Genomic DNA, 55829 nt, shown 5'->3' with positions numbered 1-55829 from the left:
GAACGAGGTGCGCATCATCGCCATCGACGATGCGCCGCTGCCGGACTGGTCGCAGGCGCGCGTACTGGCCGTGGGCGAGATCGGTGAGATCACCGTGGCCGGACCGACCGCCACCGACAGTTATTTCAACCGTCCGCAGGCGACGGCGGCGGCGAAGATCAGCGAAACCCTGGCCGATGGCAGCGTCCGCATCGTGCATCGCATGGGCGATGTCGGCTACTTCGATGCGCAGGGACGGCTGTGGTTCTGTGGCCGCAAGACCCATCGCGTGGAAACCGCCCACGGACCGCTGTACACCGAACAGGTCGAGCCGGTGTTCAACACCGTACCGGGCGTGGCACGCACTGCGCTGGTGGGTGTCGGCGCGGCCGGTGCGCAGGTGCCGGTGCTGTGCGTGGAGCTGCAGCGTGGCCAGTCCGACAGCCCTGCTCTGCGCGAGGCGCTGCATGCCACGGCCGCGGCGCGTCTGCCCGAGATGAAGCTGGAACACGTGCTGATGCATCCGGCGTTCCCCGTCGATATCCGTCACAACGCCAAGATCGGCCGCGAGAAGCTCGCCGTCTGGGCACGCGCCGAACTGGAGAAGCGCGCATGAAGATCCTGGTCACCGGTGGTGGTGGTTTTCTTGGCCAGGCGCTGTGCCGTGGCCTGGTCGAACGTGGCCACCAGGTGCTGGCGTTCAACCGCAGCCACTACCCGGAACTGCAGGCGCTGGGCGTGGGCCAGATCCGCGGTGACCTGGCCGATCCGCAGGCGGTGCTGCATGCGGTGGCCGGCGTCGATGCGGTGTTCCACAACGGCGCCAAGGCGGGTGCGTGGGGCAGCTATGACAGCTACCACCAGGCCAACGTGGTCGGCACCGACAACGTCATCGCCGCCTGCCGTGCGCATGGCATCGGCAGGCTGGTCTACACCTCCACGCCCAGCGTGACCCACCGCGCCACGCACCCGGTGGAAGGACTGGGTGCGGACGAAGTGCCGTATGGCGAGGATTTCCAGGCGCCGTACGCGGCGACCAAGGCGATTGCCGAACAGCGCGTGCTGGCGGCCAATGACGCGACCCTGGCTACTGTGGCGTTGCGTCCGCGGTTGATCTGGGGCCCGGGCGACCAGCAGCTGGTGCCACGCCTGGCCGATCGTGCACGTGCTGGGCGTTTGCGCCTGGTGGGCGATGGCAACAACAAGGTCGATACCACGTACATCGACAACGCCGCGCTGGCCCATTTCCTCGCCTTCGAGGCGCTGGCACCGGGCGCGGCCTGCGCCGGCAAGGCGTACTTCATTTCCAATGGCGAGCCGCTGCCGATGCGCGAGCTGGTCAACAAGCTGCTGCAGGCGGTGGGCGCTCCAACCGTGGACAAGGCGATCAGCTTCAAGACGGCGTATCGGATCGGCGCGATCTGCGAGCGGCTGTGGCCGCTGCTGCGCCTGCGTGGCGAGCCGCCGCTGACGCGCTTCCTGGCCGAGCAGCTGTGCACGCCGCACTGGTACAGCATGGAGCCGGCGCGCCGTGATTTCGGCTACGTGCCGCAGGTCAGCATCGAAGAAGGGCTGCGACGACTGAAGGCCGCATCATGACGGCGGCATCACCGCGCTGAAGCCTTCATTACGCGCAGAGATCGCCATCACCGGTTGCACACCGGCAGATGCGCAGGATGGACACAACGCCACACATGGCCGACCACCTGCGAGGAGCACCATGCTGCATTACGCCGTCATCTTCTTTGTCATCGCCATCATCGCCGCCGTGCTCGGTTTCTCCGGCATCGCCGGTGCCGCCAGCAACATCGCCTGGATCCTGTTCGTGGTGTTCCTGGTGCTGGCGGTGATCTCGATGTTCCGCAAGCGCACATGACCGCTTGAGCAGTAGTGCCGGCCGCTGGCCGGCAACCTCGATTACCCGGGGTTGCCGACTGGCGGCCGGCACTGCCGAAGCGCGGTCAGCGCACCGCGCTGTGCAATCGGCGATCGGCGTCGTGCCGCTCCATCGCCAGTTCGATCAGGCGCGTGATCAGCGCCGTGTAGCCCACGCCACTGGCGCCCCACAGCTTCGGATACATGCTGATGCGGGTGAAGCCGGGCAGCGTGTTGACCTCGTTGATGACGATCCGACCATCCGCGGTCAGGAACACATCCACGCGCGCCATGCCGGCGCATTCCAGTACCTGGTACGCCTGAAGCGCGATGTCCTGGATACGCGCCTGCGTCGCCGCGTCGATCGCGGCCGGCACCACCACTTCGGCGCCATCTTCGTTGATGTACTTGGTGTCGTAGGCGTAGAACTCGTCGTGCAGCACCACCTCGCCACAGATGCTGGCCTGCGGCTGCTCGTTGCCGAGCACCGCGCATTCGATCTCGCGGCCGACCACGGCCGATTCCACTAGAACCTTGTGGTCGTAGCGCAGCGCAGTCTGCAATGCCTCGGCGAAACCGTCGGCGTCCTTGACCTTGCTCACGCCCACCGATGAGCCCTGGTTGGCCGGCTTCACGAACAGCGGCAGGCCGAGTGCCGCGATCAGGGCATCGACATCGACCGTATCGGCTTCATGGCGGCGGATGCAGACCCACGGCGCCACCTGCAGGCCGGCATCGCGCAGCAGGCGCTTGGTTACATCCTTGTCCATGGCTACCGCCGAACCCAGTACCGGCGAGCCGACGAAGGGCAGGTTGGCCATGCGCAGCAGGCCCTGCAGCGCGCCGTCCTCGCCCAGCGGACCGTGCACGATCGGCAGCACTACATCGATCTGCCCCAGCGCGCTGCCCGCATCGGTCGGTTGCAGCTGAGCCTGCTCGGTGCCGGGCAGAACCGCCAGCGCGGTACCGGAAGGATGCAGGGCGATGCGCGCCGGATCCTCGGCATTGAGCAGGAAGGTGTCCGGCTGGCTCAGGTGCCACTGGCCCTGCTTGTCGATGCCGATCAGCACCGGTTCGAAGCGCTCGCGGTCGAGCGCGTCGAGAATGTTCTTCGCCGACTGCAGCGAAACTTCGTGTTCGGAAGACCTGCCACCGAAGATGATGCCAACCCGTGTCCGTGCCATGGAAATGCGATGTCCTGTGCGTTGCGTGGCTCCATAGCATGAACCTTCATCGGCCTTCCGCGTGAGGCACAGATGAACCAGAAATCCATCCACGCATGGCGTGGATCTACCGTGTCGACCAAGGTCGACACCCACCAACAGCAGCAGGAACCTGTCGAAGGCGGGGTGGGGGGGGGGGGGGGGGGGGGGGGGGCCCGGGGGGGGGGGGGGGGGGGGGGGCGGGGGGAACGGGCCCCCCCCCCCCCCCCCCCCCCCCCCCCGCCTCCCCACGGAATGCCCGCTGTTGCTGTTGCTTCGGCTTTTGATGTTGCCGTTGCGTCTGCGGGTGCCGGGCGGTAGCCCGGCCCAAGCCCCCCACCCACGCAGGTAGAATGCGCACATGGCTCTTTCCCTGCTCAAGTCCCTCAAGCCGGTCGCTGGCCGTGCCCTGCAGATCGCCCTGAACCGCGCGCTGGCGCTGGATCCGGATACCCGCCACGCACTGGCCAGCCTCGACGGTCGCCATATCGACCTGACCCTGGACGCGCCGCCGCTGGCAATGCGCATCAGCGTCGACGGTGACCAGTTGCGTGTCGGCCCGGTGGATGCGCAGGAAGCCGACCTGGCCGTGCGCAGCAGCCTGGCCGGCGTGCTGGCACAGCTGCCGCTGCTGGCGCGTGCCCGCCAGGGCGCTGACAACGGCAAGGGGCGCGTACGCGTGGCCGGCGATGCCGAGCTGGCGCGCCGCCTGCAGCAGCTGGCCAAGGGCTTCGATCCGGACTGGCAGCAGCCGTTCGTCAGCGTGTTCGGTGACGTGCTGGGCGTACAGGTGGCCAACACCCTGCGCAGCGCCCTGCAGCATGCCCGCCAGGGGGCGATCGACCTTGCCCACAGCGCCGCTGAATTCATCACCGAGGAATCGCGCGACGTGGTGCCACGTGCCGAGCTGGATGCCTTCCACGATGACGTGGACGTGCTGCGCGACGATGTCGAGCGCCTCGGCGCACGCGTGCAGCGCCTGCGGGGTGCCGCATGAAGGCGCTGCTGCGGGCCAGCCGCATCGGCCGGGTGATCCTGCGTTACCGCCTCGACGACCTGCTGCAGGGCACCCCGGCCGAGCGCTGGCTGCGCCTGGCCAAGCCGTTCGTGCCGCGCGCATCGGCCGCCATCGCGGCACAGTCGCGGGGTGCACGCCTGCGCCTGGCGCTGCAGGACCTGGGGCCGATCTTCGTGAAGTTCGGTCAGATCCTGTCCACCCGCCGCGACCTGGTGCCGCCGGACGTGGCCAATGAGCTGACCCTGCTGCAGGATCGGGTCAAGCCCTTCGACGGCGAGACCGCACGCCGCATCGTCGAGGAGGCGCTGGGCCTTCCGGTCAGCGAAGCCTTCGCCAGTTTCGATACCGAGCCACTGGCCTCGGCGTCGATCGCGCAGGTGCACGCGGCCACCCTGGCCGACGGCCGCCAGGTGGTGGTCAAGGTGCTGCGCCCGGGCATCGAAAAACAGATCGACGCTGACATCGCCCTGCTCAACTCGCTGGCGACGCTGGTCGAGCGCACCCATCCGCGCGCCGACAAGATCCGCCCGCGCGAAGTGGTGGCCGAGGTGGAGAACACCCTGGCCGCCGAGCTGGACCTGCAGCGCGAAGGCGCCAATGCCAGCGTGCTGCGCCGTTTCTGGGAGAACTCCGACGACCTGTACGTACCGGAAGTGATCTGGAGCCATACCGCCGAGCGCGCACTGACCCTGGAACGCGTATGGGGCATCCCCTCCGATGACATCGCAGCGCTGGACAAGGCCGGCATCGACCGCAAGGCGCTGGCCGCCAAAGGCGTGCGGGTGTTCTACACCCAGGTGTTCCGCGACAACTTCTTCCATGCCGACGCGCACGCCGGCAACATCTGGGTCGACATCGATCCGGCACGCCGCGACAACCCGCGCTTCATCGCGCTGGACTTCGGCATCATGGGCCAGCTCTCGCAGGAAGATCAGTATTACCTGGCCGAGAATTTCATGGCCATCTTCAACCGCGACTACCGCCGCATCGCCGAACTACACGTGCAGGCGCGCTGGATGCCCGACAACGTGCGCATCGATGATCTGGAAGCGGCAGTGCGTTCGGTGTGCGAGCCGTACTTCACCCGCCCGCTGTCGCAGATCTCGCTGGCCGAAGTGCTGATGAAGCTGTTCCGCGTGGCCCAGCGCTACCAGCTGACCCTGCAGCCGCAGTTGATCCTGCTGCAGAAGACCCTGCTCAACATCGAGGGCGTCGGCCGCCAGCTGGACCCGCAGATCGACATCTGGGCCGTGGCCAAACCGGTGCTGGCGAAGATCCTGCGCGAGCGCTACAGCCCGCGTCGCGTGGTGCGCGAGATCGGCAAGCGCCTGCCGGAAATCATGACCCATGCGCCGGACATGCCGCGCCTGGTGCACGCCTGGCTGACCCAGCAGGTGGAAGGTCGCCATGAGCTGGCGATGCGCTCGCGCGATCTGGTTGCGCTGGATGCCAGCGTGCAGCGCCTGCAGAAGCATGCGGTCGGTGCGATCACCGGCGTCGGCCTGCTGGCGATCGCCGCATTGATGTACGTGCTGCAGCCGCCGGGCTGGTACTGGGGCGACGTGCCGGCGTGGAGCTGGGTGTCCGGTGCGGTTGGAGCGTTCGCACTGGCGCGTGCGTGGTGGCGATGATGGATGCGCTGAGCGCGCTCAAACAGGAGCTCGCGCAGTTCGGCAGCGACAACGATGCGTGCGAAACCGAGCGCGGTCGGCGCATGCTCAACATCACCGCCGACACCGGTGAACTGCTGTCGGTGCTGGTGCGTTTCGGCAACGCCCGCCGCGTGCTGGAGATCGGTACGTCCAACGGTTATTCCACGCTGTGGCTGGCCGAAGCGGCGGCCGCGATCGATGGCCAGGTGACCACGCTGGAGTTCGCTGCCGACAAGGTGGCGATGGCCCGCGCGAATTTCGCCCGCAGTGGATTGGGCGAGCGCATCAACCTGGTCCACGGTGATGCCGGTCAGTGGCTGGCGCAGGCCGAGCAGGGCTGCATCGACCTGCTGTTCCTGGATTCGGATCGCGGGCAGTACGCGGGCTGGTGGCCGCAGCTGCGTCGGGTACTGCGCCCCGGCGGCCTGCTGGTGGTCGACAACGCCACCTCGCATGCCGGTGAGATGGCGCCGCTGCGCGCCCTGCTGGCCGCCGATGCGGCGTTCACCACCAGCCTGGTGCCGGTGGGCAATGGCGAACTGCTGGCGCTGCGCAACACCTGACCGGGCGTCACCCCGGTAGCGCGGGTCGCTGGCCTGGTGCGGTAGTGCCGGCCGCTGGCCGGCAACCGCAGTCATCGGGCGACCTCGACGTTGCCGGCCAGCGGCCGGCACTACCCTGTTCAGCGCGTCATCCGGATAATCGCGCGGTGAGTACCGAACCTGACACCCTCGCCGCGGTCGAGACTGAAACCGCGCCCCTGCAGCTGCTGCACCTGGATGAACGACTGGCCGTGGTCAACAAGCCGGCCGGGCTGATGGTCCATGACAGCAAGCTGGCCCGTGGCGAAGATGATTTCCTCGCCGATCGCCTGCGCGAGCAGCTGGGCCGGCCGATCTTCCTGGTCCATCGCCTGGATCGCGCCACCAGCGGCTGCCTGTTGCTGGCCTTCGACCGTGATACGGCCAGTGCGCTGGGCAAGTCGTTGATGGGCGGCGAGGTGAGCAAGGATTACCTGGCCATCTGCCGCGGCTGGCCGGCCGAGGAGGCCTGGCAGGTCGACCACGATCTGGATGGCGGTCCCGGCAAGCCGGTGAAGAAGCCGGCGGTCACCGACTTCCAGCGCCTGGCTACCGGCGAACTGTCGGTACCGGTGGGCGAGTTCACCAGCTCGCGCTATGCACTGCTGCGCTGCCAGCCGCTGACCGGGCGCTTCCGGCAGATCCGCCGCCATCTCAAGCACCTGTCACATCACCTGATCGGTGATACCAGCCATGGTGATGGCCGGCACAACCGCAACTTCCGCATGCAGGGTGTGCACCGCATGCTGCTGCACGCCGAGCGCCTGCGCTTTCCGCATCCGGATGGTGGCACGGTGGATGTGCGCGCGCCGGTCGACGGTGAATTCCAGAAGGCGCTGGACCTGTTCGGCTGGCAGGCTCCGTAGCGGTAGCGCCGGGCCATGCCCGGCGGCTTCTGCGATGAAACGGCCGCGCTTCGCGCTCGCCGGGCATGGCCCGGCGCTACCGTCTTACTTCTTTTCCGGCTCGTTGACGATCGCTTCCAGATCCTTCTGCAGATCGGCGAACAGCGGCTGCATGCGCGTCTGGATCGCCACCATCACGTTCTGCATCAGCGCCGGGGTCTTGTCGAGCAGGCTCTGGCCGGCCGGGCTCTCGTAGAACTCGGCCATGGCCAGCACGTCTTCCTTGCTGAAGGTCTTCTTGTACAGGTCCACGTACATCGGCCGCAGCTGCTGCCACGACAGTGCCTGGCGCAGGGTCTGGCTGGTACGGGCCTGGATGCGCTGCAGCTGTTCCTGCTGCTGGGCGTTGAGCTTGCGCTGTGCGGCGACCTGCTGGAACTGCTGCTGCTGCATCGCTTCGATCTGCGGCAGCATGGTGTCGATCATGCTCTGCGCACGCGAGGCCGACAGCAGGCGGTTGATGTCGCCATCGGTGGGGGCTGCGGCCAGCACCGGCGCGCTTGCTGCGGCCAGCACCAGCAGCAGGGTCGCGCGGCGCAACAGGGAGGGAACGAAGCGGATCATGCGGAGCGTCCTGCAGTACACGGGATGGCAAGCATACCCCCGGCAAAGGCGAAGGCGGCGTGTTCGGTGCCTGATCGGCGGCATACGGGGCGTGATGGCAGCCACGGCAACGCGGCTGCCGCTACAATGCGCGGATGGGCAGTGGACCGGTCATCATCAGCGCGCAGCTTGAAATCCCCGACGGCGAAATCGTCGAGCGTTTCGTGCGTGCCAGTGGTGCCGGCGGCCAGAACGTCAACAAGGTCTCCACCGCGGTGGAACTGCGTTTCGACGTGGCCGGTTCGCCCTCGTTGCCCGAGCCGCTACGCGAGCGCCTGTTGGCGCGGCGCGACCGGCGCATGACCGGCGAAGGCGTGCTGGTCATCGACGCGCAGCGTTTCCGCACCCAGGATCGCAATCGCGAGGATGCGCGCGAGCGGCTGGCGGCCTTCATCCAGGCCGGGCTGAGCGTGCCCAAACCACGCAAGGCCACCAAGCCGACCTTCGGGTCGAAACTGCGTCGTCTGGACGCCAAACGCGGGCGCGCGCAGATCAAGCGCGGGCGCTCATCACGTGACTGGGAGTGATTGCTTGAACAACCCGACGCCGTTGCTGCCGGCCATTCCGCCGAACATGCCGCAGGTCAAGCCCAACCGTTTCCTGCGCTGGCTGGCGCGCTGCACGCTGCGCATGGGCGGCTGGAAAGTGACCGGCACGCTGCCGAACGTTCCCAGGCTGGTCTTCATCATCGCTCCGCATTCGTCCAACTGGGACGGGCTGTGGGGCATGGCCGCCAAGATCGCACTGGGCATGAAAGTGAAGGTGCTGGGCAAGGCCTCGCTGTTCTGGTGGCCACTGGGCCCGCTGCTGCACAAGCTGGGCGTGATCCCGCTGGATCGCAGCTCGCCGCAGGGCACTGTCGGCCAGGCCGTGGACCTGCTGCGCAACAACGAGAAGATGTGGTTCGCCATCACCCCCGAGGGCACCCGCAAGGCCGTGAAGGACTGGAAGGCTGGCTTCCTGAAGATTGCGCGGATGGCCGACGTGCCGATCCTGGCCGCGTATTTCCACTACCCGGAAAAGACCATCGGCATCGGCCCGCTGTTCACGCCGACCGGCGATGATGCCGCAGACATGGCGACCATCCGCGAGTTCTACCGGCCCTGGATCGGCAAGACCCGCGGCACGGTCTGAGCCAGCCGCTGCTGGCAGCGCAGACGCCACGTCCGGCACATGCCGGGCGCCCGTGACAGGAGTAGGGTGGACGGCTGCCATCCCGTACCGTCTGCCCAAGGAGCGTTTTACATGTCGCGTACCGTAGTCCTGGCCGCCGCCATCAGCCTGGCGCTGGCGGCCTGTTCCGGCAAGGAGTCCACCCCCGTGTCCGAAGCCCAGAATGCACCGGCCCAGCAGCCGGCCGAAGCCTCCACCAATCCGCTGCTGACCGCCAGCAGCCTGCCGTTCCAGGCACCGCCGTTCGACAAGATCAAGGACAGCGATTACCTGCCGGCCTTCGAAGAAGGCATGCGCCAGCATCTGGCCGACGTGCGCAAGATCGCCGACAGCGCCGAGCCGGCCACCTTCGACAACACCATCGTGGCGATGGAGCGCAGCGGCGAGACCCTGACCCGCGTGTCGCGCATCTTCTTCGGCCTGGTCCAGGCCGACACCAACGATGCCCGCCAGAAGATCCAGGAAGAAGTGGCGCCGAAGCTGGCCGCGCACCAGGACGAGATCAACCTCGATCCGAAGCTGTTCGCGCGCGTGAAGTCGCTGTACGACCAGCGTGAGACGCTGGGCCTGGATCCGGTGCAGAAGCGCCTGGTCGAGCACTACTACGACGGCCTGGTGCGCGCCGGCGCGCAGCTGTCCGACGCCGACAAGGCGAGCCTGCGCAAGCTAAACGTGGAAGAAACCACGCTGTCCACCCAGTTCCACACCCGCCTGGTGGCTGCAACCGCCGCTGCTGCGGTCGTGGTGGACGACAAGGCCAAGCTGGCCGGCCTGGACGAGGGCGCGGTCAACAATGCCGCCGCCGCCGCCAAGGACCGCAAGCTGGATGGCAAGTTCCTGCTGCCGCTGCAGAACACCACCCAGCAGCCGGTGCTCGGTTCGCTGACCGACCGCGACCAGCGCGCCGCCGTGCTGAAGGCTTCGGAAACCCGTGCCGAGCGTGGCGATGCCAACGACACCCGGCAGACCGTGCAGCGCCTGGCCCAGCTGCGTGCGCAGAAGGCCAAGCTGCTCGGCTTCGACACCTTCGCCGACTACCAGCTGGGCGACCAGATGGCCAAGACCCCGGCGGCCGCACTGAAGCTGCTGACCGACACCGTGCCTGCCGCCACCGCCAAGGCGCGTGCCGAAGCCGGTGAGATCCAGAAGGTGATCGACGCCCAGAAGGGTGGTTTCCAGGTGGCCGCCTCGGATTGGGATTTCTACGCCGAGCAGGTGCGCAAGGCCAAGTACGATCTGGACGAGTCGCAGATCAAGCCGTACTTCGAGCTGGACAACGTGCTGCAGAACGGCGTCTTCTACGCCGCCACCCAGCTGTACGGCATCACCTTCAAGCCGCGCACCGACATTCCGACCTACAACCCGGACATGAAGGTGTACGAAGTGTTCGACAAGGACGGCACCTCGCTGGCCCTGTTCTACACCGACTACTTCAAGCGTGACAGCAAGTCCGGTGGCGCCTGGATGGACGTATTCGTCGAACAGGACGGCCTGACCGGTGCCAAGCCGGTGGTCTACAACGTCTGCAACTTCACCAAGCCGGCCGCTGGCCAGCCTGCGCTGATCAGCTTCGACGACGTCACCACGATGTTCCATGAGTTCGGCCATGCACTGCATGGCATGTTCTCGAACGTGAAGTACCCGTCGATCGCTGGCACCGCCACCTCGCGCGATTTCGTCGAGTTCCCGTCGCAGTTCAACGAGCACTGGGCGCTGGACCCGAAGGTGTTCGCCAACTACGCCAAGCACTACAAGACCGGCGAAGCGATGCCGCAGGAACTGGTCGACAAGATCCTCAAGGCGCGCAGCTTCAACCAGGGCTATGCGACCACCGAGTACCTGTCGGCGGCACTGCTCGACCTGGCCTGGCACACGCAGAAGGCCGATGCCCCGCTGCAGGACGTCGGCGCCTTCGAAGCGAGCGCGCTGAAGAAGTTCAAGGTCGATCTGCCGCAAGTGCCGCCGCGTTACCGCACCACCTACTTCGACCACATCTGGGGTGGCGGTTACTCGGCCGGCTACTACGCCTACTTCTGGGCGGAAGTGCTGGACCATGACGCCTACCAGTGGTTCACCGAACACGGTGGCCTGACCGCCGCCAACGGCCAGGAATTCCGCGACAAGATCCTCTCGCGCGGCAACAGCGTGGAGCTGTCGACCCTGTACCGCGATTTCCGCGGCAAGGACCCGTCGGTGGAGCCGCTGCTGAAGTTCCGCGGCCTGAAGTAAGCTCGGCCTGAAGTACGAAAAACAAAACGGCGGGGGCAACCCCGCCGTTTTTCGTTGTGTCGCTCATCCACGCATGGCGTGGATCCATGTGTCGACCAAGATCGACACCCATCAAGAGCAGGTCATGCCATTCCGACAGATCGCGGAAATGTGTCGAAGGCGGGGTGGGGCCGGTTGCGGGGGCGTGAGCGCCATGGATGGCGCGATCGAGCTTACATGGACGTACTTGCAGCGTCCCCCGCAACCGGACCCACCCCGCCATCCCACGCAATGCCAGCCTCTGCTGTTGCTGTTGTTGCTGTTGTTGTTGAGGTTGCCGGCCAGCGGCCGGCACTACCCCCGGGGGCCGGCCTCAGCCCGGCCATCACGTCCCTACATGCACCCGGTTCGCCTGCTCGGCCAACCCCAGGTGATCCAGCGCGATATCCAGCGCCAGTACATAGCTCTGCGCGCCGTACCCGGCGGCGATGCCCAGGCGCTGGCCAACACCGGCCGGCAGGCACGGCTCGGCCACCGCGCCATCGTCATGCACTTCCACGTACGCGTTGTGCAGGTAGGGCAGCAGCCGCTGCAGGCGCAGGCTGTCGGCACATGCGCCCGGATCCAGCAGCGTCACCTCGCCACGGCTGTGGTCGGCCACGCGCAGCGCGTCCAGCAGTTCCTGTTCCGAACCGCAGGCGCGGATCGCCACGCTGGTGCCCGCATCGATCGCACGGTGCACCAGTGATTTCAGTACCGGCGCCGGCAGCGGCGCGGCGGTGCGGATCAACGCGCCCGCCGCTTCCGGGCCACGGATGATGAAGATCGACATGGCTCAGCCCTCCCGTGCCAGGCGACGGCTGACGATGGCCAATGACAGCGGATAGCCCGCCTGCTGGCTGCGCTGGTCGACCACCACGGCGGCCGGGCCGTGCTGCAGGCGCAGGCGCGCTTCCAGACCGGGCTGGTGCGGCGACTGCAGTTCGATGTACTCCGCCGGCAGACCGTCCAGCGCCGCCTGCAGCGCACCGCCCTCGGCACACCATTGCGCCTCGTCGGCGACGCCGACATCAAGCAGCACCCAGTCCGCGGTGCGCGCCTGCGGCTGGCACAGACACTGGCGCACATCGGCCAGGCTGGCGCAGTCGGTGCACAGCACCGTATGGCCGGACAACTCGGCCGGCAGCAGCGGACGCGGCACCGACGGCGACGCATGCCGGATCACCAGGAGGGTCATACAACACCTTGCGCAAAGCGCCCTGCGGCGCGGTAGGCACACGATGCGCGTGGGGGCCGTAAAGGTGCGATGCCCAGTGCCCGGCCCGGGCGTAAAACCTTCATAACGTCCGGGCGGAATGCACCCGGTGGCTGCCGACCGTTGATCGGCACGGGCATGGAGACCGGCATGATGCGCGGGAACCTCACGCCTGCCCTTGCGGTCTGATGCCCACCCACCACCCGGAGCCTGACATGGATGCTGTAGCCCGTCCGCCGTTCCCAGAGCGCGCGCTCACCTGGCTGAAGAAGGAGGCACTGCCGCTGCTGGTGATGCTGGGCCTGCTCGCTGCCGCTCGCGACACCCTCGCCAACCACTATGTCGTGCCCAGCGGTTCGATGCAGCCGACGCTGCAACCGGGTGACCGGGTGGTGGTGGACATGCGCGCCTACGGCCTGCGCCTGCCGTTCACCAGCCAGGAGCTGCTGGCTACCGGCACGCCGCAGCGTGGTGAGGTGGCGGTGTTCGATTCGCCGGCCGATGGCACCCGCCTGATCAAGCGCGTCGCCGCCGTGGCCGGCGACCACGTGCAGCTGCGCGATGGCCACCTGAGCATCAACGGCCAGCCGCTGCAGATCGCCGACCTGGCCGACACCGAAGCTTTCGGTGAGCGCCGCGCCAGCCTCGATCTGGACAGCGGCGGTGGCCCGGACATCGCGGATCTGCAGGTGCCCGCCGGCAAGGTGCTGGTGCTGGGCGACCATCGTGGCAACAGCTTCGACGGTCGCTTCTTCGGCTTCGTCGATGCGGACAAGATCTATGGCCGCGCAGTGGCGGTGTACTACCGCCGTGGCGACGGCTTCGAGTGGCAGCGGCTGTAAGCTTATCGATATGCCAGAAGTATCAATCATGACCTATCAGGTTATGGATCGACTGGATGGACGGGCCTAGTCTGGGACCCGTCCCCTCCAATCCGGCCGCCCCCACGGCCCACCGCTCCCATGACTGGCGATACCCCGGCGGCCCTCGCCGACCGTCCCCGTACTGACCACGCTCCCGTCGACACCCGCATCCAGCAGGGGACGCCGGCCTTCCGCCGCACCGCGCTGGCGCTGTTTTTGGCTGGCTTTTCGACCTTCGGCCTGCTGTACACGGTGCAGCCACTGCTGCCCGAGTTCAGTCGCCACTTCGGTGTGTCTGCTGCCGGCAGCGCGATGTCGCTGTCGCTGACCACCGGCACCCTGGCCGTGGCCATGCTGCTGGCGGGCCTGCTGTCCGATGCGGTCGGCCGGCGCCCGCTGATGATCGTTGCGTTGCTGGCCTCGGCCACGCTGTCGCTGTGCACCGCACTGGTCGACGACTGGGCCACCCTGCTGGTGCTGCGCACCCTGCTGGGGCTGGCGTTGAGCGGCGTGCCAGCGGTGGCGATGACCTACCTGGTGGAAGAGATGGACAGCCGCGCGCTGGGCCTGGCGATGGGCCTGTACATCGGCGGCAACGCCATCGGTGGCATGAGCGGGCGCCTGCTGGCCGGCATCATCGCCGACCACTGGGGCTGGCGCTGGGGCATCGGCGTGGTCTCGATCATCGCCATGGCCAGCACCGTGCTGCTGTGGCTGCAGCTGCCACCGTCGCGCCACTTCCAGGCCAGTCGCAGTGGCCTGCGCCAGCTGCCCGCGCGCTGGCGCACGCTGTTCGCCGATCCCGGCCTGCCGTGGCTGTTCGCGACCTCGTTCGTGCTGATGGGTGTGTTCGTCACCCTCTACAACTACCTCGGCTATCACCTGCTGGCGCCGCCGTACCACCTCAGCCAGACCGTGGTCGGGTTGATCTTCAGCGTGTATCTGGTCGGCACCTTCAGTTCGGCGTGGATGGGCCAGCAGGCCACGCGCCATGGGCGCGGTCGCATCCTGGCGATCTCCTTCGGCCTGATCGCCGCCGGCATCGTGCTGCTGGCGATGCCGTGGCTGCCGGCGATGGCAGTGGGCATCGCGCTGGTGACCTTCGGTTTCTTCGGTGGCCATTCGGTGGCCAGCAGCTGGGTCGGCAGCCGTGCCGGCTCGATGCGTGCGGAAGCTTCGGCGCTGTACCTGTTTGCCTACTACCTGGGCTCGAGCGTGCTGGGCGGCGTGGGTGGTCTGGCCTATGCCGCGTGGGACTGGCTGGGCGTGTGCGCGTTCGCCGCGCTGCTGACCCTGATCGGAGGTGGCATCGTGTGGGCGCTGCAGCAGCGCGCGCCGCAGCCGGTGACCGCCTGATCCTGCCCTGGTAGATGCCGACCTTGGTCGGCGTTGTGGCCCTGGGCCAACCAAGGTTGGCCACTACCGGGCGCGATGCACCTCACCCCTCCGCAAACGCGTCGCGCAGCAGCCCGGCGAAATTGCGGATCAACGGCGTCACCCCCTCGCGGCGCCACGCCAATTGCACTTCCGAATGCGCGCCGGCATCGGCCAGCGGCACGAAGCGCGCACCTTCCACCCGGATGTGGTCGCACGACGAAGGCAGGATCGCCGCACCCAGTCCCGCAGCGGCCAGGCTGATCAGCGTTGAAGCCTCACCGGCTTCCTGCACGATGCGCGGGGTGAAACCCGCTGCCGCGCACAGCGCGATCATGTGGTCATGGATGCCCGCCCCGGCGCTGCGGCGGAACGCCACGAACGGTTCCTGCGCCAGATCACGCAACGCCAGCGTGCCGCCTTTCGACAGGCGACGCAGGGCAGGGTGGTCGGCATGCACGATCAACGCCAGTGGATCGACGAACAGGCTGTGCGCCACCAGCTCGGCCGGCAGCGTGCGCTTGCGGATGATGCCCACATCCAGGCTGCCATCGAGCAGCGCATCGATCTGCTGCAGGGTGTTCATCTCGCTCAGCTGCAGCCGCACCTGCGGATACTGCTGGCGGTACTGCAGGATCGAACGCGGAATCTGCGGTGACAGCGGCGTGGCCCGGGTCAGGCCGATACGCAGCTCACCCTGCTCGCCACGCTGCGCGCGCTGCACTTCATCCACCGCCGATTCCACCTGCTGCACGATGCTGCGCGCACGTTCCTGCAGCAGTTCCCCTGCAGCGGTCAGCTGCACACGCCGATGGCTGCGCACGAACAGGCGCGCACCGATCAGTTCCTCCAGCTGCCGGATCTGCTGGCTGAGCGGCGGCTGCGACATCCCCAACCGCTCGGCCGCCTGGCCGAAGTGCAGGGTATCGGCAACGGCAAGGAAGTAGCGCAGGTGGCGAAGTTCGATGGACATGGATGCAGTCTATCCAGCCCGACGCCGGGAATCGTCATCCACGCATGACGTGGATCAACCGTGTCGACCAAGGTCGACACCCACCAAGAGCAGGCCATGCCGTTCCGACAGATCGCGGAAATCTGTCAGAGGTGGGGCGGTGTGGGTGGGCAGGACCGTTGGCGCCATGGATGGCGCCATCGAGCCCCCAAGGACGGGTTTACGGCGTGTCCTGCCCACTCACACCGCCCCGCCATCCCACGGAATCCCCGCTGTTGCCTTTGACGTTGCCGTTGCCGTTGCCGTTGCCTCTGCCGTTGCCGTTGCCGTTGCCGTTGCCGTTGATTCGGCAGGTGCAGGGCGCAGCCCTGCCGACAACCCCTCACCGCTCCGAATGCCCGCTCTGGTCGTAATCGCGCGGGCTGAACAACTCTGGCTGGATCAGCTCGATGAACGCCCGCGCCTGCGCCGACAGCGCCTTGCCGCGCCGCACGATCACCCCGTAACTCCGCTCCGGGAACCAGCGCTTCATCGACCGTGCGGCCAACCGTTCGCGGTCGGCATCGTTCAGGCACAGCGCCGGCACGATGGAAATACCCATGCCCATCGCCACGTACTGCTTGATCACCTCCCAGCCGCCCACCTCCAGCGCAACGGTGTAGGCGATGCGGTGGCGCTGGAACACCTGGTCCACCAGCCGGTAGGTGATCTGCCGTTTCGGCGGCAGCACCAGCGGATAACGGGCGATGTCGGCCAGTTCCAGCTCGCCACCGCTGGCCAGCGGATGGTCATGCGGGGCGATCAGCACCTGTTCGAAACGGTAGGCCGGCGCATAGCTGAGGTCAGCCGGTACATCGGTCATCGAGCCGATCGCCAGGTCGGCGGCATCCTCGCGCAGCAGGTCGGTGCCGTCGGCGCTGATGGCGTTGTGCAGGGTCAGGCGTACGTCGGGGTAATGCTGGCGGAAGCGTTCGACGATCTTCGGCAGCAGGTACAGGATGGTCGAGCTGTTGGCAGCGATGTTCAGCTCGCCCGCGTCCAGCCCGCGCACCTTGTCGCGGAAGCGCGCTTCCAGACCGTCCAGGCTCTCCACCAGCGGCTGCGCCATTTCATACAGCAGCTGGCCCTCGCGACTGGGCACCAGGCGCCGGCCGCTGCGCTCGAACAGCGGTACCCCCAACTCACGCTCCAGCGCCTGCAACTGCAGGCTGATGGCCGGTTGACTGACGAAAAGTGCCTCAGCCGCCCGTGAGACTGAGCCCAGGCGCACCGTCTGGCAGAACGCGCGCAGCGGCTTCAGCCGATCGGATTTGTAGGAAAAACGAGGACTTGGCGGGGTGCGCGTGGTCATGGCGTCACAAGTATTAGCACAAGTTATGTAAAGCATTGCAAAAACTGTTTTGCCAAATACAGGGCTGCGGCCGCACGGTGGAGTCGTTCCCCACGCTGGAGTTCTGCCATGTCCGCCGTCGCTTCCGCTGTTCCCTCCACCACCGCAAAGGCCACGCCGGGCATTGCCCTGGCGACCCAGGTGGCGGGCCAGGCCACCGTGCTGCCGGCGCCCTTGCTGGCCCTGCTGGTGTCCCTGCACCGGGCAGTGGAACCCGGCCGGCAGGCGCGGCTGCAGGCCCGTCGCGAGCGCCAGGCATTCTTCGACCAGGGCGGCCTGCCGGACTTCCGCCAGGACACCACCGCGATCCGCAGCGGTGACTGGACCGTGGCGCCGCTGCCGGCCGCGCTGCAGGACCGTCGCGTCGAGATCACCGGCCCGACCGACCCGAAGATGGTCATCAACGCGCTGAACTCCGGCGCCAAGGTGTTCATGGCCGACTTCGAGGATTCGACCTCGCCGACCTGGCGCAACCTGCTGGCCGGTCAGCAGTCGCTGGCCGCTGCGGTGCGCGGCGACCTGCAGTACACCGCACCCAATGGCAAGCACTACGCACTGCGCCCTTATGAGGAGCAGGCGGTGCTGATCGTGCGTCCGCGCGGCTGGCACCTGGACGAAAAGCATGTGCGCGTGGATGGCCAGTTCCTCGCCGGCGGCCTGTTCGATGCGGCGGTCTTTGCCTTCCACAATGCGCGCGCGCTGCAGTCCAGGGACCGCGGCCCGTACTTCTACCTGCCGAAGCTGCAGAGCATGGAAGAGGCGGCGCTTTGGGAGACCGCGCTGTCGCACATCGAAGGCATGCTCGGCCTGCCGCACGGGCAGATCAAGGTGACCGTGCTGATCGAAACGCTGCCGGCAGTGTTCGAGATGGATGAGATCCTGCACGCCCTGCGCGATCGCATCGTCGGCCTCAACTGCGGGCGCTGGGATTACATCTTCTCGTACCTGAAGACCTTCCGCCGCCACGCTGACCGCGTGCTGCCCGAGCGTGGCCAGGTGACCATGACCCAGCCGTTCCTGAAGGCGTATTCGGAACTGCTGATCCAGACCTGCCATCGCCGCGGCGCACATGCGATGGGCGGCATGGCCGCGCAGATTCCGATCAACAACGATGCCGCCGCCAACGAGCAGGCGATGGCGCGGGTGCGTGCCGACAAGCTGCGCGAAGTGAGCGCTGGCCACGATGGCACGTGGGTCGCCCATCCGGCACTGATTCCGGTGGCGATGGCGATCTTCGACGAGCACATGCCCACGCCCAACCAGCATCACGTGCTGCGCCAGGATGTGCGCGTGGGTCGCGATGAACTGATCGCGCGGCCGCCGGGCACGATCACCCGCGCTGGCTTCGAAGGCAATGTCGAAGTCTGCGTGCGCTACCTGGCTGCATGGCTGGATGGCAACGGCTGCGTGCCGATCCACCACCTGATGGAGGATGCGGCCACCGCCGAGATCAGCCGCAGCCAGCTGTGGCAGTGGCTGCATACCCCGGGCCAGCAGCTGGACGACGGCACTGCCATCGATCTGGCGCTGCTCGATACCACCCTGGCGCAGCTGCCGGCGCGCCTCGGCGACACCTCGGCGCTGCCAGGCGGCGGCCGCATCGAAGAAGCCATCACCCTGCTGGCCGAGTTGAGCCGCAGCAACGAACTGACCGACTTCCTGACCCTGCCGGCGTACGCGCGCATCGACTGACCGCTGCATGCCGGTTTTCCCGCCGCTTCCTTCCCCGCTGCATCCGCACGAACCGAACTGGAGATAGACATGAGCACGCTGCCCACTGCCGAACAGATCCAGCACGACTGGGACACCAATCCGCGCTGGGAAGGCATCCAGCGCAACTACAGCGCCGCCGACGTGGTGCGCCTGCGTGGCACCGTCCATATCGAGCATTCGCTGGCCCGGCTGGGCGCGGAAAAGCTGTGGAAGTCGCTGCATGAGCGCGACTTCGTCAACGCGCTCGGCGCGCTGACCGGCAACCAGGCCATGCAGCAGGTGAAGGCCGGGCTGAAGGCGATCTACCTGTCCGGCTGGCAGGTGGCGGCCGATGCCAACCTGGCCGGGCAGATGTACCCGGACCAGTCGTTGTACCCGGCCGATTCGGTACCGGCGGTGGTCAAGCGCATCAACAACACGCTGCTGCGTGCCGACCAGCTGCACCATGCCGAAGGCAAGGATGACATCGACTTCCTGCAGCCGATCGTGGCCGACGCCGAAGCCGGTTTCGGCGGCGTGCTCAACGCCTTCGAGCTGATGAAGGCGATGATCGAAGCCGGTGCTGCCGGCGTGCACTTCGAAGACCAGCTGGCCTCGGTGAAGAAGTGCGGGCACATGGGTGGCAAGGTGCTGGTGCCGACCCGCGAGGCGATCGAGAAGCTCAACGCCGCGCGCCTGGCCGCCGACGTGCTGGGCGTACCGACCCTGCTGGTGGCGCGTACCGACGCCGAGGCGGCTGATCTGCTGACCAGCGACATCGATGGCAACGATAAACCGTTCGCCACCGGCGAGCGCACCGTGGAGGGCTTCTACAAGACCCGCAACGGCCTGGACCAGGCCATCAGCCGCGGCCTGGCCTACGCACCGTATGCCGACCTGGTGTGGTGCGAGACCGGCAAGCCGGACCTGGAATTCGCGCGGAAGTTCGCCGAGGCGATCCACGCGAAGTTCCCCGGCAAGCTGCTGGCCTACAACTGCTCGCCCAGCTTCAACTGGAAGAAGAACCTGGACGACGCCACCATTGCCAGGTTCCAGAAGGAGCTGGGCAGCTACGGCTACAAGTTCCAGTTCATCACCCTGGCCGGTTTCCACGCGCTGAACTACGGCATGTTCAATCTGGCCCACGGCTATGCGCGCCGGCAGATGAGCGCCTTCGTGGAGCTGCAGGAAGCCGAGTTCGAAGCGGCCGAGCGCGGCTTCACCGCGGTCAAGCACCAGCGCGAAGTCGGCACCGGCTACTTCGATGCGGTGACCCAGGCGATCCAGCAGGGGCAGTCCTCGACCACGGCGCTGACCGGTTCGACCGAGGAAGAGCAGTTCCATGGCGAGCGCAGCGAACGGGCTGCGTGATCCGGTCGTGCCGGCCGCTGGTCGGCAACCTTCTGTGTTCCCGCAGTCCTTGATGCTGTCGGCCAGCGGCCGGCACGACCAGGGCTCGGACTGATCAGGGTGGCCAGGGAAGGGCCAGACGACGCCGGCAGATCGGGGGATCTGCCGGCGTTGTTGTATCTGCGGCTGCTGCGACAATCGGCGTCGCGGTCACCGCAAGCTATTGATATGGCTTTCTTTCTTCCTGCGCCCAACGCATGTGAATGGGCACGGTTGAGCCATGCAGGGCGGGGCACCGCGTCTTCACAAAAATGAGAAGCGGCGCACAGTTTGATTCACTGATATGCTCCGCGGCTCACCAGGGGACGCTGGCGGCGGGTGCAGGGAATGACCGGCAGGGGTGCGGCCGAGAACATCGACACGACAACCGGTATCGCCAAGGTGGCGATGGCCGAGATCGTGCATGCGCTGCTTTCCGACGAAGAGGTCGCCCTGTTTGCCCGGTTTGCCCAGCCCTGCCGGCTGCAGGCGGGCCAGTGGCTGTTCCACCGCGGCCATCGCGGCGAGTGCATGTACATCATCCTGGAAGGCCTGATCGAGCTGGATTTCGGCGAGGACCTGGTGCTCAAGACACTCGGCCGGCATGAGTTCTTCGGTGAGCTCGGCCTGTTGATGGGCGACCATCCGCGCAGCGCCAGCGCGCGGGTGATGGCCGACTGTCACGTGCTGGAGCTGGGACCGGCTGATTTCCATCGCCTGGTCGAGTCCGACCCGGGGCTGGTGGCCTACTTCCTACGGCGCACGATCCTGCGTGTGCTGACCAACGAGCAGGCCCTGATCAGCCAACTGCGGCGGCGCAACCATGACCTGGAAGCCGCGCTGGACAACCTGTACATCACCACCCACCAGCTGACCCACACGCGTGAGCTGGTGCGCACCGACGAACTGACCGGCCTGCACAACCGCCGTGGCCTGGCCCTGTTCCTGCAGGAATGCCGCACGCAGGAAGAGGGGCCGCCGCAGGCGCTGCTGCTGATCGACTGTGACCGCTTCAAGCAGATCAACGACCGCCACGGTCACCAGGCCGGCGACCGGGTGCTGCAGAGCATGGGCAACATCCTGCGCTCGATGGCCGGCGAACATGACCTGGCCTGCCGCCTGGGCGGCGACGAGTTCTGCCTGATCCTGCGCCGGGCCAATGTCGAGATCGTGCAGCACGCGGCTGAATTCATCCTCAGCGCGGTGCACGGCCTGCTCGAGCGCAGCCATGGCACCCCGCACGTCAGCCTGGCCAGCATCGGTGCCAGCCTGCTGGCCCCTGACGCGGACTGGAGCGAGTGGTACGCTCGCGCCGATCGTGCGCTGTACCAAGCCAAGCGCGCAGGCGGCAACTGCCTGCGGTGGGCCAATGGCCCGGATGGACACTGAGCGGAGATCCTGGCGATGAATGGCGACAACGGAACGTCGGCCCCGCATAACGCCCAGCTGCGGGCGCTGCTGTTCACCGACCTGTGTGATTCGCTGCAACTGGTGGAGCGTATCGGCGATGCTGCCGCAGCCACCCTGTTCCAGGAGCACGACCGTCTGGTGCTGGTGTTGCAGCATCGCTGGAATGGGCAGTTGATCGACCGTTCCGACGGTCTGTTCCTGCTGTTCGAACGCCCGGTGGATGCGCTCGGTTTTGCACTGGATTACCAGCGCGACCTGCAGGCACTGGGCGAGCAACGCAGGGTCGAGCTGCGCGCACGAGCGGGCCTGCATGTGGGTGATGTGCTGACCTGGGAAAACAGTCCCGAAGCGGTCAAGGTCGGCGCCAAGTCGATGGAAGTCGAAGGCCTGGCCAAGCCGATGGCCGCGCGCCTGATGACCCTGGCGCGCCCAGGCCAGATCCTGATGTCGGCAGTTGCCGAATCACTGACCCGCCGCGCCACGGATGCCTTGGGCGAGCGTGGCCAACGCTTGCTATGGAAGTCGCACGGGCGTTGGCGGTTCAAAGGCATGCCGACCGTCCAGGAAGTGATTGAAGTTGGCGAGATCGGCTTTGCTCCGCTGCGCCCGCCGCGCGCCAACGCCAAGGCACGGCGTGATCTTCCGTTGTGGCGGCAGCCGGTGGTATTGCTGGCGGAAAGCCTGATCCTGGCGTCTGTGGTGGTGGGGGGCTGGTTCCTGCTGCGCCCGGAGCCAGCCATCGCATTCTCAGAGCGCGATTGGGTGGTGCTGGCCGACCTTGAAAATTTCACCGGTGAGCCGGTGTTCGATGAATCGACACGCCATGCGATCCTGATCGCACTGGAACAGTCGCGCTACGTGAATGTGCTGTCCGAAGGCAAGATCCGCGAAAGCCTGGAAATGGCGCGCTTGTCCGGCGATACCCGCTTGAATCGCGGTGCAGCGATCGATGTGGCCATGCGCGAAGGCGCTCGAGCGGTCCTGCTGCCGACCGTACGCCCCAAGGCAGGGGGCTATCAGCTGGGAATCGACGTGGTGGCCCCCGGCAGCGGGCAGGTGGTGCGCAGCTTCACCGTCGCCGCCGAAGGCCCCGACCAGATGATGTTCGCGGTGGACGATGTCGTCGGTCGTCTGCGCCGTGGCCTGGGCGAATCGGTGGCCAGCCTGGAGCAGTCCTTGCCGCTGCCGAAAGCCTCTACCCGTGACCTGCGTGCTCTGCGCGCCTATGCCCTGGCCGAGAATGCCCTGGGCCAGCGCCGCTTCGAGGAAGCACGCAATCTCTACCAGGCTGCGATCGACATCGACCCCGGTTTCGCGCTGGCCTACATGGGCGTGGCCAAGCTGCTGGCGCGCACCGAAGAAGGGCGGCAGGCCCGCGAGGCGATGCAGCATGCGCTCGCCCAGCAGGAACGCCTGCCACCGCGCGAGCGCCTGTACCTGAAGGCCTGGCAGGAAGAACTGGAACCGGGCGGCTGGGCCCTGGAGCAATGGCGGACGCTGGCCAAGGTCTATCCCGATTCCTTCGCCGGGCTGTCCAATACGTCCTGGCTTCTGTTGCAGGACAATCGTTTCAGCGAAGCCGAATCCTACGCACATGCGGCGTCCGTACCGCAGGATCCGCTGCGGCTGTATCCGATGGTGCAGTTGGCACGCATCCAGATCGCCCACAACCAACCGCAGCTGGCCGCCGAAACGCTGATGCAGGCACAAGGGCTGCGCGGCCGCGATGATCCCGATGACACCGGCGTCGATGTATTTGTGGCGCAGCGCCGTTACGTACAGGCCGGCCAGCTGCTTGTGAAGCTGCGCACCGGAGATGCGCTGGCGCAGCGGATGCGGCTGCGTGCACAGCTGCTGCTGGCTGCCGACCAAGGTGATTGCGCGTCGATGCAGGCGGCCGTGCGCGCGGACGCACCGGCACCTGAGCTTGCGGACATGCAGGTACAGCAGCGATTGCAGCACGCCAGCGTGACCACGTTGTGCGCGGCGGGCGACAAAGCCGAACTGCAGGCCATCGCAGCGCAGCTGCAGCCGCTGCTGGAAGATCGCGACGATCCCATGCAGCAGGCCCGCAGCCTGCAGTGGCTGGCCCTTGTCTATCTGGCTCAGCGGCAGGGACAGACCGATGTTGCCGAAGCCTGGCTGCATGCCAACGAGGCGCTGCTGCGCGCTCAGCGCAGCCCGATGGTCGGTAAATGGATGCGCGTGGTTGCGGCGATGGGCGAACTGCAGAGGCAACGGCCGGACGCTGCGCGGGCCCTGATCGAGCCGATGCTCGATGGCAGCGAGCCGGTGCAGGCGCACGTGGTACTGCTGCATGCGCTACGTGCGCAGAGCGATGAAACAGGCGTACGCCGCGAGCAGGAATGGCTGGCCCGCCACCGTGGCCAGGCCATTGCCGAAGTCTCGGCGATGCAGGTCTGGCAGCCGCTGAACGTGCACGATGTATCGAGCTGGGCCGCACCGGTGAAGGCGGGCGGCGCGCCCTGAGCCGGTATCAGCCGCCGATGCAATCGTCGACTTTGCCCGCTTCGAAGCAGAACACCACATTCATCGCGGTCAGCGAGCTGGCGAGGTGTTTCTGCAGGCCGTCGCGAACGCGGCGAAGCTCCTCCACCGGGGCGAGCGAGTCGATCTTCATGCAGTCCTTCTCACCCAAGGCAGCATCCAGACCGATGCTGGAGAGGGCCTTGGCCGGCGATTCGGCGAAGCGTTCGCGGAAGGCTGTATCGTTGATGAGGTTGTCCAGCAGTACGCCGGCATCTTCAGCGGAAAGGCGAGGGTCGGTAGCCATGTCGATCATCCAGAGTAGAACTTACGGTATCGGCCACCACCGCTCGGCATTTAGGGCGATGTGTGCATTGCACAGAAGCGCCTCCACAGTACCGCGGCCGTTGCGGGCAACCCGCATACTACGGTTTCCACTGGTGGATGATGAAAGATGCAGATCCGACGTTGCGCTATCGTGATGTTCGAACCCCGCAGCGAGGTCTCGCTGGACCTCTCCCTGCTGCTGCAGGGCCAGGCGGGACTGGTAACGCGCATGCATTGGCAGGCCCTTGCCGCCCATCTGGACGCACCCGTGGGGGTGAGCATCGAGGAAATCGATGTGCTGGGCCGCATCGAGCCGGATCGCTGGGTGGAGCCTGCACAGGTCGGCCTCGAAGGCGCCGCGCTGGCACGCCTGCTGGAGATCGGTCTGGTGATCAGCCAGGAGCCAGGTGAGGCTTCGCATCGTGACCGCGACCAGCGCGTGCGCGACGCCAACTGGTGGCCGCTGTCGGCGTTGCAGCACCGGATGGGACGCTGGGGCGGCATCAACAGCGCGCGTGAGATGCGCGAGCACAAGCTGGTCACGGCGCAGGATCTGCATGCCAGGTTCGGTGCACCGCCCGCCGCAGTGGATGCGCCCGGTACCGACCCCTTGATGTTGCCCGATACGCCTGACGATGCGCGCGACGAGCTGCTGCGAAAGCGTGCAACCTGCCGAAACTTCGACGCGCAGCGCGCGTTGGCGCTGCCGCTGTTGGCGCAGGTACTCAAGCGGACCGTGCAGGCACACGCCGCATTGCGGCCGGGGGATGGCATGGAGTTCCTGAAGAAGCACATTCCTTCCGGCGGCGGTCTGCATCCGTTGGAAACCTATGTGGTCGCCCTGGCTGTCGACGGTCTTGCGCCGGGCGTCTATCACTACCACCCGATGGAACACGCGTTGCGACCGGTCGCCGTTGCCACCGACGACCTGCGCACCTTGATGCTGGGTTTTGTTTCCGGGCAGGACTGGTTCGCCGACGCCCCGCTGCACCTCATCCAGGTGGCACGCTTCCCACGCAGCTTCTGGAAATACCGCCACCATCCAAAGGCCTACCGGGCGGTACTGCTTGATGCGGGGCACCTGTCGCAACAATGGATGCTGTCAGCCACCGAGCTTGGACTGGCCGCTTATGTGACCGCGGCGATCAACGAGATCGACGTGGAGAAGGCGCTGGGGCTGGATGGCATCGATGCCAGCCCGGTGATGATATGCGGCCTGGGGTGGCGCGCGGACGCCCAGGTCACCAGTGAATTCGACCCGCTGCAGCAGGTCTGGCGCGGGAATCCGGCTCCGCAACCTTGACCTCGTGGCAGCAGGTAGGCCGGGCAACGCCCGGCCGACCCTCCATCACGCTGCTTCGAAATCCACCAGCACCGCGCCGTCGCCCACCTGGTCGCCGGCCTTGGCCCGGTAGCCCTTCACCGTGCCATCGGCCGGTGCCTGCAGGGTGTGCTCCATCTTCATCGCTTCCAGCACCACCAGCGGCGTGCCGCGCTTGACCTGCGTGCCCGCCGCCACCAGTGTTGCGACGATCCTGCCGGGCATCGGTGCCAGCAGGCTGCCGGCATCGGCGCTGGCCTGCTCGGATTCGCCCACCGGGTCGTGCAGGGTGAAGCGGTGCTGGCCATCGCTGGCGAACAGGTACAGCTGATCGCCGTCGCGCTGCAGCTGCAGCCGCCAACGACGCTCGTCCATCTGTACCGACAGGGTCTGGCCATCGGCATGGCCGACCACCTGTTTCGGCGCTGCGTCACCGCACTGCACGCGCCAGCCATCGGCAGTGGTCCACACCTTCAGCGTGTGTGCCCGCTCTCCCTGCTGCAGCGGCACCGAGCGCGCGGCAGGCACGCCCAGCCGCCAGCCATCCTGTGCCTGCCACGGTGAATGCGGGTCGCGTGCATCGGCGGCAGCGGCAGGTGTGCTTGCCACCGCGGCGATCGCTGCCAGTTCCCACAGCGCCTGCTCACCGTCACCGGTGACCGCCAGTGCGGCCTGCTCGCGCTCGATCAGCGCGGTATCCAGCTTGGCGTTGGCGAACGAGTCGGTCTGCACCAGGCGCCGCAGGAAACCGGCATTGGTGGTTACGCCCACCACCTGGCAGTCGGCCAGGGCCTGGCTCATGCGCCGCAGCGCGGCGTCGCGGTCCACGTCCCAGACGATCAGCTTGGCGATCATCGGGTCGTAGTACGGGGTGATGCTGTCGCCTTCTTCCACACCAGTGTCCACCCGCACGTTGGCCGACGGGGTCGGCAGGCGCAGGCGGCGCAGGGTGCCGGTGGAGGGCAGGAAGCCGCGGTCGGCATCTTCGGCATACAGGCGTGCTTCGAGAGCGTGGCCGTGGATGGCCAGTTCGTCCTGGCGCTTGGGCAGCGGCTGGCCAGCGGCCACGCGCAGCTGCCACTCCACCAGGTCGGTGCCGGTGATGAACTCGGTGACCGGGTGTTCGACCTGCAGCCGGGTGTTCATTTCCATGAAGTAGAAATCGCCGTCCGGGCCGGCGATGAACTCCACCGTGCCGGCACCGACGTAGCCCACAGCGCGCGCGGCATCGACGGCGGCCTTGCCCATCGCGGCGCGGCGGTCGGCGCTCATGCCCGGGGCCGGCGCTTCTTCCAGCACCTTCTGGTGGCGTCGCTGCACCGAGCAGTCGCGCTCGAACAGATACACCGCCTCGCCCTGGCCACCGCCGAATACCTGGATTTCGATATGGCGCGGGCGCTCGACATACTTCTCGACCAGCACGTGGTCGTTGCCGAACGCCGAGGCCGCCTCGCGCTGGCAGCTGGCCAGCGCATCGACGAAGTCCTCGCTGCGCTCGACCTTGCGCATGCCTTTGCCGCCGCCGCCGGCGCTGGCCTTGATCAGCACCGGATAGCCGATGCCGTCGGCCTGGGCGCGCAGGAACTCCGGCGCCTGCTGGTCGCCGTGGTAGCCCGGCGTCAACGGCACGCCGGCCTTGGCCATCAGTGCCTTGGCTGCACTCTTGTCGCCCATCGCGCGGATCGCACTGGCGGGCGGACCGATGAAGGCGATGCCGGCCGCCACGCAGGCGTCGGCGAAGTCGGCGTTCTCGGACAGGAAGCCGTAGCCGGGATGGATGGCCTGCGCGCCGCTGCGGCGTGCGGCGTCGAGGATGGCATCGCTGCGCAGGTAGCTCTCGCGCGCGGCCGCCGGGCCGATGTGGATGGCTTCGTCGGCCAGCCGCACGTGGCGCGCATTGCGGTCGGCATCGGAATACACCGCCACGGTGGCGATGCCGAGGCGGCGGCAGGTGGCGATGACGCGGCAGGCGATCTCGCCGCGGTTGGCGATCAGGACTTTGCTGAACATGGCAACAGACTCGGTCATGGCACAGGTCACATGCGGAACACGCCGAAGCGCGTCTGCTGCGGGGGAGCGTTGAGGCTGGCCGACAGGGCCAGGGCCAGTACCCGGCGGGTATCGACCGGATCGATCACGCCGTCGTCCCACAGGCGCGCACTGGCGTAGTACGGGTGGCCCTGCTGCTCGAACTGGTCGCGGATCGGTGCCTTGAACGCATCCTCTTCCTCGCCCGGCCACTGCCCGCCCTTGGCTTCGATGCCATCACGCTTGACCGTGGCCAGCACGCTGGCGGCCTGTTCGCCGCCCATCACGCCGATGCGTGCGTTCGGCCACATCCACAGGAAATTGGGCGAGTACGCACGGCCGCACATGCCGTAGTTTCCGGCACCGAACGAACCACCGATCACCACGGTGAACTTGGGTACCTTGGCGCAGGCCACCGCCATCACCAGCTTGGCCCCGTCCTTGGCGATGCCACCCTGTTCGTATTTGCGGCCGACCATGAAGCCGGTGATGTTCTGCAGGAACACCAGCGGAATGTTGCGCTGGGTGCACAGCTCGATGAAATGCGCGCCCTTCAGCGCGGACTCGGAGAACAGGATGCCGTTGTTGGCGATGATGCCGATCGGATAGCCGTGCAGATGGGCGAAGCCGGTGACCAGCGTTGCGCCATAGCGCGGCTTGAACTCGTCAAAGCGCGAGCCGTCGACCAGTCGCGCGATCACTTCGCGCACGTCGTAGGGCTTGCGCGTATCGGCCGGGATCACCCCGTACAGTTCGTGCGCCGGCAGCAGCGGTTCTTCCACCGGCTGCAGCGCCATCGCCGCTTCGGGCTTGCGCCAGTTGAGCTGGGCGATGATCGCGCGCACCCGTGCCAACGCCTGCAGGTCGTTGTCGGCCATGTGGTCGGCCACACCGGAAATGCGCGTGTGCACGTCGGCACCGCCCAGTTCTTCGGCCGTCACCACTTCACCGGTGGCCGCCTTCACCAGCGGCGGGCCGCCGAGGAAGATGGTGCCCTGCTCGCGCACGATCACCGTCTCGTCGCTCATCGCCGGCACGTAGGCACCACCGGCGGTGCAGCTGCCCATCACGCAGGCGATCTGCGGGATGCCCTGCGCGGAGAGATTGGCCTGGTTGTAGAAGATGCGGCCGAAATGGTCGCGGTCCGGGAACACCTCGTCCTGCAGCGGCAGGAAGGCGCCACCGGAATCGACCAGGTAGATGCACGGCAGGTGGTTCTGCTCGGCGATCTCCTGCGCGCGCAGGTGTTTCTTCACTGTCACCGGGTAATAGGTGCCGCCCTTGACCGTGGCATCGTTGGCCACGATCACGCACTCCACGCCGCTCACCCGGCCGATGCCTGCGACCACGCCGGCGGCGGGCACGGCATCGTCGTACATGCCGTGCGCGGCCAGCGGTGCGATCTCCAGGAACGCGCTGCCCGGGTCGAGCAGCGCATCGATGCGGTCACGCACCAGCAGCTTGCCGCGTGCGGTGTGCTTGGCCCGCGCCGCCTCGCTTCCACCCAAGGCGGTGCGGGCGAGGGTGGCGTGCAGGTCGTCGACTACGGCCTGCATCGCCGCGCGGTTGCTTTCAAATGTTTCGCTGCCCGGTTGCAGCTGGCTGCCTAGGATGCTCATGGGGTGCCTTACAGGGTGCGCTGGAACAGTTCGCGGCCGATCAGCATGCGGCGGATCTCCGAGGTGCCGGCGCCGATTTCATACAGCTTGGCGTCGCGCCACAAGCGGCCGGTCGGGTATTCATTGATGTAGCCGTTGCCGCCGAGGATCTGGATCGCCTGGCCGGTCAGCCACGTGGCCTTCTCGGCGGCGTACAGGATCGCGCCGGCCGCATCCTGGCGGGTGGTACGGCCCTGGTCGCAGGCGCGCGCCACGGCATACACATAGGCGCGGCAGGCACCCAGGCCCACGTACATGTCGGCGATCTTGGCCTGGATCAGCTGGAAGCTGCCGATCGGCTCACCGAACTGGTGGCGTTCGTGCACGTACGGCATCACCACGTCCATGGCTGCAGCCATCAGGCCCAGCGGGCCGCCGGACAGCACCACGCGCTCGTAGTCCAGGCCGGACATCAGCACGCGCACGCCGCCGCCGACCGCGCCCAGCACGTTTTCTTCGGGAATCTCGCAGTCCTGGAACACCAGTTCGCAGGTGGGCGAGGAGCGCATGCCCAGCTTGTCCAGCTTCTGCGCGGTGGAGAAACCCTTCATGCCCTTCTCGACCAGGAACGCGGTGATGCCCTTGGCGCCGGCTTCGACATCGGTCTTGGCGTACACCACCAGCACGTCGGCGTCGGGGCCGTTGGTGATCCACATCTTGTTGCCGTTGAGCACGTAGCGGTCGCCGCGCTTGTCCGCGCGCAGCTTCATCGACACCACGTCCGAACCTGCACCCGGTTCGCTCATCGCCAGCGCGCCGACCTTGGCGCCGCTGCACAGGTCCGGCAGGAAGCGCTGCTTCTGCGCTTCGGTGCCGTTCTTGCGCAGCTGGTTCACGCACAGGTTCGAGTGCGCGCCGTAGGACAGGGCGATGCCGCCGGAGGCGCGGGAGATTTCTTCCATCGCCACCACGTGGGCCAGGTAGCCCATGCCGGTGCCGCCGTATTCTTCTTCCACGGTCAGGCCCAGCAGGCCCTGTTCGCCCAACTTGGGCCATAGTGCCAACGGGAACTGGTTGGTTGCATCGGCCTCGGCCGCGAGCGGCGCGATCTCGGCAGCGGCAAAATGGGCCACGCTCTGGCGCAGCAGGTCGATATCTTCGCCGAGGTCGAAGTTCAGGGATGGCACGTGCATTGCGATGGCTCCACGAGGGAAGGTGGGGAATGGACGCACCCGGAAGGGGAAGCGGGCGGCCGTTCACAGCAGCGGCCCGCGCGGGCGATTGGACCCCAGCGTAGCGGGGTTCGGGCAAGAAGTGAATACAAATTCAAAAATTGAAACCAGACTCAGAACATGGCCTACAAACGCTCAGCATTGATGGAAGAACGCCTGGCCGGGGCCCGTGAACGGATCCTGCTGGCCACCCGCGAACTGGTCGCCACCGGCGGCTGGCGCAACGCGCCGGTAACCGCCGTGGCCACCCAGGCCGGGGTCTCCACCGGCCTGATCTACCGCCACTTCCCGTCCAAGGCCGAGCTGTTCGTGGAAGTGCTCAACGCTGCCGTGGCCCATGAGGTGGCGATCATGGAGCGCATCGCCAGTGCGCCGCAGCCGGCCAGCGTGCGCCTGCGCCAGGCCATCACCGCCTTCGTGCGCCGGGCCCTGGCCGGCCCGGGCCTGGCCCATGCCTTCATCGTCGAACCGGTGGACCCGGACGTGGAAGCCGAGCGCATGCGCGGCCGCCGTGCCTTCGGTGACGTGTTCCTGCGCCTGGTGGAAGAGGGCGTGGCGGCCGGTGAACTGCCGGCACAGGACGCGCACGCTGCCGCCGCCTGCCTGGTGGGTGCCTTCACCGAAGCGATGGTGGGCCCGACCGCACCCAGCCGCGAAGCGCACCGCGACGAGGACGCACTGGTCGAGGCCATCTGCAGTTTCTGCCTGCGGGCTGTTGGCGCAGGGTGATGCCGCCGTTGCGCGTGCCGGGCGGCTTCTACCGCGCTTCGCGCTCGCCGGGCGCGGTCCGGCGCCACTCGCACGCGGCAACGGCCGCATGCTGCGCCGCACCAGCCGTGATGCCTGTTGTCGTGCGCGGAGTGCGTTCTATACTCGGCCCATCACGCAGTCGCTCAGCCGTGGTCCAACGACTATCAGCCAGGGGTAACGAAGAGTGCGGAATTACGATCTGGAGTTCCTGAAACGCTTCTCCATGGTGATCGCGCTGTTGATGGCCATCACCCTCGGTCTGATCCTGCTGGCCGCGTTCATCCACACCCGGATTCCGCCCGAGGTGTCGCCCACCGCCGCCAAACGCACTGAACAGCGCATCTCGCCCACTGGCGCGGTATACGCCGGCAGCACCGGCGCCGCCGCGCAGGCCGCGGCCAAGGCCGCAGCGCTGGCCAAGGCCGCCTCGCAGGTGGCCTACGGCGGTACCAAGGACGGCAAGGTGATCTTCGACAACCTGTGCACCGCCTGCCATACCACCGGCGTGGGCATGGCGCCGACGCTGGACCACTCGCACTGGGACAAGCGCCTGGCGCAGGGCAAGGACACCCTCTACAAGCACGCCATCGAGGGCTACACCGGCCCCGACGGCGGCATCATGCCGCCCAAGGGCGGCAACCCGGCGCTCACCGAGGAGCAGATCCACGCCACCGTGGACTGGATGCTGGGCAATCTGAAATAGCGGACGCCGCCGCGTCCGCTGGTAGTGCCGGCCGCTGGCCGGCAGCCACGCATCGCATGAAGGTCATGAGGTTGCCGGCCAGCGGCCGGCACTACCCGGCTTTGCCCACCGAGGCCGGAACCCCGCTGCGCAGGCGGGGTTTCGCATTTCGGGGTTAGTCTGTGCGCCTCTTCCGTGGAGTCGTCTGTCGATGCGTCGCCGTTCCCTCGCCCTTGCCCTGTCCCTGCTGATGCCGGCATCCGCTTTCGCCCAGGCCCAGCCACAGGTTGCGCCGACCTCGGCGCCTGCGCCACGCAGCCCAGCCACCGTCACCCTGGCCGCCGCGCCGGCCGACTGGCGTGCACTGGATGGACAGCACGTGCGCATCGCCGCGCCGCTCACCCTGGCCGGCACCGATGGCCTGGAACGCTTCGGCCAGCTCACCGTCGCCTTCGATGGCCGCCTGTGGCAGCCGACCGAAGTGGCCGCGCCCGGCAGTGCCGGGATCGAACAGGTGATGGCCGACAACCAGCGCCGCCGCCTGCTGCTGGACGATGGCAGCGATGTGCGTGATCCGGCCAGCGTCGCCTACCTGCCGGGCAACCCGGTGCTGCGTACCGGCATGCAGCTGCGCAACGTGGAAGGCACCGTGCGCGTGGACGCGCAGGGCCGGCCCAGCCTGCAGGTGGATGGTGTACTGAAGCTGCCGGACCTGCAGCGCCCGGCCGTGCCGAGCGTACCCGGCCGCCTGCACATCGCTGCGTTCAACCTGGAGAATTTCTTCAATGGTGACGGCAAGGGCGGTGGGTTCCCGACCCTGCGCGGCGCGCGCACGCTGGACGAGCACAAGGCGCAGGTCGGCAAGCTGGTCGCCACCGTCAACGCGCTGGGCGCCGACATCGCCGCGCTGATGGAACTGGAGAACGACGGTTACGGCCCGCAGTCGGCCATCGCCGAACTGGTGGATGCGCTCAACGCCGGCCTCGCCGCAGACAAACAGTGGGCGTTCGTCGATGCCGGCCAAGGCCCCGGCAGCAATCCGATCCGCGTCGGCATCATCTACCGCAAGAGCGAATTCAAGCCGCTCGGCACGCCGCTGACCAAGCTCGACGGCCCCTTCGTCGAACACAGCCGTGCGCCGCTGGCACAGGCCTTCCAGGGCAAGGGCGCACCGTTCATGGTGGTCGCCAACCACTTCAAGTCCAAGGGCTGCCGTGATGCCAGTGGCGCCGACGCCGACCGCAATGACGGGCAGGGCTGCTGGAACGCCACCCGCGTGGAATCGGCCAGGCAGCTCAACACCTGGGTGCAGGCCGAAGCCGCGCGCCTGAAGGTGAAGGACGTGGTGCTGATGGGCGATTTCAACGCCTACGCCATGGAAGATCCGATCCGCACCCTGCACGACCTCGGCTGGCAGGATGCCTTCAAGGTGGCCAAGGTCGAACAGCCCTACAGCTACGTCTACAACGGCTACACCGGCCGCCTCGATCATGCGCTGCTCAGCCCGACCATGGCCAAGCGCCTCGCCGGCGCCGCCGAGTGGCACAGCAATGCCGACGAGCAGGACGCCAGCGGTTACCAGGGCCGCAACGTGCAGGGCCCGTGGCGCAGCTCCGACCACGACCCGCTGCTGCTGGGCTTCGACAAGTAAGCCCTCGCCGGGGTCAGAGCCCATCCCGCAGGAATGGGCTCTGACCCCGGGCATCACTTACCCCAGGCGATCAACCCGATCGCCAGTACCGCCAGCGCCAGTCCGGCCCGGTTCCAGCGCGTAGTCGCCTCGCCGAAGGCGAATACGCCAACCAGCGCACCCAGCACCACCACGCCGATGTTCATGCCGGCGAACACGGTGGCCGGGCTGTCCGGCATCGACTGGTGCGCATGCACATAGAAAAGAATGTTGCCGCCGTTGAGCAGGCCCAGCAGTGCACCCGCACCCAGGTTGCGCCAGGCCAGGCGGCTGCGCCCACTGAAATGCCGCCACAACTGCAGCGCCAGCATCAGCACGAAGGCCACGCTGAAACTGGCCAGCACCGCCGCCATCGACGGCGTGCCCGACAGCGCCACCTGCTTGAGCAGCACATCCACCACCGCGAAGCCGGCCCATACGCCCAGCAGCCAGCCCCAGCCGCCGGCGGAAGCGGCCACTGCCGGGCCGCGCGGACGCAGGCTGATGGCCACCATCGCCAGCAGGCCCAGGCCCAGCCCCACCAGCTTCCACGTACTGGCGCTCTGGCCAAAGAACAGGAACGCCGCCGCCAGCGACAGCAGCAGCGACAACCGCTGCGCCACATCACTGCGGACGATGCCGGCCACCGCCACCGCGCGGCCCAGCACCAGGAAGATCGAGGGCAGCACCACCGCCAGCGCCAGCAATGACAGCCACGGCGCATGCGGTCCGCGCAGTGCGTCCAGTGGCGGCTGCAGCACCACCGCCGTCATCGTCGCGGCGACCAGATAGTTCCAGGTCACCATCTGCGCAACGTCCAGCTGGCGACGGCCAGCCAGCTTCAACAACACCGAAACCAGCACACTGCAGATCACGGCCAGGGACAGGTAGAGCATGGGGCGGGCACAGGGCAGCGGCGGGGGACGCTATCATGGTGCCATGCACACGCCCTCGTTCCCCGTCGCCCCCGGCGAAACCGCCTGCATTGCACTGGAGGGCCCGGTTGGCCCGCTGGAAGTGCTCGTCGACCTGCCCAAGGCCGATGTGCCGGTGCAGCCGATCGTGGCCATCGTCTGCCATCCGCTGTCCACCGAAGGCGGCACCCTGCACAACAAGGTGGTCACCATGACCGCCACCACCCTGCGCGAGCTGGGCATTGCCACGGTGCGCTTCAACTTCCGCAGCGTCGGCGGCTCTGCCGGTGAATTCGACCATGGCGTGGGCGAGCAGGAGGACCTCAAGGCCGTCACCGCCTGGGTCCGCCAGCAGCGCCCGGACGACCGCCTGTGGCTGGCCGGTTTCAGCTTCGGCGCATTCGTTTCGCTGAAGGCTGCCGCCGAGCTGCAGCCCGAAGCGCTGATCTCGATCGCGCCGCCGGCGGGCCGTTGGGAATTCGATGGCATCGCGCCGCCGGCCCGCTGGCTGGTGATCCAGGGCGAGCAGGATGAAATCGTCGACCCGCAGGCCGTGTACCAGTGGCTGGACACCCTCGATGCCCCGCATGAACTGGTGCGCATGCCCGAAACCAGCCACTTCTTCCACCGCAAGCTGATCGACCTGCGCGGCGCGCTCACCCACGGCGTCAAGCATTGGCTGGGCACGGCGGCATGAGCGAGGCGGAACTGACCCCGACGCAGCGCTACGCGGCCGGGGTGGAACGCGGCGATTGGCAGAACGACCCGGCCCAGCATGCGGCCCTGGCCGAGCTGGACCGGATCCATCTGGCCCTGGTGGACAGCGCCGAGGACGGCTGGCTGGACCGCCTGTCCTCGTTCTGGAAGAAACCCGAGCCGGTCAAGGGCCTGTACTTCTGGGGCGGCGTCGGCCGCGGCAAGACCTTCCTGGTCGACCTGTTCTACGACGGCCTGCCGATCAAGCAGAAGTACCGCACCCACTTCCATCGGTTCATGCGCAGCGTGCATGAGCGCCTGCGCGAGCACCAGGGCCAGAGCGATCCGCTGGCGAAGATCGCCCAGGAATGGCGCAGCAACCTGCGCGTGCTGGTGCTGGACGAATTCTTCGTCACCGACATCGGCGATGCCATGCTGCTGGCGCGCCTGCTGGAGCGGATGTTCGCCGAGGGCGTGACCCTGGTCACCACCTCCAACACGGCGGTGGAAAACCTGTACCTCAACGGCCTGCAGCGCGAGAGCTTCATGCCGGCCATCGGCCTGCTGCAGCGCTACTGCGTGGAGCTGTACGCCGAGGGCACCGAGGATTACCGCATGCGCGCGCTGACCCGCTCGCCGGTGTACCGCGCGCCGCTGGCCGCCGACAGTGACACCTGGCTGGCCACGCGCTGGGGCGAACTGAGCGGCGGCCAACCGGCCAAGGCGGGCAACATCGAGATCGAGAGCCGCAAGATTCCGGTGCGTGCGCGTGGCAAGAGCATTGCCTGGTTCGACTTCGCCGCCCTGTGCGAAGGCCCGCGCGGGCCGTCGGACTACATCGAGATCGCGCACGAGTTCAACACCGTGCTGCTGGGGGGCATTCCGGCCTTCGATCGCCTGAACGAGGATGCCGCGCGCCGCTTCGTCAATCTGATCGACGAACTGTACGACCGCCACGTCAACCTGGTCTGCACCGCCAGCACCTCGCCGGTCGAGCTGTACACCGGTACCCGGCTGCAGGGTGCGTTCGAGCGTACGGCCTCGCGCCTGATCGAAATGCAGAGCGCCGAGTACCTGGGTACCCCGCACCGGGCGTGAAAACCGGGGCGGATGTCGCCGCTGGCCGGCATCCGCCTGATGCTTCCGCAGGTCATGGGCTGCCGGCCAGCGGCCGGCACTACCTGATGCTGCCCCGTCCACCGGCTGCCCACTGTCTGCCCACCACCTATCCACAGATTTGTCCCTCGCCTGCGTGGTCCTGTCATGTGAAGCTGTCATCGTTCCGCTGGTGGGGCGCTGATTGCCACCGCGATGACGTGTTTTGGGCTTGACTGCGCAGCCCGTTCCAGCAGGTCCAAAGCGTCCAAACCGGGCGCCGATGGCACGATCCTTGCGGCGCAAGGGATTGCCGAATTTCACTACATTTGGCGTTGACGGACCCAACTACCCCCACTATCTTGTGGCTGTCGGTTGTGGGGACCCCAAGCCGCCGGGTCCATGGAATGGATCGCCGGACACTCCGGTGATACGCCCTCCATGCCCGCAGCGGCACCGGTCAGCACTGCCAGCGGCAGCCACAGGCGCAGGGTCTCAATTCCTGCGACACCGGTCTGCCACCCTGGGCTGTCATGTCCCGGGCCGCGTCACCCGATGCTCCGAGCCACCATCCATCACGCCAAGAGGACACACGCCGTGACCACCGAGACCAGCGCCACCATCGAGAAGGAAAGCGAATTCCTGTTGACGTCGCCGCCGACGTCCAACGCGATGAGTGTGACCAAGCGCAATGGCACGACCGAGCTGGTGGATCTGAACAAGATCGTCCGCGCGGTGCAGCGTTCCTCCGAGGGCCTGCACGCCGTCGATCCGATGCGTGTGGCCACCCGCACCATTTCCGGCCTGTACAACGGCGCCACCACCCAGGAGCTGGACGAACTGTCCATCCGCACCGCGGCGCTGCTGATCGGCGAGGAACCCGAATACGGCCGCCTGGCCGCGCGCCTGCTGGCCAACTTCATCGCCAAGGAAGTGTCCAACCAGGAAATCCACGCGTTCTCGCAGTCGGTGGGTCGTGGCCACGAAGTGGGCCTGATCAACGACCGCCTGCTGAACTTCGTGCAGACCAACGCACGCAAGCTCAACGATGCCATCGACATCTCGCTGGACCTGAACTTCGATTACTTCGGCCTGCGTACCCTGTACGACCGCTACCTGCTGCGCCACCCGCACACCCGCAAGGTGATCGAGACCCCGCAGCAGTTCTTCCTGCGCATCGCCAGCGCGCTGAGCGAGGATGTGCCGGAAACCCTGGCGCTGTACAAGCGCATGGGCAACCTGGACTACCTGCCGTCCAGCCCGACCCTGTTCAACTCCGGCACCACCCACGAGCAGCTGTCCTCGTGCTTCCTGCTGGACTCGCCGCAGGATTCGCTGGAATCGATCTACTCCAAGTACGGCGACATCGCCCAGCTGTCGAAGTTCTCCGGCGGCATCGGCGTCAGCTACACCCGCGTGCGTTCGCGTGGCTCGCTCATCAAGTCGACCAACGGCCATTCCAACGGCATCGTGCCGTGGCTGAAGACCATGGATTCGTCGGTGGCTGCGGTGAACCAGGGTGGCAAGCGCAAGGGCGCGGCCTGTGTGTACCTGGAAACCTGGCACGCCGACATCGAGGACTTCCTTGAGCTGCGTGACAACACCGGCGACGAATCGCGCCGTGCGCACAACCTGAACCTGGCCAACTGGATCCCGGACCTGTTCATGAAGCGTGTCGAGTCGGACCAGGAATGGTCGCTGTTCGATCCGCGCGTGGTGCCCGAGTTCACCGACCTGTTCGGCGAAGCCTTCGAGGCCGCCTACCTGCAGGCCGAAGCGCAGGGCAAGGCCAACCGCACCATCTCCGCGCGCAAGCTGTACTCGCGGATGATGCGCACCCTGGCCGAGACCGGCAACGGCTGGATGACCTTCAAGGACAAGTGCAACCGCGCCAGCAACCAGACCCTGCGCGCCGGCAACGTGATCCACCTGTCCAACCTGTGCACCGAGATCCTGGAAGTCACCTCGGCTGAAGAAACCGCGGTGTGCAACCTGGGTTCGATCAACCTGGGCAACCACTTCGACGGCAACGGCGAGTTCGATTTCGACAAGCTGGCCGACACCGTGCGCCTGGCCGTGCGCCAGCTGGACCGCGTGATCGACCTGAACTTCTACCCGATCGAATCGGCGCGCCGCGGCAACCTGCGCTGGCGCCCGGTCGGCCTGGGCTGCATGGGCCTGCAGGACGTGTTCTTCCGCAAGCGCCTGCCGTTCGATAGCGCCGAAGCCCGCGCGCTGTCGAAGAAGATTGCCGAGACCATCTACTTCCACGCGCTGGAAACCTCGGTCGAACTGGCCCAGGAACGCGGCAAGCACCCGTCCTTCGCCGACACCCGTGCGGCCAGCGGCGAGCTGCAGTTCGATGCCTGGAACGTGGTGCCGGAAGATGCCGCGCGCTGGGATGCCCTGCGTGAACGCATCAAGGAACACGGCCTGCGCAACTCGCTGATGATCGCGATCGCCCCGACCGCCACCATCGCCTCCATCGCCGGCTGCTACGAGTGCGTGGAACCGCAGGTGTCCAACCTGTTCAAGCGCGAGACCCTGTCCGGTGACTTCCTGCAGGTGAACCGTTACCTGGTGAACGAGCTGAAGAAGCTGGGCCACTGGACCCCGGAAATGCGCGATGCGATCAAGCTGGCTGACGGTTCGATCCAGGCCATCACCCAGATTCCGGAAACGCTGCGCCACGTCTACCGCACCGCATGGGAACTGCCGATGCGTTCGCTGATCGACATGGCCGCCGATCGTGGTGCCTTCATCGACCAGTCCGCCTCGCTCAACCTGTTCATGGAAAGCCCGAGCATCGGCGCGATGTCCTCCATGTACATGTACGCCTGGAAGCAGGGCATCAAGACCACCTACTACCTGCGTTCGCGTCCGGCCACCAAGATCGCCAAGACCACCGTCAGCCACACGGCCAGCGTTGCGCCGGAAAAGGTGTTCAGCCCTGAGGAGGCCATCGCCTGCTCGCTGGAGAACCCGGAAGCCTGCGAAGCCTGCCAGTAACACCGCGCGGTGGATTAACGCGCGGTGGGTGCCGACCGTTGGTCGGCACTGCTGCCCGACTACGGAAATACCAAGGTAGCGCCGGGCCATGCCCGGCGTTTTGACCCGAGAAGACAAGGAAACACCCATGGCCGACAAGCCCAAGCAGATGCTGCTCGATCCCGGTTTTGAACTGACCCTGCGCCCGATGCGCTACCCGCAGTTCTATGACATGTACCGGAATGCGATCAAGAACACCTGGACGGTGGAAGAGATCAACTTCCAGATCGACATCAGCGACCTGCACAGCAAGATGTCGCCGGGCGAGCGCCACCTGATCCACCGCCTGGTCGCCTTCTTCGCCACCGGCGATTCGATCGTGTCCAACAACCTGGTGCTGAACCTGTACCAGCACTTGAACGCACCCGAAGCGCGCATGTACCTGTCGCGCCAGCTGTATGAAGAAGCGCTGCACGTGCAGTTCTACCTGACCCTGCTGGACAACTACCTGCCGGATCCTGACGAGCGCGTCAAAGCCTTCGCCGCGGTGGAGAACATCGACTCGATCAAGAAGAAGGCCGATTTCTGCTTCAAGTGGATCGATTCGATCCAGGACCTGAAGCGCATCGAGACCCGCGAAGAGCGTCGCCAGTTCCTGCTCAACCAGATCTGCTTCGCGGCGTGCATCGAAGGCCTGTTCTTCTTCGCCGCCTTCGCCTACGTGTACTACTTCCGTTCGCGCGGCCTGCTCAACGGCCTGGCTTCGGGCACCAACTGGGTGTTCCGCGACGAAAGCGCGCACATGGAGTTCGCCTTCGAGTGCGTGGACGTGATCCGCGAGGAAGAGCCGGACCTGTTCGACGACAAGATGAAGCAGGATGTCTATGACATGCTGGCCGAGGCCATCGAGTGCGAAGTGCAGTTCGCCGAGGACGTGCTGTCCGGTGGCGTGGCTGGCATTTCCACCCGTGACATGCGCCAGTACCTGCAGCACTGCGCCGACAACCATTTCCATCGCCTGGGCATGGAGCGCAAGTACAACGTGCGCAACCCGCTGAGCTTCATGGAACTGCAGGACGTGCAGGAACTGACCAACTTCTTCGAACGCCGCGCCTCGGCCTACCAGGTGGGCGTGAAGGGCGAAGTCGCCTTCGACATGAACTTCTGATCGATCCAATCAGGCCTGTCGCGAAAACCCCGGCCAACGCCGGGGTTTTTCGTTTTTACGGTAGCGCCGGGCCACGCCCGGCGAGCGCGCAGCGCGGAAGTTTTTTCATGGACGCATGCCGAAGCCCGAGCCGTTGCCACCGGGCGCGTGGATGATGGATTCACATGCCATTATCGCCAGCCTTGAAGACTGTGGATCGATTTACCGAGCCGACTTGCCACATCGGCGACTGAGTGCCCACGGCCAGTGACCTGCTTGACTCCGACGTCGTGCTAGATTCGCGAAAGTGGAACTCCCGCGAGAAGTACTTCATGGATGCATGGGTCGAGAAATGCGCCTCTTCATCAAAAGGTGGACTTCGGCGCCGCGCCTGGGTAGCAGGGTATCGCTGCCTCACAATCACTATTGCAGCGTTGGTACTGTCAGCGTGCTCGAGCGGCGCACCACCAGCCCTCTCGCATCATTTGAATCAAAGACAGTCCGTCAAATCAGGGAGTGAAACTGGTATTGAGCGATTCAATAGCGACATCGAGCGTTTGACCAGCGTGCGTTTTGATGATGTCGATGCATTGAATGAACAGCTTCACACGCACCTGGGAGAGCCGACTCGACAGGGCTTGAGGGACGAGCGGATCGCAGAACGCGGAAGGTTGGGTGACCTTGAGGTCCGGAACATCACGCTGAGAAGTCCTGCCGACGATCCTGCGCATGCGAACCTGATCTTTGAGGTCGTGCCACCGAGCATTGTGCTCAAGGAAATCATCTGGGAGGACTCCACCCTGTATCCACCTCACCCCGATGCGCCTGATTCCCGCCCTTACTGGTCCGTGCAGGTGAACAGTGCCACGGTCGTGCTCGGGCTCGCCTCTGACAACGTGACGCTGACCTACGTATCGATCAGGCAGCGCTGACCCCCTGTCATTGCGTTGCGGAGAGAGTTGGCACTTCCATCGACGACTCGCCGTCGCTGCATCGAGTTTCTTCTTCAACAGCTGAACTTGGTGATGCGGACCGTTCTCTCTACATGCAGATTAGGGCTGGTGTGGAACGCCTGGACGCCGAGCATGGGAAGCCGTGGGACGAGTCGAGCCAGCGGATGACCGCGAGCCTGTTGGTACTGGCGAAGGAGCAGGGGCTTTCGCGGGTTGACCATGTTGTGCTCAACAACCCGACAGAAAGCCTGGCTCGTGGGGACAGGGTCTTCATAGTGGAGGGGGCAGTGCAGACTTCATGGAGAAGCCTGTCATGTCCCCACAAGGTGTGAAGGTGGGGTAGGCGATGCCCGCTGTTCCCTTCCGCCAAGGCTGCAGGGGCGTAAGGTGAAAAAGGCGACGCTGTGCAGGGTCATCACCGCCGCCCATCCACCGCCATGCGCACGGCCAACCCGGCCAGCACCGTGCCCATGAACCACCGTTGCACCGCCTGCCAGGTGGGGCGCGCAGACAGGAACCCGGCGATGCTGCCGGCCATTATCGCGATCACCGCGTTCACGCTCACGCTGACCAGCAGCTGGGTGGAGCCCAGCACCAGCGACTGCATCAGCACGCTGCCCTCGCTGTCCGGGTGCAGGAACTGCGGCAGCAGGGACAGGTACATCACCGCGACCTTGGGGTTCAGCACGTTGGTCAGGAAACCCATCGCGAACAGCTTGCGTGGGCCGTCCACCGGCAGGTCACGCACCGCAAACGGCGAGCGGCCGCCGGGCTTCAGCGCCTGCCACGCCAGGTACAGCAGGTACAGCGCGCCGCCGATGCGCAGCGCATCGTAGGCGAACGGCACGGTCATCAGCAGCGCGGTGATGCCCAGCGCCGCGCACAGCATGTAGAACACGAAGCCCAGCGCCACCCCGCCCAGCGAGATCAGCCCGGCCATGCGGCCCTGGCAGATCGAGCGCGAGATCACGTAGATCATGTTCGGCCCGGGCGTCAGCACCATGGCCAGCGAGACAAGGGCGAAGGCCAGCAGGTCGGACGTGGCGGGCATGGTGGGTTCACGCAGTGGGGGGGGCCGAAGTGTAGCGCCGCCTGCACACCACCTGCCTTAAAATCCGTCTCACCCCACACCCGAACCGCCCCCATGACCCCCATCCCCGAGACCGTGCCGCCGACCGAAGTGCGCATGGCCGAAATCGTCTTTCCCAACCACACCAACCACATGGGCACCCTGTTCGGTGGCCAGGCCCTGGCATGGATGGACAAGGCCGCCTTCCTCGCCGCCGCCCGCTATTCGCGCCGCACCGTGGTGACCGCGCGCAGCGACCAGGTCGATTTCAAGCTGCCGATCCGCATCGGCCAGATGGTGGAAACGATCGGCCGCATCGTCGAGGTCGGCCGCAGCTCGATGAAGGTCGAGGTGGAGCTGATCGCCGAGGACCTGCACAGCGGCGAGCGCAAGCTGTGCACCCGTGGCCACTTCGTGATGATCGCCCTGGGCGACGATGGCCACCCGGTGACCGTGCCGCAGCTGCCCGGCGCGCCGGCGGCCTGAGCCGATGCTTGCGGGGGCGCCGGTGCGCCCCCATCTGGCTGCCATGACCCCGCCGCTCACCGACTTCATCGACCGCGCCCAGCGCCTGTTCGTGCTGACCGGCGCCGGCTGCAGCACCGCCTCGGGCATCCCCGATTACCGCGATGCCGATGGCCAGTGGAAGCGCACGCCGCCGGTGACCTACCAGGCCTTCATGGGCGAGGCCGCCACCCGCCAGCGCTACTGGGCGCGCAGCCTGCTGGGCTGGCCGCGCTTCGGCCAGGCCCGGCCCAACGGCACCCACCAGGCGCTGGCCGCACTGGAGGACAGCGGCAAGCTGCAGGTGCTGCTGACCCAGAACGTGGATGGCCTGCACCAGCGCGCGGGCAGCCAGAACGTGATCGACCTGCATGGCCGCCTGGACCTGGTGCGCTGCATGGGCTGCGAACGCCGCAGCGAGCGTGAGGCGTTCCAGCAGCGGCTGCTGCAGGCCAACCCCGGCTGGGAATTGCTGCAGGCCGGTATCGCGCCGGACGGCGACGCCGATCTGGAAACCGACTTCTCCGCATTTGCGGTGCCCGACTGCCCGCACTGCGGTGGCCTGCTGAAGCCGGACGTAGTGTTCTTCGGCGAAAACGTGCCGCGTGAACGTGTGGCTGCGGTGCATGAGCACCTGCAGCAGGCGGATGCAGTACTGGTGGTGGGTTCCTCGCTGATGGTCTATTCCGGCTTCCGCTTCGTGCAGGCCGCGGCCAAGGCGGGTCTGCCGGTGGCCGCGCTGAACCGTGGCCGCACCCGTGCCGACGACCTGCTGCAGTTCAAGGACGAGCGCGACTGCGCCGAGGCGCTGGCTGGGTTCGTCATCGGGTAGCGCCGGGCCATGCCCGGCGGAAACGGGCTGCCGCGCTGTGCGCTCGCCGGGCGTGGCCCGGCGCTACCCACAACGCGCCCCCACGAAACAGCGATCCACCCACACGGTTGATCTATCGGCCGCACAGCGGTGCAATACGCACCCCCTTTGGTACACCCCCCACTGCCGTGAGCCAGCTGTTTTCGCCGATCTCCTTCGGCCCCCTGACCCTGTCCAACCGCATCGTCGTCGCGCCGATGTGCCAGTACTCCGCCGAAGACGGCCGCGCCAGCGACTGGCATGCCATGCATCTGGGCAACCTGGCGCAGTCCGGCGCGGGCCTGTTGATCCTGGAGGCCACCGCGGTCGAAGCGCGCGGCCGCATCAGCTGGGCCGATCTGGGCCTGTGGGACGACGGCACCGAAGCGGCCCTGGCGCAGGTGCTGGCCAGCGTGCGCCGCTGGTCGCCGATGCCGCTGGGCGTGCAGCTGGGCCATGCGGGCCGCAAGGCTTCGGTGAATCGTCCCTGGGACGGCGGTGGCCAGCTGCCGGCCGATGATGCCCGCGGCTGGACGACCGTGGCCCCCTCGCCGCTGCCGTTCCATGCCGCCGATCCGGCACCGCAGGAACTGGACGAGGCCGGTATCGCCGAAGTCGTTGCCGCTTTCGCCGCCAGTGCGGTGCGCGCCGAGCGCCTGGGCTTCGAGCTGATCGAGATCCACGCCGCGCACGGTTATCTGCTGCATCAGTTCCTGTCGCCGCTGAGCAACCGCCGCACCGATGGCTACGGCGGCTCGCTGCCGAACCGCCTGCGGATGCTGGTGGAAGTGTTCGACGCGGTGCGTGCCGCAGTGTCGGACAAGGTCGCCGTAGGCGTGCGCATCTCCGCCAGCGACTGGGTCGAGGGAGGTTGGGACATCGTGCAGAGCGAGGCGCTGGCACAGGTGCTGGACGCGCGCGGCTGCAATTTCCTGCATGTGTCCAGCGGCGGCCTGCACGAGCGCCAGAAGATCAGTGTCGGCCCAGGCTACCAGGTGCCGTTCGCGGCGGCGATCAAGGCCAAGAAGGTGCGCATGCCGGTGATCGCGGTGGGCATGATCACCGAGCCGGAGCAGGCCGAATCAATCCTGCGCCACAACCAGGCCGATGCCATCGCACTGGCCCGCGGCATCCTGTACGACCCGCGCTGGCCGTGGCATGCCGCTGCTGCACTGGGCGACAGCGTGGTGCCGGCACCGCAGTACCTGCGCTGCGAACCGCGCGACGCACGCGGAGTGTTCAGCCCGCGCTGAGCACTACACCTGCCAGGCCGGCGGCAGGCCGGCCTGCAGGTGCTCGAACAGCGCGCGGATCTTGGCGGTGAAATCGCGGCGGTCGCTCACGCAGAAGTAGACGTCCATCGGTTCCGGCTGCCAGTCGGTGCCGCAACCGAACACGCACTGCAGGCGACCATCGCGCAGGTAGGGCTCGGCCACGAACGCCGCCAGCCGGGTGATGCCGGCACCGGCGGCGGCCAGCTCGGCCAGCGCGTCGATGTCATCGCAGACCATGCTCGGCGGCAGCGCTGCATCCACCCGCTCGCCGTCCTTCAGCAGGCCCCAGCGCAGTGGCCGGCCATCGGTGGGAAAGCGATGCAGCAGGCCGCGATGGGCGGCCAGCTGCGCCGGTTGCAGCGGCGTGCCGTGCGCCTGCAGGTACGCCGGCGAGGCGCAGAACACGAACGGGATGCGCGCCAGTGGACGTGCCACCAGCCCGTCCTCCAGCTGCGCGCCGATGCGGATGCTGGCATCCACCGCCTCGGCACCGTGCTGCACGGCGCGATCGGTCAGGCGCAGCTCCAGCTGCAGCTGCGGGTACCGCTGCTGCAATGAGGGCAGCAGCGGTGCCAGCACGTGCCGGCCGAACGCGCTGCTGCTGGCGATGCGCAGGGGCCCGGCCGGCTCCACGTCGCCGGCGGTCACCATCGCCTGCGCGCGCGCCAGGTCGGCTTCGATATGCCGCACCTGCGCCAGGTACACCGTGCCGGCTTCGCTCAGCGCCAGCTGACGCGTGCTGCGGTTCAGCAGGCGGACGCCCAGGTGGGCTTCCAGCCGGTTGATGTTCTGGCCCACGGCGGTGGCGCTGATGCCAAGGGTGCGCGCCGCAGCGGCAATGCTGCCGGTCTCTGCGGTGCGGGTGAAGCTGCGGATGAGCTGCAACAGGTTCATGACCGACCAGCTTGCCATGCGGAAGGCCAAGTATCGCTTGGGTCTGTCCCAAGCGCCGCTTTGCCCGCGAACCCCGGCGGCCGGTGGCATAGGAATTGTTGCAATGCAGGCGTTGCGAGACCGGACGCACAATCCTGCCGCAACGCCCCGCACTACGCTGACCACGGCACGTTCGCCGCATACAGGAGTTCATCATGCAGAACTGCACGCGCGTCTCTTTGTTTGCACTGGTGCTTGCCTACTCCGCTGCCGCTGCCGCTGCCGCCCAGACGGGCGATGGTGTGCGGGAATCAGTACGTGAGCAGGTGCTCGTCGCGCAGAAGAACGCGCAGATATCCAGCGCAGCGCGCCTGGACAGCTACCTCGCCGTGATCCCCGTGGATTCGCCGCTGACGCTCCTGTCCGTGGACGGGCTGGAGCAGTTCCTGACCTCGCTGTCATTCAACGAGAACGGCCTGGTTGGCTACTCGACAGAAGCCATCGCCAGCGAGCTGAGCTACAGTCAAGCCCATCGGCTGCTGTCGCTGTTCGGTGCCGAACGCACACTCCGGCTGATGCCAGGGTTGCGTGTCGAGAATGAGGTTGATCTCGATATCCACCGCTCGTATGTCCAATCCGGTGAGCTCGTGGAGGATCACATGGGATATCGATGTGTCGCCCGTGCCACGTGCAGAGAGTCCACAGAGTTCGTCTGCATGTCGGGTTGTTGAGCGCGCATGCTGCTCCTCGAATGGATGCTTGTTCTAGGAGCTGCGTCCAGTATCAGCCCTGTATCCATATGTAAGGCCGATACCTACACACAGCTGTTGAAGGCGGAGGCGACAACGCTGAATGCATCTGCACGTGATCGCATCGAGGCGCTGTCGCACATCTACGTTGCGGGTCGAAGGGCATCACGTGCGGTCGGCTGCAGAAACAAGGACCGCGTCATCGAGGACCAGTTCAAGGCTGCAGCGCTGTTCGCCAACTACGTACCGGATGCCGAACCACTGCGCAATGCGTTGGCACAGTACGGCCTGTTGGTCGAGCGCGGCACCGCCGGCGCTGAGCATCATCGCAGGCTGATAGGACTACATGTGGCAAGGGGAGATTTTGCCCAAGCAGAACGGTTGCGTCGCCAGTGGCTCAGCAATGTCCCGGCGTTTCCGCGGGTTTTTCCGGGCCGCTTCCCGCCCGGCCTGCCCGTGTACGCTGTCCAGGCTGACGGTTCCCTCGTTCGTGATTCGATACGGCTGAGCGGAGACCAGGTTGTTGCCATCGTTCATCCGCGTTGTGGCCACTCACGAAGAGCCCTGCAGAACATTGTCGCCCAACCTGCCTATCAGGGGCTCCGCGCTAAGCTGGTGTTGGTAGTGCCCAATGGCCCGCACTGGGCCGGCGATAGCATCGCCGAATGGAATGGACTTCATCCTGAGCTGCCGATGAGCGTGATGTACATGGACAAGAGGTGGGCGGCTTTTGACCGTCAGCAGACTCCGGTCTTTCACCTTGTTCGCGAGGGTCGGATCATTGAAACTGGAACCGGTTGGCGAGGTGCGGGGGAGGAAGTTTCTCCAATCATGCGCGCTCTGCGCCTTGCCTCTGACTGATGGTTGCATTTGACAGCATCGTGCACCACGGGAGTGGGCTGCCCTACACTCCGGCGATGCGCCCCGATTCCATCCTCACTCTCTCCTGTCCCGACCGTACCGGCATCGTCTACCGCGTGTCGGGCCTGTTGTTCGACCACGGCTGCAACATCCTCGACGCCCAGCAGTTCGGCGATGAGGAGAGCGGTCGCTTCTTCCTGCGCGTGCACTTCGACCGCGATGCGGGCCTGCCGCTGGACACCGTGCACGCCGCGATGGCCGCACTGGCCGCAGACTTCGGCATGGACTGGCAGCTGCATGATGGCCGCCGCCGGCCGCGCCTGCTGGTGCTGGTCAGCAAGCAGGGCCATTGCCTGAACGACCTGCTGTTCCGTGCCCACAGCGGCCAGTTGAAGGTGGACATCGCTGCGGTGGCCTCCAACCATGCCGACTTCGCAGCACTGGCAGCGTCCTACCAGGTGCCGTTCCACCACCTGCCGGTGAACGCCGACACGCGCGCGGCGCAGGAACAGCAGATCATCGATCTGGTCGAGCGCGAGCGCATCGACCTGGTGGTGCTGGCGCGCTACATGCAGATTCTCTCGCCCACGTTGTGCCGTGCGCTGGCGGGCAGGGCGATCAACATCCACCACAGCTTCCTGCCCAGCTTCAAGGGCGCGCAGCCGTACCACCAGGCGCACGCGCGCGGGGTCAAGATCATCGGCGCCACCGCGCACTACGTCACCGAAGACCTGGACGAAGGCCCGATCATCGAACAGGACGTGGCCCGCGTGGACCACGCGATGACCCCGCGCGAGCTGGTACGGCTGGGCAGCGATACCGAATCGCAGGTGTTGGCGCGGGCGGTACGCCGGCATGTGGAGCACCGCATCCTGCTCAACGGGCACCGCACGGTGGTGTTCAGGTAACGCGGGCAGTGCCCGGGATGGAGCCCGGCAATTGCCCACGATGCGCCCGCTGCTGCTGCACTGGCCTGGGACAGGTGGAGCGCACGCCATCGATATGTTCCATCAGCCCTTTGGGATTGGATGACCACATCGGATCCAATACAAAATCGACCCCTTCACGCCGGGCGAGCTTCGCGGCGGGCACGAAGTCGGCATCGCCGGCCATCAGGATGATCTGGCGGACCTGGCGCTTGAGGGCGAGTGAGGAAATGTCGATGCCGATGCGCATGTCCACGCCTTTCTGTCGCACATCCGGTTGCAGCTCATCGGCTTGAAGATCGCCGAAGGTCCGCTTGCCCTTGAGCAGGTCGTCGAAGGTTCGCGATCCGGTCGTCCACGAACTGAAGTCCGTGAGGTGGCCAAGACGCAGGGCGACCTTCCGCTTCTGCTTCAGCGCCTCGTGCAGGCTGGATCTGAACAGTGCTTCGTCGGATCGCGAGTAGTCGATGCACAGCCCCGAAATCGGGTTGTGCACCCTCTTGCACAGCGGCGGGCAATCGTAGAAGAAGATGCGATAGAGATCGCGTCGCTCGCCACTTGCATGCTTCAGATGGGCGATGGCCCATCGGTGAGCGACCTCGGCGGCGCGTTGAGCGTTGTAGGCGTTGTGGGGCTCGATGCGGCGAAAGCGTTTGATGAAATAGCCGCCATCAATGAGAACTGCCGTCGGCATACCGTTGCCCTCCTGGCTTCGCCCAATGAAAAAGCCCTCGGTTCGGCCGTCCCGCGATCTGTTGGGGGGCGTACTTGGAGGGCTGGATGGGCTCGATTCTGCAGGGGGCGAATCAGGCGCACAAGCGGCAGAGGCGACACGCTGCCTACAGGATCGCGATCCTCGCCTTCGCCAGGGCTTCGCGCACCATGCCGTCATTGGCCTTGGTCACCGGCCGGGTCAGCTCCCACAGGAATTTCACCCGGAAACCCGACTTCACCGCGTCCTGCGCGCTCCACAGCACGCAGTAGTCGCGGGCCAGCCCGCACACGTGCACCTCGCGGATGCCGCGTTCGTGCAGCCAGCCGGCCAGCCCGGTGGCCGGGCGCGTGCCGTCCGGGCCGTGGTTCTCGCGGAAGGCACTGTAGGAATCCACCTGCTGGCGGCTGCCCTTGCGCAGGATCAGGTCGGCCACGGTCCAGTCCACGCCGGGGTGCAGGGCGGCGCCGGTGCTGCCCTGCACGCAGTGGTCCGGCCACAGGGTCTGCGGCTGTGCATGCAGCAGGATGGCTTCAAAAGGCAGATGGCCCGGGTGCTGGCTGGCGAACGAGGCGTGGTTGGCCGGGTGCCAGTCCTGGGTGGCCACCACGGTGCGGTAGCGGCGCTCGGCCAGCAGCGCGTTGATCGGTGCCACCAGCGCATCGCCCTGTTCGCAGGCGAGGGCGCCACCGGGCATGAAGTCCGGCTGCAGGTCGATCACCAGCAGGGCGACATCAGCGGGCAGGGCGGTCATGGCAGGTCCAGCACAACGGAAGATGGGCGGCCAGCGTGGCCGCCCATCGCGCGCACGTCAATCGCCGCTGGCGGTGTCGTTGTCCTGCCCGTAATACAGCAGGCCGATCCTGATGCGCTCGCGGCCGTTCTCGCGACGATGGCGGTTGGCATCGCGCAGCGAGTAGACGCAGCCACAGTACTCCTGCTGGTAGAACTGCTCGCGCTTGCTGATCTCGATCATGCGGCTGGCACCGCCGCCCTTGCGCCAGTTGTAGTCCCAGTACTGCAGGCCCTCGTAGCGCGAGGCGGCGCGCACACCACAGTCGTTGATCTGCGCCATGTTCTTCCAGCGCGAGATGCCCAGCGAGGAGCTGATGGTGTCGTAGCCGTGCTCGTGCGCGTACAGCGCGGTGCGCTCGAAGCGCATGTCGAAGCACATGGTGCAGCGGATGCCACGCTCGGGTTCGTTCTCCATGCCACGCGCACGGCTGAACCAGTTGTCGGTGTCGTAGTCGCAGTCGATGAAGGGGATGCCGTGCTGTTCGGCGAAGCGGATGTTCTCCTGCTTGCGCAGCTCGTACTCCTTCACCGGATGGATGTTGGGGTTGTAGAAGAAGATCGCGTAGTCGATCCCGGAGGCGGTGATCGCCTCCATCACTTCGCCCGAGCATGGCGCACAGCACGAGTGCAGCAACAGGCGCTGGCCGTTGTCGGGAAGGGTCAGGGTGGGGCGTTGGAGCTCGGTCATCGTCGGGTGCATCTGGGCGTGGGCAGCAGGTCTGGACGGAAACCGTGAACAGGACGCGCGCGGCCACATCGCCTGCACGCGCAGGACGACGACGGCCCCGGCAACCTCCCCGCGGAGATTCCAGGTCGAGTCAGGGGACGGTCGTGTCCCCCGGCCGGGGCCGGTATTCGGGCTGATGGACACGGGCCGGCTGGCCCACCTACTACCTGCCGCTTCCCAGGCGCGAGCCCAGTGCTGTTGGCAGGATTCGTTTCCATTCACCGCTGCGGGGCAGCTCCGGAATGGGCGCGCAAGGCGCCTTCACCGGATTCCCGTTTAAATCCCTGCCGCCATCGAAGCCACGGCAGGGATACCTTCGGCGTGCCCACGGTGGACGCGTTGGCGGCAATGGTCAAGGGCCGATGAAAACGCAGGGCTGTGGCGCGTTTCTCAGGCTGTGAGAGTGCCTCTTGCCATACTGGGCACCGACAGACGGGAGGTGGCTCGTGGCGGCGAAGTACTGCGATCTGGTCATGAAAGGCGGCATCACCAGCGGCATCGTGTATCCCAACGCGGTGCTCGCACTGGCCCGCGAATACCGTTTCAAGAGCATCGGCGGCACTTCGGCCGGTGCGATCGCCGCTGCCGTGGCCGCCGCTGCGGCATATGGCGACCGCCACCAGCAACGGGGCGAACAGCTGCCTGGCGACGCCGGCTATGGCGGCCTGTCGGCGGTGTCGGCGCAGCTGTCGCGGCGTGGATTCATCTACAGCCTGTTCCAGCCCGCCGCCGGCGCGCGCGCTGCGTATCGGTTGCTGGTGGTGCTGACCGGCAACGCCGGCTGGCCACGCAAGCTGCTGTGCCTGGCCATCGCGGTGTTCCAGATCGCGCCGCTGGAAGTGCTGGTGTCGTTGGCACTGCTGCTCGGCCTGGGCTGGTGGGGCGGTGGCTGGAGCGGCGTGGCGGCGACCCTGCTGCCGTCGCTGCTGTGTGCCTACGGCGCAGGCGTGGCCGCCGCTGCGCTAAGGGTGGCCCGGGTGGCGCGGCGCAACCTGCTGGGCCTGTGCAGCGGGCTTAGCCGGGATGCAGGCAAGCCGGCGCTGACCGAATGGCTGCATGAAAGCCTGCAGCAGCTGTCGGGCAAGCCGATGGATGCACCGCTGACCTTCGCCGATCTGCACGACGCGCCGCGCTATGCAGGCGAACCGGATAGCCCGCATGCGATCACCCTGCAGATGATCACCACCTGCGTATCGCACAACGAACCGCGCACGCTGCCGTTGGGCGGGGCGCAGTTCTGGTTCCTGCGCGAGGAGTTCGAGCAGCTGTTCCCGGCCAGTGTGGTGCAGTGGATGGTCGACCGCGCCGGTCCACCGCGCGAGGTTGAAGGCCGCAACTACTACCATCTGCCGCAGGGCGCGTCGCTGCCGGTACTGGTGGCCACGCGCATGAGCCTCAGCTTCCCGCTGCTGATCAGCGCGGTGCCGCTGCATGAGCCCTCGCGTCGCGAACGTCGCTGCGAGCCGACGTCGACGGCTGCAGGAGAGGCCGGACACAACGTGGCCGACAGCATGGAAGGGCTGACCAGCGCGGGCCAGGGCTGTGGTCCGGTGATCACCGCGTTCCGGGTGTGCTGGTTCTCCGACGGCGGCATCAGCAGCAACTTCCCGATCCACCTGTTCGATGCCGCACTGCCGCGCTGGCCGACCTTCGCCATCAACCTGGTCTATCCGCAACGTCCCGAGCCGGTGGTGCGCGAGAGCGACAGCCGCCAGGCGCTGGAACGCGCGGTGTTCCTGCCTACCGAGAACCGGCATGGATGGCAACGGCACTACCAGTCCATCGCCACGCCGCTGGCGGCCGGTGAGCTGGGCCGCTTCCTGTTCGCGGTGGTGGCCACCATGCAGAACTGGCGCGACCTGCTGCAGGCGCGTGCGCCGGGGTATCGCGACCGCATCGTGCATGTGAGCCTGCAGGGCGACGAGGGTGGCATGAACCTGGACATGCCACAGGAGGTGCTGACCCGCATCGCCGACAAGGGCAGCCTGGCCGGTGCACGCTTCTGTTCGTTCTCGTTCGAGAACCATTACTGGATCCGTTGGCGCAACCTGGCCTCGGCTTACCAGCGCTACACGCTGGAAATATCGCGCACCGACGATCCGGCGCAGCAGGTGCTGGCCTATCGCGGGGCCTATGCGATGGTGGCCACCGGCACGCCGCCACCGCCGTCGTACAAGCTGGGTTCGGAAGACAAGCGGCTGGCGTCGCAGCAGCTGTGGGGGCTGATGGTGGAACAGGGCCGCAGCTGGGATGACCTTGGCCCGGACCTCACCGACGGCTCGCCACGGCCGTTGCCACAGATGAAGGTGACGCCGATCTATTGATCGCGGTGTGCCGCTGCGCTCGCCGGGTATGGCGCGGCGCTACCGTTGGCTATCGCCACGCCTCGACCACTGCATCGCCGCGCAATGGCGCATACAACGGCAAGGCCAATTCCTGCTTCACCCATCCCGGGTTGAGCGCGCGCAATCCCGCCAGGTATTCGCGGGCCAATGCGGTTTCACCCTGCGACATCGCCAGCCGCGCCGCGCGTGCCCATGTCCGGTCCCAGCCATGTGCCAGCGCCAGCGAGGTGGCCAGCGACGCACGTGCGCCGGCCACCTCGCCCTGTTCCCACTGCTGCTCGGCGCGGATGATCGCTTCATTCGAAAGCCGCATGTCGTACAGCTCGCGCAGGCGCGCCACGGCACGCGGATCGGCATCCACGCGCAGGTCGGTGTCCTGCCAGTCGCCGCCAGGCGTGCGCACCAGCAATGCCGCTGACCATTGCCCGCTGCGTTGTCCACCCGCCGCTTGTCCCGCTTCCAGCGCTGCCAGCAGGCGCGCGGCAAGCGCACCGTGGGTGGTCGTAAACGCGCGTTGCATCGCCGCCAGCACGTCCGGCCCGGCCAGTCCGTTGCCTTGCACGCTCACCTTGCCCTCGCCAACGGCACCTGCCCAATCGGCCCGCTGCGCGGTCGCGCCGGTGTACTGCGCGTTGCCGCCTCGCGCACTGACCAGCCCGACCTGGCGCTCGGCGATGGTGGTGCCATCGAAGTCGCCATCCTCGTCCAGCAACTGCTTGAGCACCTGTGCCGGCGTGCGACCTTCGGCCAGCAGCGCCAGCCCCTTCGAGCCGTAGGTCGGGTTGGTTTCGAACTGGCTGGCGACCGCGCCGACCTTCGCCTGCGCCCACGGCACGCCGACACCGCCGACGGCGAGATTGTGCGTGGCGACAGCCACCCCGCAGTCGCCGGCTTCGTTGCAGGCGGCAATGGAAAAGGTCGCCCATGCCGGTGCAGCGACAGCAGCGAGCAGCAAGGCCAGGCAAGAACGCAACAGGCACATGGGGCATCTCCAGGGCAGGCAATGCAATGGGATGCAGCCTACGCGCGGAAGGTTTAGTAGATCCACGCCATGCGTGGATGAATCCCCATCGAAATCGAATATTTCGACAATTCGTCGAAGAGCATCCACGCATGGCGTGGATCTACCGTGTCGACCAAGGTCGACACCCACCAAAAGCAGGCCATGCCACCCCGCCATCCCACGGAATGCCCGCTGTTGCTTTTGCTGTTGCCTTGGATTGAAGCAGGTGCAGGGCGCAGCCCTGCCGAACCAACCCTACCGCCCCGGCAACTGGGTAAACGCGCGCTGCATGCAGTCCTCGCGCGGGCACACCCGGCAACCCGGCCCGATCGACACCGAATTGCCCGGGCTCTGCACGTCCAGCCCCAGCGAATACACCAGCCGATCCGCATGCTGCAGGTCACACCCCAGTGCCACCGCGAAGGTCTTGCGTGGCTGGCCGTGGCCGACCGGGCCGCTGCTGACCTGCCGTGCCAGCCAGAAATGGCGGCGGCCATCGGGCATGCGCGCGGTCTGGGTGAGGATGCGTCCGGGCTGGTTGAAGGCCTCGTAGACGATCCACAACGGGCACGAACCACCCACCTGCGAGAAGTGGAAATCGGTGGCCGAGTGGCGCTTGGACACATTGCCGGCGCGGTCCACGCGGATGAAGAAGAACGGCAGCCCCGGCGCACTGCGGCGTGCCAGCGTACTCAACCGATGGCAGACCGCCTCGAATCCCACGCCGAACTGATGCGCCAGCAGCTCGATGTCATAGCCACTGGCCTCGGCCGCGCGCAGGAAGCGCATGTACGGCATCACCAGCGCACCGGCGAAATAGTTGGACAGGCCGATACGCGCCTGTGCGATGCGGGCCTCGTCGGTGAAGCCGGTGCGCGCGATCACCGCATCGATCTGCGGCAGGTAGCCGCGCAGCGCCAGCTCGACCGCCATCTGGAACGCCTGCTGGCCCGGCTCCAGGTAGTCGGGCAGCCACAGCGTACGGCTGCCGGCATCGTACTGGCGCTTCTCGCGCCCGGCCTGCAGCGCGGCCACTTCCACCAGCACCCCATGGCGGTCGGCCAGCAGCTGGCGCAGCCGTGGTGCCACGTGCCCCGGCGCCAGCCCCCATTCGGCGAACAGCTGCTCGGCCAGTTCGTCCAGCTCGGGGATGTGGTTGTGCATGCGGTTGAAGAACTCGCGCACCTGGTCGCCGGCCGGCAACGTGCTGCCCGCGCCCGGCTCGCCCAACTGGAACTCCAGCGCGGCGGCATGCTCGCGCAGCGCCAGGTGGCGGCGATGCAGGTCCAGCAGCGCGCGGCTGACCTGCGGCAGGTTGCCGGCCAGCGCGCGCAGTTCGGTGGCGCTGACGTCGGCCAGGCCCAGATCGCGCAGGGTCTCGCCCAGCGACTCCTGCAGCGCGGCGGGCTCATCGTCGTCGAACAGGGTGGAAACATCGCCCAACACCTCGCCCAGCTTCTTCTGCACCGCGGGCGTCAGCGGACGCTTGTTGCGCTCGATCTGGTTCAGGTAGCTGGCCGACAGCCCCAGGGCGCGGGCAAGGTCGGCCTGGCTGTAGCCGCGCTGCTCGCGCAGGCGCAGCAGACGCAGGCCGAGCTGGCGCTGGGGGGCTGAATAATTCACAGGATTAACAGGAATCGTGGCGGGCATTGGCCAGATTAAGCGGATTCAGGCCGGAAATCGAGGCGTGGCCTGTGAATAATGCCAAGCATCTTTCGCACCCCGTGGATTGT

The 55829-nt window shown here is 66.8% G+C and carries 50 protein-coding genes, 1 pseudogene and 1 riboswitch (1 of these 52 running past the window's edge); of the genes and pseudogenes, 33 read left to right on the top strand and 18 right to left on the bottom strand.

Annotation, left to right across the window (positions count from 1 at the left end; translation table 11 throughout):
- The 3 genes from oleC to ABIA73_RS05685 all read left to right on the top strand — a co-directional run.
- Positions 1-595, top strand: the 3' portion of a protein-coding gene (gene oleC, locus ABIA73_RS05695; RefSeq protein WP_080150330.1) for an olefin beta-lactone synthetase. 1064 nt of this gene lie to the left of the window's left edge; 595 of the gene's 1659 nt are visible here — the last part of the coding sequence; the start codon falls outside the window, past its left edge; it ends in the stop codon at positions 593-595.
- Positions 592-1578, top strand: a complete 987-nt coding sequence (oleD, locus tag ABIA73_RS05690; protein ID WP_105163252.1) for a 2-alkyl-3-oxoalkanoate reductase — start codon at positions 592-594, stop codon at positions 1576-1578. Before oleC ends, oleD begins: the two co-directional genes overlap by 4 nt.
- Before the next feature lie 121 nt (positions 1579-1699).
- Positions 1700-1855, top strand: coding sequence for a DUF1328 domain-containing protein (locus tag ABIA73_RS05685; protein WP_025875842.1), 156 nt, complete (start codon positions 1700-1702; stop codon positions 1853-1855).
- Between the two features lie 85 nt (positions 1856-1940).
- On the opposite strand, the gene ddlA is transcribed toward ABIA73_RS05685, so the two are convergent.
- Positions 1941-3038: a D-alanine--D-alanine ligase gene (gene ddlA / locus ABIA73_RS05680; RefSeq protein WP_025875840.1), complete on the bottom strand. Its 1098-nt coding sequence runs from the start codon at positions 3036-3038 to the stop codon at positions 1941-1943.
- Between the two features lie 379 nt (positions 3039-3417).
- On the opposite strand from ddlA, the gene ABIA73_RS05675 reads away from it, so the two are divergent.
- The 4 genes from ABIA73_RS05675 (at position 3418) to ABIA73_RS05660 (ending at position 7173) form a co-directional block, all read left to right on the top strand.
- Positions 3418-4053, top strand: coding sequence for a ubiquinone biosynthesis accessory factor UbiJ (locus ABIA73_RS05675; protein ID WP_025875838.1), 636 nt, complete (start codon positions 3418-3420; stop codon positions 4051-4053).
- Entirely contained in the window at positions 4050-5705 is a 1656-nt protein-coding gene (gene ubiB / locus ABIA73_RS05670) for a ubiquinone biosynthesis regulatory protein kinase UbiB (RefSeq protein ID WP_033832742.1), read from the top strand. The genes ABIA73_RS05675 and ubiB overlap by 4 nt, the downstream gene beginning before the upstream one ends.
- Positions 5705-6289: an O-methyltransferase gene (locus tag ABIA73_RS05665; protein WP_425478804.1), complete on the top strand. Its 585-nt coding sequence runs from the start codon at positions 5705-5707 to the stop codon at positions 6287-6289. Before ubiB ends, ABIA73_RS05665 begins: the two co-directional genes overlap by 1 nt.
- A gap of 146 nt (positions 6290-6435) precedes the next feature.
- Positions 6436-7173, top strand: coding sequence for a pseudouridine synthase (locus tag ABIA73_RS05660; RefSeq protein ID WP_025875833.1), 738 nt, complete (start codon positions 6436-6438; stop codon positions 7171-7173).
- Between the two features lie 84 nt (positions 7174-7257).
- Here the strand turns inward: ABIA73_RS05660 and ABIA73_RS05655 are convergent, their stop codons facing one another.
- The gene (locus tag ABIA73_RS05655; RefSeq protein ID WP_032978115.1) at positions 7258-7776 is read right to left on the bottom strand and encodes a DUF2059 domain-containing protein; all 519 of its coding nucleotides are present in this window, start codon (positions 7774-7776) and stop codon (positions 7258-7260) included.
- Positions 7777-7910: 134 nt separating this feature from the next.
- On the opposite strand from ABIA73_RS05655, the gene arfB reads away from it, so the two are divergent.
- The 3 genes from arfB to dcp all read left to right on the top strand — a co-directional run bounded on the left by arfB (position 7911) and on the right by dcp (position 11217).
- Positions 7911-8342, top strand: coding sequence for an alternative ribosome rescue aminoacyl-tRNA hydrolase ArfB (arfB, locus tag ABIA73_RS05650; protein WP_025875829.1), 432 nt, complete (start codon positions 7911-7913; stop codon positions 8340-8342).
- Positions 8343-8346: 4 nt separating this feature from the next.
- Positions 8347-8949, top strand: coding sequence for a lysophospholipid acyltransferase family protein (locus ABIA73_RS05645; protein ID WP_025875827.1), 603 nt, complete (start codon positions 8347-8349; stop codon positions 8947-8949).
- 111 nt (positions 8950-9060) lie between these two features.
- Positions 9061-11217, top strand: coding sequence for a peptidyl-dipeptidase Dcp (dcp, locus tag ABIA73_RS05640; protein WP_025875824.1), 2157 nt, complete (start codon positions 9061-9063; stop codon positions 11215-11217).
- A 364-nt stretch (positions 11218-11581) separates the two neighbouring features.
- On the opposite strand, the gene ABIA73_RS05635 is transcribed toward dcp, so the two are convergent.
- Both ABIA73_RS05635 and ABIA73_RS05630 read right to left on the bottom strand, forming a co-directional pair.
- Positions 11582-12028 carry a hypothetical protein gene (locus ABIA73_RS05635; RefSeq protein ID WP_025875822.1) on the bottom strand — a complete coding sequence of 149 codons (447 nt, stop codon included), beginning with the start codon at positions 12026-12028 and terminating at the stop codon, positions 11582-11584.
- Between the two features lie 3 nt (positions 12029-12031).
- On the bottom strand, positions 12032-12433 hold the full coding sequence (locus ABIA73_RS05630; protein WP_025875820.1) for a hypothetical protein: 402 nt from the start codon (positions 12431-12433) through the stop codon (positions 12032-12034).
- Between the two features lie 233 nt (positions 12434-12666).
- Between ABIA73_RS05630 and lepB the strand changes: the two genes are divergently transcribed.
- Positions 12667-13293, top strand: a complete 627-nt coding sequence (gene lepB, locus ABIA73_RS05625; RefSeq protein WP_025875818.1) for a signal peptidase I — start codon at positions 12667-12669, stop codon at positions 13291-13293.
- A 120-nt stretch (positions 13294-13413) separates the two neighbouring features.
- A complete protein-coding gene (locus ABIA73_RS05620; RefSeq protein ID WP_093820806.1) occupies positions 13414-14670 on the top strand; it encodes an MFS transporter in 1257 nt (418 codons plus the stop codon).
- Positions 14671-14752: 82 nt separating this feature from the next.
- On the opposite strand, the gene ABIA73_RS05615 is transcribed toward ABIA73_RS05620, so the two are convergent.
- Both ABIA73_RS05615 and ABIA73_RS05610 read right to left on the bottom strand, forming a co-directional pair.
- Positions 14753-15661, bottom strand: coding sequence for a LysR family transcriptional regulator (locus ABIA73_RS05615; RefSeq protein ID WP_025875814.1), 909 nt, complete (start codon positions 15659-15661; stop codon positions 14753-14755).
- A 361-nt stretch (positions 15662-16022) separates the two neighbouring features.
- Complete coding sequence (locus ABIA73_RS05610) at positions 16023-16991, bottom strand: LysR family transcriptional regulator (RefSeq protein WP_033832747.1); 969 nt, start codon at positions 16989-16991, stop codon at positions 16023-16025.
- 108 nt (positions 16992-17099) lie between these two features.
- Here ABIA73_RS05610 and aceB point away from each other — a divergent pair, with 108 nt between their 5' ends.
- From aceB to ABIA73_RS05590, 4 genes are all read left to right on the top strand, one after another.
- Positions 17100-18722, top strand: coding sequence for a malate synthase A (gene aceB, locus ABIA73_RS05605; RefSeq protein WP_354275530.1), 1623 nt, complete (start codon positions 17100-17102; stop codon positions 18720-18722).
- 69 nt (positions 18723-18791) lie between these two features.
- Positions 18792-20093 (top strand): isocitrate lyase, encoded by a 1302-nt coding sequence (gene aceA, locus ABIA73_RS05600; protein ID WP_025875808.1) that lies wholly within the window; start codon positions 18792-18794, stop codon positions 20091-20093.
- Between the two features lie 366 nt (positions 20094-20459).
- Complete coding sequence (locus ABIA73_RS05595) at positions 20460-21500, top strand: GGDEF domain-containing protein (protein ID WP_025875806.1); 1041 nt, start codon at positions 20460-20462, stop codon at positions 21498-21500.
- A 15-nt stretch (positions 21501-21515) separates the two neighbouring features.
- Positions 21516-24011 (top strand): putative peptide modification system cyclase, encoded by a 2496-nt coding sequence (locus tag ABIA73_RS05590; RefSeq protein ID WP_354275529.1) that lies wholly within the window; start codon positions 21516-21518, stop codon positions 24009-24011.
- Between the two features lie 7 nt (positions 24012-24018).
- Here ABIA73_RS05590 and ABIA73_RS05585 read toward each other — a convergent pair whose 3' ends face one another.
- Positions 24019-24315, bottom strand: coding sequence for an NHLP-related RiPP peptide (locus tag ABIA73_RS05585; RefSeq protein WP_025875803.1), 297 nt, complete (start codon positions 24313-24315; stop codon positions 24019-24021).
- A gap of 147 nt (positions 24316-24462) precedes the next feature.
- Here ABIA73_RS05585 and ABIA73_RS05580 point away from each other — a divergent pair, with 147 nt between their 5' ends.
- Positions 24463-25638, top strand: a complete 1176-nt coding sequence (locus ABIA73_RS05580) for a putative peptide maturation dehydrogenase (RefSeq protein WP_354275528.1) — start codon at positions 24463-24465, stop codon at positions 25636-25638.
- Between the two features lie 45 nt (positions 25639-25683).
- Here the strand turns inward: ABIA73_RS05580 and ABIA73_RS05575 are convergent, their stop codons facing one another.
- From ABIA73_RS05575 to ABIA73_RS05565, 3 genes are read right to left on the bottom strand one after another with little or no spacing between them, the layout of a single operon-like run.
- On the bottom strand, positions 25684-27666 hold the full coding sequence (locus tag ABIA73_RS05575) for an acetyl-CoA carboxylase biotin carboxylase subunit (RefSeq protein ID WP_025875799.1): 1983 nt from the start codon (positions 27664-27666) through the stop codon (positions 25684-25686).
- 26 nt (positions 27667-27692) lie between these two features.
- Positions 27693-29303, bottom strand: coding sequence for a carboxyl transferase domain-containing protein (locus ABIA73_RS05570; RefSeq protein ID WP_032978141.1), 1611 nt, complete (start codon positions 29301-29303; stop codon positions 27693-27695).
- A gap of 8 nt (positions 29304-29311) precedes the next feature.
- Complete coding sequence (locus ABIA73_RS05565; RefSeq protein ID WP_025875795.1) at positions 29312-30475, bottom strand: isovaleryl-CoA dehydrogenase; 1164 nt, start codon at positions 30473-30475, stop codon at positions 29312-29314.
- A gap of 159 nt (positions 30476-30634) precedes the next feature.
- Between ABIA73_RS05565 and ABIA73_RS05560 the strand changes: the two genes are divergently transcribed.
- From ABIA73_RS05560 to ABIA73_RS05550, 3 genes are all read left to right on the top strand, one after another.
- Positions 30635-31243, top strand: coding sequence for a TetR/AcrR family transcriptional regulator (locus tag ABIA73_RS05560; protein WP_025875794.1), 609 nt, complete (start codon positions 30635-30637; stop codon positions 31241-31243).
- A gap of 205 nt (positions 31244-31448) precedes the next feature.
- Complete coding sequence (locus tag ABIA73_RS05555; protein ID WP_025875793.1) at positions 31449-31967, top strand: c-type cytochrome; 519 nt, start codon at positions 31449-31451, stop codon at positions 31965-31967.
- Positions 31968-32157: 190 nt separating this feature from the next.
- Entirely contained in the window at positions 32158-33597 is a 1440-nt protein-coding gene (locus ABIA73_RS05550; RefSeq protein WP_134831842.1) for an ExeM/NucH family extracellular endonuclease, read from the top strand.
- A 53-nt stretch (positions 33598-33650) separates the two neighbouring features.
- Here ABIA73_RS05550 and ABIA73_RS05545 read toward each other — a convergent pair whose 3' ends face one another.
- Positions 33651-34511 carry an EamA family transporter gene (locus ABIA73_RS05545; RefSeq protein ID WP_134831843.1) on the bottom strand — a complete coding sequence of 287 codons (861 nt, stop codon included), beginning with the start codon at positions 34509-34511 and terminating at the stop codon, positions 33651-33653.
- Between the two features lie 43 nt (positions 34512-34554).
- Here ABIA73_RS05545 and ABIA73_RS05540 point away from each other — a divergent pair, with 43 nt between their 5' ends.
- The 6 genes and pseudogenes from ABIA73_RS05540 to ABIA73_RS05515 form a co-directional block, all read left to right on the top strand.
- Complete coding sequence (locus tag ABIA73_RS05540) at positions 34555-35226, top strand: alpha/beta hydrolase (RefSeq protein WP_354275527.1); 672 nt, start codon at positions 34555-34557, stop codon at positions 35224-35226.
- Positions 35223-36323 carry a cell division protein ZapE gene (gene zapE, locus ABIA73_RS05535; protein ID WP_032978151.1) on the top strand — a complete coding sequence of 367 codons (1101 nt, stop codon included), beginning with the start codon at positions 35223-35225 and terminating at the stop codon, positions 36321-36323. Before ABIA73_RS05540 ends, zapE begins: the two co-directional genes overlap by 4 nt.
- Positions 36324-36917: 594 nt before the next feature.
- Positions 36918-39329 carry a ribonucleoside-diphosphate reductase subunit alpha gene (locus ABIA73_RS05530; RefSeq protein WP_059064013.1) on the top strand — a complete coding sequence of 804 codons (2412 nt, stop codon included), beginning with the start codon at positions 36918-36920 and terminating at the stop codon, positions 39327-39329.
- A gap of 127 nt (positions 39330-39456) precedes the next feature.
- Entirely contained in the window at positions 39457-40476 is a 1020-nt protein-coding gene (locus ABIA73_RS05525) for a ribonucleotide-diphosphate reductase subunit beta (protein ID WP_025875781.1), read from the top strand.
- Between the two features lie 311 nt (positions 40477-40787).
- Positions 40788-41387, top strand: coding sequence for a hypothetical protein (locus ABIA73_RS05520; protein ID WP_154231500.1), 600 nt, complete (start codon positions 40788-40790; stop codon positions 41385-41387).
- Between the two features lie 89 nt (positions 41388-41476).
- A pseudogene (locus ABIA73_RS05515) lies at positions 41477-41698 on the top strand (XVIPCD domain-containing protein); the annotation flags it as partial.
- 125 nt (positions 41699-41823) lie between these two features.
- Here the strand turns inward: ABIA73_RS05515 and ABIA73_RS05510 are convergent.
- A complete protein-coding gene (locus ABIA73_RS05510) occupies positions 41824-42459 on the bottom strand; it encodes a LysE family translocator (RefSeq protein WP_032978156.1) in 636 nt (211 codons plus the stop codon).
- A gap of 93 nt (positions 42460-42552) precedes the next feature.
- Between ABIA73_RS05510 and ABIA73_RS05505 the strand changes: the two genes are divergently transcribed.
- From ABIA73_RS05505 to ABIA73_RS05495, 3 genes are all read left to right on the top strand, one after another.
- On the top strand, positions 42553-42963 hold the full coding sequence (locus ABIA73_RS05505; RefSeq protein ID WP_025875773.1) for an acyl-CoA thioesterase: 411 nt from the start codon (positions 42553-42555) through the stop codon (positions 42961-42963).
- A gap of 43 nt (positions 42964-43006) precedes the next feature.
- Positions 43007-43813 carry an NAD-dependent protein deacetylase gene (locus ABIA73_RS05500; RefSeq protein ID WP_025875771.1) on the top strand — a complete coding sequence of 269 codons (807 nt, stop codon included), beginning with the start codon at positions 43007-43009 and terminating at the stop codon, positions 43811-43813.
- Between the two features lie 167 nt (positions 43814-43980).
- Positions 43981-45084: an NADH:flavin oxidoreductase/NADH oxidase gene (locus ABIA73_RS05495; RefSeq protein ID WP_333623097.1), complete on the top strand. Its 1104-nt coding sequence runs from the start codon at positions 43981-43983 to the stop codon at positions 45082-45084.
- Between the two features lie 3 nt (positions 45085-45087).
- Here ABIA73_RS05495 and ABIA73_RS05490 read toward each other — a convergent pair whose 3' ends face one another.
- Entirely contained in the window at positions 45088-45999 is a 912-nt protein-coding gene (locus ABIA73_RS05490; protein ID WP_025875767.1) for a LysR family transcriptional regulator, read from the bottom strand.
- A gap of 194 nt (positions 46000-46193) precedes the next feature.
- Here ABIA73_RS05490 and ABIA73_RS05485 point away from each other — a divergent pair, with 194 nt between their 5' ends.
- The 3 genes from ABIA73_RS05485 to purU are packed head-to-tail and all read left to right on the top strand — an operon-like array spanning position 46194 to position 48496.
- Positions 46194-46709, top strand: coding sequence for a hypothetical protein (locus ABIA73_RS05485; protein ID WP_025875765.1), 516 nt, complete (start codon positions 46194-46196; stop codon positions 46707-46709).
- A gap of 6 nt (positions 46710-46715) precedes the next feature.
- Entirely contained in the window at positions 46716-47588 is an 873-nt protein-coding gene (locus ABIA73_RS05480) for a hypothetical protein (RefSeq protein ID WP_134831847.1), read from the top strand.
- Positions 47589-47644: 56 nt separating this feature from the next.
- Positions 47645-48496: a formyltetrahydrofolate deformylase gene (gene purU, locus ABIA73_RS05475; RefSeq protein ID WP_093820901.1), complete on the top strand. Its 852-nt coding sequence runs from the start codon at positions 47645-47647 to the stop codon at positions 48494-48496.
- On the opposite strand, the gene ABIA73_RS05470 is transcribed toward purU, so the two are convergent.
- The 3 genes from ABIA73_RS05470 to ABIA73_RS05460 all read right to left on the bottom strand — a co-directional run bounded on the left by ABIA73_RS05470 (position 48489) and on the right by ABIA73_RS05460 (position 50709).
- Positions 48489-49208, bottom strand: a complete 720-nt coding sequence (locus ABIA73_RS05470) for an NYN domain-containing protein (protein WP_354275526.1) — start codon at positions 49206-49208, stop codon at positions 48489-48491. The genes purU and ABIA73_RS05470 overlap by 8 nt on opposite strands.
- A gap of 145 nt (positions 49209-49353) precedes the next feature.
- Positions 49354-49980 carry a bifunctional nicotinamidase/pyrazinamidase gene (gene pncA, locus ABIA73_RS05465; protein ID WP_218788402.1) on the bottom strand — a complete coding sequence of 209 codons (627 nt, stop codon included), beginning with the start codon at positions 49978-49980 and terminating at the stop codon, positions 49354-49356.
- A 57-nt stretch (positions 49981-50037) separates the two neighbouring features.
- Entirely contained in the window at positions 50038-50709 is a 672-nt protein-coding gene (locus ABIA73_RS05460; protein WP_025875757.1) for an epoxyqueuosine reductase QueH, read from the bottom strand.
- Positions 50710-50850: 141 nt separating this feature from the next.
- Positions 50851-51067, bottom strand: a riboswitch (cobalamin riboswitch).
- Positions 51068-51194: 127 nt separating this feature from the next.
- Between ABIA73_RS05460 and ABIA73_RS05455 the strand changes: the two genes are divergently transcribed.
- A complete protein-coding gene (locus tag ABIA73_RS05455; RefSeq protein ID WP_354275525.1) occupies positions 51195-53072 on the top strand; it encodes a patatin-like phospholipase family protein in 1878 nt (625 codons plus the stop codon).
- Positions 53073-53121: 49 nt separating this feature from the next.
- On the opposite strand, the gene ABIA73_RS05450 is transcribed toward ABIA73_RS05455, so the two are convergent.
- Both ABIA73_RS05450 and ABIA73_RS05445 read right to left on the bottom strand, forming a co-directional pair.
- Positions 53122-54075: a DUF1028 domain-containing protein gene (locus tag ABIA73_RS05450; RefSeq protein WP_354275524.1), complete on the bottom strand. Its 954-nt coding sequence runs from the start codon at positions 54073-54075 to the stop codon at positions 53122-53124.
- A gap of 276 nt (positions 54076-54351) precedes the next feature.
- Positions 54352-55746 carry a helix-turn-helix domain-containing protein gene (locus ABIA73_RS05445; protein WP_177177078.1) on the bottom strand — a complete coding sequence of 465 codons (1395 nt, stop codon included), beginning with the start codon at positions 55744-55746 and terminating at the stop codon, positions 54352-54354.
- Between the last annotated feature and the right edge of the window lie 83 nt (positions 55747-55829).

The sequence above is a fragment of the Stenotrophomonas sp. 2694 genome, from assembly GCF_040548715.1.
Lineage (GTDB): Bacteria > Pseudomonadota > Gammaproteobacteria > Xanthomonadales > Xanthomonadaceae > Stenotrophomonas > Stenotrophomonas indicatrix.
This window is presented reverse-complemented; position numbering and strand designations above follow the sequence as displayed.

What these genes read in the sequence shown, in the direction of transcription:
- oleD (WP_105163252.1), top strand. Translation starts at nt 592, where the DNA reads ATGAAGATCCTGGTCACCGGTGGTGGTGGTTTTCTTGGCCAGGCGCTG.
- ABIA73_RS05685 (WP_025875842.1), top strand. Translation starts at nt 1,700, where the DNA reads ATGCTGCATTACGCCGTCATCTTCTTTGTCATCGCCATCATCGCCGCC.
- ddlA (WP_025875840.1), bottom strand. Translation starts at nt 3,038, where the DNA reads ATGGCACGGACACGGGTTGGCATCATCTTCGGTGGCAGGTCTTCCGAA.
- ABIA73_RS05675 (WP_025875838.1), top strand. Translation starts at nt 3,418, where the DNA reads ATGGCTCTTTCCCTGCTCAAGTCCCTCAAGCCGGTCGCTGGCCGTGCC.
- ubiB (WP_033832742.1), top strand. Translation starts at nt 4,050, where the DNA reads ATGAAGGCGCTGCTGCGGGCCAGCCGCATCGGCCGGGTGATCCTGCGT.
- ABIA73_RS05665 (WP_425478804.1), top strand. Translation starts at nt 5,705, where the DNA reads ATGGATGCGCTGAGCGCGCTCAAACAGGAGCTCGCGCAGTTCGGCAGC.
- ABIA73_RS05655 (WP_032978115.1), bottom strand. Translation starts at nt 7,776, where the DNA reads ATGATCCGCTTCGTTCCCTCCCTGTTGCGCCGCGCGACCCTGCTGCTG.
- arfB (WP_025875829.1), top strand. Translation starts at nt 7,911, where the DNA reads ATGGGCAGTGGACCGGTCATCATCAGCGCGCAGCTTGAAATCCCCGAC.
- dcp (WP_025875824.1), top strand. Translation starts at nt 9,061, where the DNA reads ATGTCGCGTACCGTAGTCCTGGCCGCCGCCATCAGCCTGGCGCTGGCG.
- ABIA73_RS05635 (WP_025875822.1), bottom strand. Translation starts at nt 12,028, where the DNA reads ATGTCGATCTTCATCATCCGTGGCCCGGAAGCGGCGGGCGCGTTGATC.
- ABIA73_RS05630 (WP_025875820.1), bottom strand. Translation starts at nt 12,433, where the DNA reads ATGACCCTCCTGGTGATCCGGCATGCGTCGCCGTCGGTGCCGCGTCCG.
- lepB (WP_025875818.1), top strand. Translation starts at nt 12,667, where the DNA reads ATGGATGCTGTAGCCCGTCCGCCGTTCCCAGAGCGCGCGCTCACCTGG.
- ABIA73_RS05620 (WP_093820806.1), top strand. Translation starts at nt 13,414, where the DNA reads ATGACTGGCGATACCCCGGCGGCCCTCGCCGACCGTCCCCGTACTGAC.
- ABIA73_RS05615 (WP_025875814.1), bottom strand. Translation starts at nt 15,661, where the DNA reads ATGTCCATCGAACTTCGCCACCTGCGCTACTTCCTTGCCGTTGCCGAT.
- ABIA73_RS05610 (WP_033832747.1), bottom strand. Translation starts at nt 16,991, where the DNA reads ATGACCACGCGCACCCCGCCAAGTCCTCGTTTTTCCTACAAATCCGAT.
- aceB (WP_354275530.1), top strand. Translation starts at nt 17,100, where the DNA reads ATGTCCGCCGTCGCTTCCGCTGTTCCCTCCACCACCGCAAAGGCCACG.
- aceA (WP_025875808.1), top strand. Translation starts at nt 18,792, where the DNA reads ATGAGCACGCTGCCCACTGCCGAACAGATCCAGCACGACTGGGACACC.
- ABIA73_RS05595 (WP_025875806.1), top strand. Translation starts at nt 20,460, where the DNA reads ATGACCGGCAGGGGTGCGGCCGAGAACATCGACACGACAACCGGTATC.
- ABIA73_RS05590 (WP_354275529.1), top strand. Translation starts at nt 21,516, where the DNA reads ATGAATGGCGACAACGGAACGTCGGCCCCGCATAACGCCCAGCTGCGG.
- ABIA73_RS05585 (WP_025875803.1), bottom strand. Translation starts at nt 24,315, where the DNA reads ATGGCTACCGACCCTCGCCTTTCCGCTGAAGATGCCGGCGTACTGCTG.
- ABIA73_RS05580 (WP_354275528.1), top strand. Translation starts at nt 24,463, where the DNA reads ATGCAGATCCGACGTTGCGCTATCGTGATGTTCGAACCCCGCAGCGAG.
- ABIA73_RS05575 (WP_025875799.1), bottom strand. Translation starts at nt 27,666, where the DNA reads ATGTTCAGCAAAGTCCTGATCGCCAACCGCGGCGAGATCGCCTGCCGC.
- ABIA73_RS05570 (WP_032978141.1), bottom strand. Translation starts at nt 29,303, where the DNA reads ATGAGCATCCTAGGCAGCCAGCTGCAACCGGGCAGCGAAACATTTGAA.
- ABIA73_RS05565 (WP_025875795.1), bottom strand. Translation starts at nt 30,475, where the DNA reads ATGCACGTGCCATCCCTGAACTTCGACCTCGGCGAAGATATCGACCTG.
- ABIA73_RS05560 (WP_025875794.1), top strand. Translation starts at nt 30,635, where the DNA reads ATGGCCTACAAACGCTCAGCATTGATGGAAGAACGCCTGGCCGGGGCC.
- ABIA73_RS05550 (WP_134831842.1), top strand. Translation starts at nt 32,158, where the DNA reads ATGCGTCGCCGTTCCCTCGCCCTTGCCCTGTCCCTGCTGATGCCGGCA.
- ABIA73_RS05545 (WP_134831843.1), bottom strand. Translation starts at nt 34,511, where the DNA reads ATGCTCTACCTGTCCCTGGCCGTGATCTGCAGTGTGCTGGTTTCGGTG.
- ABIA73_RS05540 (WP_354275527.1), top strand. Translation starts at nt 34,555, where the DNA reads ATGCACACGCCCTCGTTCCCCGTCGCCCCCGGCGAAACCGCCTGCATT.
- zapE (WP_032978151.1), top strand. Translation starts at nt 35,223, where the DNA reads ATGAGCGAGGCGGAACTGACCCCGACGCAGCGCTACGCGGCCGGGGTG.
- ABIA73_RS05525 (WP_025875781.1), top strand. Translation starts at nt 39,457, where the DNA reads ATGGCCGACAAGCCCAAGCAGATGCTGCTCGATCCCGGTTTTGAACTG.
- ABIA73_RS05520 (WP_154231500.1), top strand. Translation starts at nt 40,788, where the DNA reads ATGGATGCATGGGTCGAGAAATGCGCCTCTTCATCAAAAGGTGGACTT.
- ABIA73_RS05510 (WP_032978156.1), bottom strand. Translation starts at nt 42,459, where the DNA reads ATGCCCGCCACGTCCGACCTGCTGGCCTTCGCCCTTGTCTCGCTGGCC.
- ABIA73_RS05505 (WP_025875773.1), top strand. Translation starts at nt 42,553, where the DNA reads ATGACCCCCATCCCCGAGACCGTGCCGCCGACCGAAGTGCGCATGGCC.
- ABIA73_RS05500 (WP_025875771.1), top strand. Translation starts at nt 43,007, where the DNA reads ATGACCCCGCCGCTCACCGACTTCATCGACCGCGCCCAGCGCCTGTTC.
- ABIA73_RS05490 (WP_025875767.1), bottom strand. Translation starts at nt 45,999, where the DNA reads ATGAACCTGTTGCAGCTCATCCGCAGCTTCACCCGCACCGCAGAGACC.
- ABIA73_RS05485 (WP_025875765.1), top strand. Translation starts at nt 46,194, where the DNA reads ATGCAGAACTGCACGCGCGTCTCTTTGTTTGCACTGGTGCTTGCCTAC.
- ABIA73_RS05480 (WP_134831847.1), top strand. Translation starts at nt 46,716, where the DNA reads ATGCTGCTCCTCGAATGGATGCTTGTTCTAGGAGCTGCGTCCAGTATC.
- purU (WP_093820901.1), top strand. Translation starts at nt 47,645, where the DNA reads ATGCGCCCCGATTCCATCCTCACTCTCTCCTGTCCCGACCGTACCGGC.
- ABIA73_RS05470 (WP_354275526.1), bottom strand. Translation starts at nt 49,208, where the DNA reads ATGCCGACGGCAGTTCTCATTGATGGCGGCTATTTCATCAAACGCTTT.
- pncA (WP_218788402.1), bottom strand. Translation starts at nt 49,980, where the DNA reads ATGACCGCCCTGCCCGCTGATGTCGCCCTGCTGGTGATCGACCTGCAG.
- ABIA73_RS05460 (WP_025875757.1), bottom strand. Translation starts at nt 50,709, where the DNA reads ATGACCGAGCTCCAACGCCCCACCCTGACCCTTCCCGACAACGGCCAG.
- ABIA73_RS05450 (WP_354275524.1), bottom strand. Translation starts at nt 54,075, where the DNA reads ATGTGCCTGTTGCGTTCTTGCCTGGCCTTGCTGCTCGCTGCTGTCGCT.
- ABIA73_RS05445 (WP_177177078.1), bottom strand. Translation starts at nt 55,746, where the DNA reads ATGCCCGCCACGATTCCTGTTAATCCTGTGAATTATTCAGCCCCCCAG.